Origin of the sequence: Shewanella sp. 4_MG-2023 (assembly GCF_030548015.1) — a bacterium.
Lineage (GTDB): Bacteria > Pseudomonadota > Gammaproteobacteria > Enterobacterales > Shewanellaceae > Shewanella.
The window spans coordinates 57,672-115,342 of record NZ_JAUORL010000011.1; the positions used below are offsets into that span (position 1 = coordinate 57,672).

Annotated in this window: 57 protein-coding genes (2 of these 57 cut by a window edge); 44 read left to right on the top strand and 13 right to left on the bottom strand. The window is 42.2% G+C overall.

Annotated features, from left to right (window positions below; translation table 11 throughout):
* From fliG to Q4546_RS08285, 26 genes are all read left to right on the top strand, one after another.
* Positions 1-821, top strand: the 3' portion of a protein-coding gene (gene fliG, locus Q4546_RS08160; protein ID WP_102519856.1) for a flagellar motor switch protein FliG. Its footprint begins 223 nt before the window's first position; 821 of the gene's 1,044 nt are visible here — the last part of the coding sequence; the start codon falls outside the window, past its left edge; the stop codon is at positions 819-821.
* A 44-nt stretch (positions 822-865) separates the two neighbouring features.
* Positions 866-1,843, top strand: coding sequence for a flagellar assembly protein FliH (fliH, locus tag Q4546_RS08165; RefSeq protein ID WP_102475401.1), 978 nt, complete (start codon positions 866-868; stop codon positions 1,841-1,843).
* On the top strand, positions 1,812-3,149 hold the full coding sequence (gene fliI / locus Q4546_RS08170; RefSeq protein WP_102439490.1) for a flagellar protein export ATPase FliI: 1,338 nt from the start codon (positions 1,812-1,814) through the stop codon (positions 3,147-3,149). Before fliH ends, fliI begins: the two co-directional genes overlap by 32 nt.
* A complete protein-coding gene (gene fliJ, locus Q4546_RS08175; RefSeq protein ID WP_102439491.1) occupies positions 3,149-3,595 on the top strand; it encodes a flagellar export protein FliJ in 447 nt (148 codons plus the stop codon). The genes fliI and fliJ overlap by 1 nt, the downstream gene beginning before the upstream one ends.
* A 147-nt stretch (positions 3,596-3,742) precedes the next feature.
* Positions 3,743-5,104: a flagellar hook-length control protein FliK gene (locus Q4546_RS08180; protein ID WP_303446076.1), complete on the top strand. Its 1,362-nt coding sequence runs from the start codon at positions 3,743-3,745 to the stop codon at positions 5,102-5,104.
* A gap of 91 nt (positions 5,105-5,195) precedes the next feature.
* Positions 5,196-5,720, top strand: coding sequence for a flagellar basal body-associated protein FliL (gene fliL / locus Q4546_RS08185; RefSeq protein ID WP_102439493.1), 525 nt, complete (start codon positions 5,196-5,198; stop codon positions 5,718-5,720).
* Positions 5,721-5,746: 26 nt separating this feature from the next.
* Positions 5,747-6,772, top strand: a complete 1,026-nt coding sequence (fliM, locus tag Q4546_RS08190) for a flagellar motor switch protein FliM (RefSeq protein ID WP_102439494.1) — start codon at positions 5,747-5,749, stop codon at positions 6,770-6,772.
* Between the two features lie 151 nt (positions 6,773-6,923).
* Positions 6,924-7,307 carry a flagellar motor switch protein FliN gene (fliN, locus tag Q4546_RS08195; RefSeq protein WP_076540237.1) on the top strand — a complete coding sequence of 128 codons (384 nt, stop codon included), beginning with the start codon at positions 6,924-6,926 and terminating at the stop codon, positions 7,305-7,307.
* A gap of 30 nt (positions 7,308-7,337) precedes the next feature.
* On the top strand, positions 7,338-7,763 hold the full coding sequence (gene fliO, locus Q4546_RS08200) for a flagellar biosynthetic protein FliO (RefSeq protein WP_241901020.1): 426 nt from the start codon (positions 7,338-7,340) through the stop codon (positions 7,761-7,763).
* Positions 7,764-7,801: 38 nt separating this feature from the next.
* Positions 7,802-8,509: a flagellar type III secretion system pore protein FliP gene (fliP, locus tag Q4546_RS08205; protein WP_241901019.1), complete on the top strand. Its 708-nt coding sequence runs from the start codon at positions 7,802-7,804 to the stop codon at positions 8,507-8,509.
* Positions 8,510-8,527: 18 nt separating this feature from the next.
* Positions 8,528-8,797: a flagellar biosynthesis protein FliQ gene (fliQ, locus tag Q4546_RS08210; protein WP_076540242.1), complete on the top strand. Its 270-nt coding sequence runs from the start codon at positions 8,528-8,530 to the stop codon at positions 8,795-8,797.
* Positions 8,798-8,801: 4 nt separating this feature from the next.
* Entirely contained in the window at positions 8,802-9,605 is an 804-nt protein-coding gene (gene fliR, locus Q4546_RS08215; RefSeq protein WP_102439496.1) for a flagellar biosynthetic protein FliR, read from the top strand.
* Between the two features lie 7 nt (positions 9,606-9,612).
* Positions 9,613-10,743 carry a flagellar biosynthesis protein FlhB gene (flhB, locus tag Q4546_RS08220; RefSeq protein ID WP_303446077.1) on the top strand — a complete coding sequence of 377 codons (1,131 nt, stop codon included), beginning with the start codon at positions 9,613-9,615 and terminating at the stop codon, positions 10,741-10,743.
* 115 nt (positions 10,744-10,858) lie between these two features.
* Positions 10,859-12,958 carry a flagellar biosynthesis protein FlhA gene (gene flhA, locus Q4546_RS08225; RefSeq protein ID WP_102439498.1) on the top strand — a complete coding sequence of 700 codons (2,100 nt, stop codon included), beginning with the start codon at positions 10,859-10,861 and terminating at the stop codon, positions 12,956-12,958.
* Between the two features lie 30 nt (positions 12,959-12,988).
* Positions 12,989-14,374: a flagellar biosynthesis protein FlhF gene (flhF, locus tag Q4546_RS08230; RefSeq protein WP_102439499.1), complete on the top strand. Its 1,386-nt coding sequence runs from the start codon at positions 12,989-12,991 to the stop codon at positions 14,372-14,374.
* Between the two features lie 4 nt (positions 14,375-14,378).
* Positions 14,379-15,260: a MinD/ParA family protein gene (locus tag Q4546_RS08235; protein WP_076540438.1), complete on the top strand. Its 882-nt coding sequence runs from the start codon at positions 14,379-14,381 to the stop codon at positions 15,258-15,260.
* Positions 15,253-15,972, top strand: a complete 720-nt coding sequence (locus Q4546_RS08240) for an RNA polymerase sigma factor FliA (protein WP_102439500.1) — start codon at positions 15,253-15,255, stop codon at positions 15,970-15,972. The genes Q4546_RS08235 and Q4546_RS08240 overlap by 8 nt, the downstream gene beginning before the upstream one ends.
* A 41-nt stretch (positions 15,973-16,013) precedes the next feature.
* The gene (gene cheY, locus Q4546_RS08245) at positions 16,014-16,397 is read left to right on the top strand and encodes a chemotaxis response regulator CheY (protein ID WP_076540257.1); all 384 of its coding nucleotides are present in this window, start codon (positions 16,014-16,016) and stop codon (positions 16,395-16,397) included.
* Positions 16,398-16,411: 14 nt separating this feature from the next.
* The gene (locus Q4546_RS08250) at positions 16,412-17,149 is read left to right on the top strand and encodes a protein phosphatase CheZ (protein WP_303446078.1); all 738 of its coding nucleotides are present in this window, start codon (positions 16,412-16,414) and stop codon (positions 17,147-17,149) included.
* A 16-nt stretch (positions 17,150-17,165) separates the two neighbouring features.
* Positions 17,166-19,445 (top strand): chemotaxis protein CheA, encoded by a 2,280-nt coding sequence (locus tag Q4546_RS08255; protein WP_303446079.1) that lies wholly within the window; start codon positions 17,166-17,168, stop codon positions 19,443-19,445.
* 23 nt (positions 19,446-19,468) lie between these two features.
* On the top strand, positions 19,469-20,626 hold the full coding sequence (locus Q4546_RS08260; protein WP_102439502.1) for a chemotaxis response regulator protein-glutamate methylesterase: 1,158 nt from the start codon (positions 19,469-19,471) through the stop codon (positions 20,624-20,626).
* Positions 20,619-21,044, top strand: coding sequence for a membrane anchored protein in chemotaxis locus (locus tag Q4546_RS08265; RefSeq protein ID WP_303446080.1), 426 nt, complete (start codon positions 20,619-20,621; stop codon positions 21,042-21,044). The genes Q4546_RS08260 and Q4546_RS08265 overlap by 8 nt, the downstream gene beginning before the upstream one ends.
* A 73-nt stretch (positions 21,045-21,117) precedes the next feature.
* The gene (locus Q4546_RS08270; RefSeq protein ID WP_102439503.1) at positions 21,118-21,909 is read left to right on the top strand and encodes a ParA family protein; all 792 of its coding nucleotides are present in this window, start codon (positions 21,118-21,120) and stop codon (positions 21,907-21,909) included.
* A complete protein-coding gene (locus tag Q4546_RS08275) occupies positions 21,893-22,975 on the top strand; it encodes a chemotaxis protein CheW (RefSeq protein ID WP_303446081.1) in 1,083 nt (360 codons plus the stop codon). The genes Q4546_RS08270 and Q4546_RS08275 overlap by 17 nt, the downstream gene beginning before the upstream one ends.
* Before the next feature lie 8 nt (positions 22,976-22,983).
* Positions 22,984-23,478 (top strand): chemotaxis protein CheW, encoded by a 495-nt coding sequence (locus Q4546_RS08280; protein WP_076540271.1) that lies wholly within the window; start codon positions 22,984-22,986, stop codon positions 23,476-23,478.
* An 89-nt stretch (positions 23,479-23,567) separates the two neighbouring features.
* Complete coding sequence (locus tag Q4546_RS08285) at positions 23,568-23,966, top strand: DUF2802 domain-containing protein (protein ID WP_102439505.1); 399 nt, start codon at positions 23,568-23,570, stop codon at positions 23,964-23,966.
* A 20-nt stretch (positions 23,967-23,986) separates the two neighbouring features.
* On the opposite strand, the gene Q4546_RS08290 is transcribed toward Q4546_RS08285, so the two are convergent.
* On the bottom strand, positions 23,987-24,286 hold the full coding sequence (locus Q4546_RS08290) for an EscU/YscU/HrcU family type III secretion system export apparatus switch protein (RefSeq protein WP_102439506.1): 300 nt from the start codon (positions 24,284-24,286) through the stop codon (positions 23,987-23,989).
* A 34-nt stretch (positions 24,287-24,320) separates the two neighbouring features.
* Positions 24,321-26,120, bottom strand: coding sequence for a hypothetical protein (locus Q4546_RS08295; protein ID WP_303446082.1), 1,800 nt, complete (start codon positions 26,118-26,120; stop codon positions 24,321-24,323).
* Positions 26,121-26,601: 481 nt separating this feature from the next.
* Between Q4546_RS08295 and Q4546_RS08300 the strand changes: the two genes are divergently transcribed.
* Both Q4546_RS08300 and Q4546_RS08305 read left to right on the top strand, forming a co-directional pair.
* Complete coding sequence (locus Q4546_RS08300) at positions 26,602-27,339, top strand: VacJ family lipoprotein (protein ID WP_241901018.1); 738 nt, start codon at positions 26,602-26,604, stop codon at positions 27,337-27,339.
* Positions 27,340-27,390: 51 nt separating this feature from the next.
* Positions 27,391-28,536, top strand: coding sequence for a response regulator (locus tag Q4546_RS08305; protein WP_303446083.1), 1,146 nt, complete (start codon positions 27,391-27,393; stop codon positions 28,534-28,536).
* 114 nt (positions 28,537-28,650) lie between these two features.
* On the opposite strand, the gene Q4546_RS08310 is transcribed toward Q4546_RS08305, so the two are convergent.
* Positions 28,651-30,156 carry a peptide MFS transporter gene (locus Q4546_RS08310; protein WP_102439510.1) on the bottom strand — a complete coding sequence of 502 codons (1,506 nt, stop codon included), beginning with the start codon at positions 30,154-30,156 and terminating at the stop codon, positions 28,651-28,653.
* A gap of 614 nt (positions 30,157-30,770) precedes the next feature.
* Here Q4546_RS08310 and Q4546_RS08315 point away from each other — a divergent pair.
* The 5 genes from Q4546_RS08315 to Q4546_RS08335 all read left to right on the top strand — a co-directional run bounded on the left by Q4546_RS08315 (position 30,771) and on the right by Q4546_RS08335 (position 34,530).
* Positions 30,771-31,268: an OmpA family protein gene (locus Q4546_RS08315; RefSeq protein WP_277869331.1), complete on the top strand. Its 498-nt coding sequence runs from the start codon at positions 30,771-30,773 to the stop codon at positions 31,266-31,268.
* Positions 31,269-31,293: 25 nt separating this feature from the next.
* A complete protein-coding gene (locus Q4546_RS08320) occupies positions 31,294-32,118 on the top strand; it encodes a mechanosensitive ion channel family protein (protein WP_102439512.1) in 825 nt (274 codons plus the stop codon).
* 87 nt (positions 32,119-32,205) lie between these two features.
* The gene (gene tpx / locus Q4546_RS08325; protein ID WP_102439548.1) at positions 32,206-32,790 is read left to right on the top strand and encodes a thiol peroxidase; all 585 of its coding nucleotides are present in this window, start codon (positions 32,206-32,208) and stop codon (positions 32,788-32,790) included.
* A gap of 88 nt (positions 32,791-32,878) precedes the next feature.
* The gene (gene ltaE, locus Q4546_RS08330; RefSeq protein ID WP_303446084.1) at positions 32,879-33,904 is read left to right on the top strand and encodes a low-specificity L-threonine aldolase; all 1,026 of its coding nucleotides are present in this window, start codon (positions 32,879-32,881) and stop codon (positions 33,902-33,904) included.
* A gap of 257 nt (positions 33,905-34,161) precedes the next feature.
* Positions 34,162-34,530, top strand: a complete 369-nt coding sequence (locus Q4546_RS08335) for a hotdog domain-containing protein (RefSeq protein ID WP_076540291.1) — start codon at positions 34,162-34,164, stop codon at positions 34,528-34,530.
* A 164-nt stretch (positions 34,531-34,694) separates the two neighbouring features.
* On the opposite strand, the gene Q4546_RS08340 is transcribed toward Q4546_RS08335, so the two are convergent.
* From Q4546_RS08340 to Q4546_RS08355, 4 genes are all read right to left on the bottom strand, one after another.
* On the bottom strand, positions 34,695-35,996 hold the full coding sequence (locus Q4546_RS08340; RefSeq protein WP_102439514.1) for an NAD(P)/FAD-dependent oxidoreductase: 1,302 nt from the start codon (positions 35,994-35,996) through the stop codon (positions 34,695-34,697).
* A 411-nt stretch (positions 35,997-36,407) separates the two neighbouring features.
* Entirely contained in the window at positions 36,408-36,773 is a 366-nt protein-coding gene (locus tag Q4546_RS08345) for a cytoplasmic protein (RefSeq protein WP_102439515.1), read from the bottom strand.
* 331 nt (positions 36,774-37,104) lie between these two features.
* Positions 37,105-38,253: an L-threonine dehydrogenase gene (gene yiaY, locus Q4546_RS08350; protein ID WP_102439516.1), complete on the bottom strand. Its 1,149-nt coding sequence runs from the start codon at positions 38,251-38,253 to the stop codon at positions 37,105-37,107.
* Positions 38,254-38,552: 299 nt separating this feature from the next.
* Positions 38,553-39,170: a peptidylprolyl isomerase gene (locus Q4546_RS08355; protein WP_102439517.1), complete on the bottom strand. Its 618-nt coding sequence runs from the start codon at positions 39,168-39,170 to the stop codon at positions 38,553-38,555.
* Between the two features lie 282 nt (positions 39,171-39,452).
* Between Q4546_RS08355 and Q4546_RS08360 the strand changes: the two genes are divergently transcribed.
* The gene (locus Q4546_RS08360) at positions 39,453-40,778 is read left to right on the top strand and encodes a DEAD/DEAH box helicase (RefSeq protein WP_102439518.1); all 1,326 of its coding nucleotides are present in this window, start codon (positions 39,453-39,455) and stop codon (positions 40,776-40,778) included.
* Between the two features lie 59 nt (positions 40,779-40,837).
* The gene (locus Q4546_RS08365) at positions 40,838-41,878 is read left to right on the top strand and encodes a GTP-binding protein (RefSeq protein ID WP_102530937.1); all 1,041 of its coding nucleotides are present in this window, start codon (positions 40,838-40,840) and stop codon (positions 41,876-41,878) included.
* A gap of 114 nt (positions 41,879-41,992) precedes the next feature.
* On the opposite strand, the gene nadK is transcribed toward Q4546_RS08365, so the two are convergent.
* Entirely contained in the window at positions 41,993-42,871 is an 879-nt protein-coding gene (gene nadK / locus Q4546_RS08370) for an NAD(+) kinase (RefSeq protein ID WP_102439520.1), read from the bottom strand.
* Positions 42,872-42,969: 98 nt separating this feature from the next.
* Between nadK and grpE the strand changes: the two genes are divergently transcribed.
* Positions 42,970-43,587, top strand: coding sequence for a nucleotide exchange factor GrpE (gene grpE / locus Q4546_RS08375; protein WP_076540307.1), 618 nt, complete (start codon positions 42,970-42,972; stop codon positions 43,585-43,587).
* Positions 43,588-43,763: 176 nt separating this feature from the next.
* On the opposite strand, the gene dxs is transcribed toward grpE, so the two are convergent.
* The 3 genes from dxs to xseB are packed head-to-tail and all read right to left on the bottom strand — an operon-like array spanning position 43,764 to position 46,781.
* Complete coding sequence (gene dxs, locus Q4546_RS08380; protein ID WP_303446085.1) at positions 43,764-45,641, bottom strand: 1-deoxy-D-xylulose-5-phosphate synthase; 1,878 nt, start codon at positions 45,639-45,641, stop codon at positions 43,764-43,766.
* A 19-nt stretch (positions 45,642-45,660) separates the two neighbouring features.
* Positions 45,661-46,542 (bottom strand): (2E,6E)-farnesyl diphosphate synthase, encoded by an 882-nt coding sequence (gene ispA / locus Q4546_RS08385; RefSeq protein ID WP_102439522.1) that lies wholly within the window; start codon positions 46,540-46,542, stop codon positions 45,661-45,663.
* A gap of 2 nt (positions 46,543-46,544) precedes the next feature.
* Positions 46,545-46,781 carry an exodeoxyribonuclease VII small subunit gene (gene xseB, locus Q4546_RS08390; protein WP_076540313.1) on the bottom strand — a complete coding sequence of 79 codons (237 nt, stop codon included), beginning with the start codon at positions 46,779-46,781 and terminating at the stop codon, positions 46,545-46,547.
* 398 nt (positions 46,782-47,179) lie between these two features.
* On the opposite strand from xseB, the gene pomA reads away from it, so the two are divergent.
* The 3 genes from pomA (at position 47,180) to thiI (ending at position 50,718) form a co-directional block, all read left to right on the top strand.
* Positions 47,180-47,947 carry a flagellar motor protein PomA gene (gene pomA, locus Q4546_RS08395; RefSeq protein WP_102439523.1) on the top strand — a complete coding sequence of 256 codons (768 nt, stop codon included), beginning with the start codon at positions 47,180-47,182 and terminating at the stop codon, positions 47,945-47,947.
* A 3-nt stretch (positions 47,948-47,950) separates the two neighbouring features.
* On the top strand, positions 47,951-48,898 hold the full coding sequence (locus tag Q4546_RS08400; protein ID WP_303413552.1) for a flagellar motor protein MotB: 948 nt from the start codon (positions 47,951-47,953) through the stop codon (positions 48,896-48,898).
* A 365-nt stretch (positions 48,899-49,263) separates the two neighbouring features.
* Positions 49,264-50,718 (top strand): tRNA uracil 4-sulfurtransferase ThiI, encoded by a 1,455-nt coding sequence (gene thiI, locus Q4546_RS08405; protein ID WP_102439525.1) that lies wholly within the window; start codon positions 49,264-49,266, stop codon positions 50,716-50,718.
* A gap of 161 nt (positions 50,719-50,879) precedes the next feature.
* On the opposite strand, the gene Q4546_RS08410 is transcribed toward thiI, so the two are convergent.
* Positions 50,880-51,116 (bottom strand): hypothetical protein, encoded by a 237-nt coding sequence (locus Q4546_RS08410; protein WP_102475388.1) that lies wholly within the window; start codon positions 51,114-51,116, stop codon positions 50,880-50,882.
* A gap of 178 nt (positions 51,117-51,294) precedes the next feature.
* On the opposite strand from Q4546_RS08410, the gene Q4546_RS08415 reads away from it, so the two are divergent.
* The 4 genes from Q4546_RS08415 to rlmM all read left to right on the top strand — a co-directional run bounded on the left by Q4546_RS08415 (position 51,295) and on the right by rlmM (position 54,696).
* On the top strand, positions 51,295-52,206 hold the full coding sequence (locus Q4546_RS08415) for a transcriptional regulator GcvA (RefSeq protein ID WP_076540323.1): 912 nt from the start codon (positions 51,295-51,297) through the stop codon (positions 52,204-52,206).
* 76 nt (positions 52,207-52,282) lie between these two features.
* Positions 52,283-53,014 carry an alpha/beta family hydrolase gene (locus Q4546_RS08420; RefSeq protein WP_303446086.1) on the top strand — a complete coding sequence of 244 codons (732 nt, stop codon included), beginning with the start codon at positions 52,283-52,285 and terminating at the stop codon, positions 53,012-53,014.
* A gap of 22 nt (positions 53,015-53,036) precedes the next feature.
* Positions 53,037-53,417: a DUF423 domain-containing protein gene (locus tag Q4546_RS08425; protein WP_102439527.1), complete on the top strand. Its 381-nt coding sequence runs from the start codon at positions 53,037-53,039 to the stop codon at positions 53,415-53,417.
* A 187-nt stretch (positions 53,418-53,604) separates the two neighbouring features.
* Entirely contained in the window at positions 53,605-54,696 is a 1,092-nt protein-coding gene (rlmM, locus tag Q4546_RS08430; protein ID WP_303446087.1) for a 23S rRNA (cytidine(2498)-2'-O)-methyltransferase RlmM, read from the top strand.
* Positions 54,697-54,827: 131 nt separating this feature from the next.
* Here rlmM and Q4546_RS08435 read toward each other — a convergent pair whose 3' ends face one another.
* Entirely contained in the window at positions 54,828-55,838 is a 1,011-nt protein-coding gene (locus tag Q4546_RS08435) for an isocitrate dehydrogenase (protein WP_102439529.1), read from the bottom strand.
* Positions 55,839-56,363: 525 nt separating this feature from the next.
* Between Q4546_RS08435 and Q4546_RS08440 the strand changes: the two genes are divergently transcribed.
* Positions 56,364-57,671 carry the start of a prolyl oligopeptidase family serine peptidase gene (locus Q4546_RS08440; RefSeq protein ID WP_102475387.1) on the top strand. Its footprint extends 1,455 nt past the window's final position, so the window shows 1,308 of its 2,763 coding nt (coding positions 1-1,308); it begins with the start codon at positions 56,364-56,366; its stop codon lies off the right edge, out of view.

A 57,671-nucleotide genomic window follows, 5' to 3' on the forward strand; every position in this document is an offset into this window, starting at 1 on the left:
TGGAAGAGATTCAGAAGTTTTCTTCCATTGGTTTTAACAGTGAAGAGTTTGTCCGCAAAGCATTAACTGCGGCCCTAGGTGAAGACAAAGCCGGTAATTTGATTGAACAAATTATTATGGGCAGTGGCGCTAAAGGCTTAGATTCGCTTAAGTGGATGGATGCACGCCAAGTGGCGACCATTATTCAAAACGAGCATCCACAAATCCAAACTATTGTTTTATCTTATTTAGAGCCTGATCAAGCGGCTGAAATCTTCAGTCAGTTCCCTGAAAATACCCGTTTAGATTTAATGATGCGCATTGCTAACTTAGAAGAAGTTCAACCAGCAGCTTTGCAAGAATTAAACGACATCATGGAAAAACAATTTGCCGGACAAGGCGGCGCACAAGCTGCGAAAATGGGCGGCTTGAAAGCGGCGGCCAATATCATGAACTTCCTTGATACGGGTGTTGAAGGCCAGATCATGGAAACCATGCGTGAATCTGATGAAGAAATGGCGCAGCAAATTCAAGATCTGATGTTTGTGTTTGAAAACTTAATTGATGTAGATGATCGCGGTATTCAAGCTTTGCTGCGTGAAGTTCAACAAGATGTGCTAATGAAAGCATTAAAAGGTGCTGATGATCAGTTATCTGACAAAATTATTGGTAATATGTCTAAGCGAGCAGGTGAGCTATTACGTGATGATCTTGAAGCCATGGGGCCGATAAGGATCAGTGAAGTGGAAATGGCTCAAAAAGAGATCCTTGCGATTGCGCGTCGATTAAGTGACAGCGGCGAAATTATACTCGGTGGCGGCGGTGGTGATGAGTTCCTATAGTCCGATTTAAGCCGATTTTATAACGAGGTACAACCAGAGCAATCATGACTAAAGCTAATAACAATAATAACCTAACAGAAGTTGATGAAGATTTTAGCCATTGGCAATTACCGGATGTTTCCCAACAAAAAACTGACACTGGCTCAAATTTATTTGGCCAACTAGGACGTCAAAATTCCCAGCCTGTTGCTGAAGACAAGCCCCTTTTACCGCCTACCATGGCTGAAATAGAGCAAATTCGAGTTGAAGCTGAACAAGAAGGTTTTGAGCAAGGCCAGCTTGATGGGCTAGCGAAAGGCACGGAGCAAGGTCGGCTTGAAGGTTTAGAGCAAGGTCACGCTGAAGGCTTTAGCCAAGGAGAACAACAAGGTTATGAAGTGGGTTTAGCCAAAGCTAATGAGATGCTTGAGCGTTTATCTGGCTTAGTTGAGCAATTTGAGCAACCCTTATTAGTGCTTGATGCTGAAATTGAAGCTGAGCTATTACAGCTATCCATTAATCTGACCAAATCCATCGTCGGTAATGAATTACAAACTCATCCTGAACATATTTTATCTGTACTGCGTCAAGGGGTAGATTCGTTACCGATTAAAAAACAACAAGTCACTCTGAGGTTTAGCCCAGATGATGCTGCACTTGTTAATCAATTATACAGTGAAGCGCAATTAGCTAAGAATCGTTGGGAAATTGAAGCTGATCCATCTCTTAAAAACGGTGACTGCATCATTCACAGCGAGCGCTCCAGTGTCGACTTACGAGTTGAAGCGCGTATGAGTCAAGCTCTTAGTGGCTTGCAGCAACAGGTCGCAGCGATTCAGGCCAATGTGCAAACGATTAAGTCAGATTCAAGTCACTACACCACTAGCATTGCCGAGGATGCTAGCGAATGTAGCCTTAAGGTGGTGGGAGCAAAGCGGGATCAACTCACTGATGACAATGTTTCTTCTGTCGTACATGAAGAGGGTTTACACCTTGTTGATGAGGTAGATGATGCTAAATCGCCAACATCAGTTACTAAATAAATTTAAACTCCATAGTAATAAAGTCACCCCCATTCGGCCTGTGGCCAGTGGTCAGCTGGTTAGGGTTGTTGGCTTAACCCTCGAAGCTACCGGCTGTAGAGCCCCTGTTGGCAGTTTATGCTCTATCGAAACCATGGCCGGTGAGCTAGTGGCTGAAGTCGTTGGATTTGATGATGAATTACTTTATCTCATGCCCGTTGATGAATTAAGAGGGGTGTTACCGGGAGCAAGAGTGCAGCCTTTAGGTGAGCAGTCAGGGTTAAATGTCGGCTTAAGTTTACTTGGTAGAGTTTTAGACGGTAGTGGTTTACCCCTTGATGGCCTTGGACCATTAAATACTGAGCAACATGCCTCGCGTCATGCGCCGCCCATTAACCCTTTATCGCGCCGCGCGATTACCGAACCATTAGATGTGGGGGTTAGAGCCATTAATGCCATGTTGACCGTAGGTAAAGGCCAGCGGATGGGCCTGTTTGCCGGCTCTGGTGTGGGTAAAAGTGTGCTGTTAGGCATGATGACTCGCGGCACCACTGCTGACATTATTGTGGTGGGGCTGGTGGGTGAACGTGGCCGTGAAGTAAAAGAGTTTATTGAAGAGATTTTAGGCCCAGAAGGCCGAGCCAGATCTGTGGTGGTCGCAGCACCTGCTGATACTTCACCATTGATGCGATTACGCGCCTGTGAAACCTCAACACGTATTGCGGAGTATTTTAGAGACCTTGGCTATAACGTATTGTTATTGATGGACAGTTTAACCCGTTACGCCCAAGCCCAGCGTGAAGTAGCCTTGGCAGTGGGTGAGCCTCCGGCGACCAAAGGTTATCCGCCATCGGTGTTTGCTAAATTACCCCGCTTGGTCGAACGGGCAGGTAACGGCGGCCCAGGTCAAGGTTCGATTACCGCATTTTATACCGTGCTTACCGAAGGTGATGATCAACAAGATCCCATTGCCGATGCGTCACGGGCGATTTTAGATGGTCATATTGTGTTATCAAGAACGCTGGCAGATTCTGGCCATTACCCCGCGATTGATATTGAGCAGTCCATTAGCCGCGTCGCACCTATGGTGATTAGCACTGAGCATTTAGAGTCCATGCGTCTGGTTAAACAGATGTATTCACTTTATCAGCAAAACAGAGACTTAATTTCAATTGGGGCTTATTCCCAAGGCAGCGATCCACGCATTGATAACGCTATTCGGTTACAACCAGCGATGAATGCATTTTTACGCCAAGGATTTAAAGATGTTATTTCCTTTGATAACAGTCAAACCATGGTTGGGCAGATTGCTGCTCAGTGTAAATAATGCGCCGGGCTGATCCATTAATTACAGTGCTTAAACTCAATAAAGAAGCAGAAGAACAGGCGGCTTTACAGCTTAAATCTGCACAATTAGAACTACAAAAATGTGAGGGGCAATTAGAGGCGTTAAATAATTATCGTCTCGAGTACATGAAGCAAATGAATGAAAATCAAGGCAAAACGCTAAGTGCCAGTGAATATCATTCTTTTCATGAATTTATTAAGCAAATTGACCAAGCACTAGTGCAGCAAGTTAATACCGTTAAAGAAGCACAAAATCAGACCCAACATCGACAAGTTAATTGGCAGCAAAAGCAACAAAAGCGTAAAGCGGTTGAATTGTTGTTAGCTAAAAATGATCAAAAAGCTCAGCAAATAGCCAATAAACAAGAGCAAAAAGCCTCAGATGAATTTGCGATGCAGCAGTTTATTCGTAAAACCCCGCGTTAAATTCCCTTATCCGTTTTTAGCCTAATTAATTTTTATTCTGGCACTCTTATTGCTTGGTTCGTTATTAATAATAAAAGCGTCAGCAATGTGACTTTCATAATTTTATAGCACCAATAGGTTTTCGGTGTTATTAACTCGGAGTTTGTTATGCAGCAAGTGAGTAATATTTTACTTGGAAATAGCAATAAAATGGCGAATTCCCCAACGGGAGAGACGCCGCAAGGTACTGATAGCTCATCTTTTTTGTCGGCGCTTAATCAAGTTTCTCAAACTGATGAGATGCAGGGTAACACTGAGCAAGCTTCTGAAAATAACACAGATATCAATCTGGTGGATGACAATGCCTCACAAGAGCATATTGCTGCAGAAACCGATATTGCTTTAATCTTTGCTCAAATTGACTTAGCAGAAAATTTTGAAACCAATAGCCAACCAACAGGTGGCAACATATTGCCGCTGGCTATTGAGGCCGATTCAACTACAGAATTTTTAAGTGACTATTCAGCTGAGCAACTACAAAATTTATCTGAATTTAGTGCAATGTCTGCAGCTGAGTTGTCAGCATTATCAGTCAAGGAGTTAAATCAGCTGATCACTGACTTTAACCAGCAAACTCCCATCCAAGGTGGAGCCTTACTCCCTTTGATTGAGTTAGCAACAACCAGCGCCATAGATAATGCTGAAAAACCAGCCCTTGCACTTAGCAGTGGCTTTAGTTCAATTCATAAAAACATAATGGATAACAATAGCGCTGCTGTTGATGTAAACAAAAACTTAGTTGATGCAAACAAAACTTTAGGCGATCCTGACAGTATTGAAGGCAAAATAACCTCAAAGGAATCTGGGGTTAACCTGAGTAAAGCTGAGTTCTCGGTATCCATGGATAAGTCTGCTATTCCTTCCTCTGCCAATAGTCCTAGTAGTAATGCCCTAGCAAATAATGCCATTGCCCTTAGCGCTGGTGAGTTTACTCTTGATGCAGAATCTGTGGATCTCAAGGCGATACAAAATCAAAGTAGCTTAACGTCAGTGCATAAAAGTGACGTGCCGCAATTTCAATTATCGTTACGCCAAGGATCTGAGTCGGTAGGGCAAATGCAGGAGATGATCCAAAAGTTCGCCCCTGTGATGAAGCAACAACTCATGACGATGGTAGGACAGGGCATTCAACATGCGGAAATTCGATTAGATCCGGCAGAGCTTGGCCATATGGTGGTCAGAGTTCAAGTTAATGGCGATCAAACCCAAGTGCAATTTCAAGTGGCGCAGACACAAACCCGAGACCTATTGGAGCAAGCTATTCCGCGGCTACGGGAAATGCTAGCAGAAGAAGGGCTGCAATTGGCTGACAGTCATGTTTCTCAAGACGGCGAACAGCAGAAAAACGCTGATTATGATGAGTCGAGTGCTAGTAATGACAGGCTTTTGGATGAAATTTCAGCACAAGAACTTGAGATAGTCACAAAACATGCCATGAGTGGCAGTTCAGCTATAGATTATTACGCTTAAGTCGGTAACCTATGGGTTAATGATCGCAAAATCAAAAACTAAGCTGAAACTTAGTTAACACAATAATAACAACAGCGTGATGGAATCATTTATGCCAGAAGAAGCTTCTTTAGAATTAACTACCCAGAACCCACCAAAAAGTATCAATAAAATGATTATTTTTTTGGTGGTTGGCATGTTGCTGCTGGCAGGCATTGCTGTGACAGTGCTGTTTTTTATTGGCGACAATGCGAAAGCGACTGCAAACTCACCTGCAACTGACATAAGTACTGCAACTGTAGTAACTGATGCTGCTACTGGTAAGGCAAATTATGTGGGTATGCCAAGACCATTTTTATTCAATCTAGCGGGTGCTAATCGTTCACGTTTAGTTGAAATAAAAGTGCAGTTAATGGTGCGAGGCGATGACGGCGTTACTGCAAAAATGCACATTCCTTTAATTGAACATGCGCTTTTAAACACATTTAGCGCAGCAGATGTACAAAAGCTAAGTACCCAAGCGGGTAAAGATGAATTACGCCAATTAGCCCTATTAAATGTTCAAAATACATTGCAACCCATAACCGGCCAAAAAGTCGTTGAAAGAGTACTTTTTACTGGTTTTGTAATGCAATAACGCCATGAAAAATCCAAGGTGATGATGTGAGTGATTTATTAAGCCAAGACGAAATTGATGCGCTACTCCATGGCGTCGACGATGTTGATGAAGATGATATTTATGATACTGATGAAACCAGAGCATATGATTTCTCCTCTCAAGATCGCATTGTTCGTGGGCGAATGCCAACCCTTGAAATTGTAAATGAACGTTTTGCTCGTCACTTACGCATCAGCATGTTTAACATGATGCGCCGTGCTGCTGAAGTGTCTATTAACGGCGTGCAAATGCTTAAGTTTGGTGAGTACGTTCATACCCTATTCGTACCAACCAGCCTGAATATGGTGCGCTTTAGTCCGTTAAAAGGCACGGCGCTTATCACCATGGAAGCAAGGTTAGTCTTCATTTTGGTGGATAACTTTTTTGGTGGTGATGGCCGCTTTCATGCAAAAATTGAAGGGCGTGAGTTTACTCCCACAGAGCGTCGTATCGTCCAGCTGCTATTGAAAATCATTTTTGAAGATTATAAAGATGCCTGGGCACCAGTAATGGATGTTGAGTTTGAGTATTTAGACTCAGAGGTCAACCCTGCCATGGCCAATATTGTTAGCCCAACAGAAGTGGTGGTCATTAACTCTTTTCATATTGAAGTGGATGGCGGCGGCGGTGATTTTCATATCACCATGCCATATTCGATGATCGAGCCTATTCGTGAGCTGCTTGATGCCGGTGTTCAAAGTGATAAACAAGATACTGATATGCGTTGGGGACAAGCATTGCGTGATGAGATCATGGATGTGCAAGTAGGGATTGATGCCAACATCATTGAGCATGAAGTGACATTAAGAGATGTGATGGGCTTTAAAGCTGGGGATATTATTCCTATTGAGCTGCCTGAGCATGTGATGATGCGAGTTGAGGACTTACCGACTTACCGCTGTAAGCTAGGTCAATCCCGCGAAAATCTGGCATTAAAAATTAGCGAAGTTATTCCAAGGCCTGAAACGGCGAAATCAGAATTACAGCTAATTACTCGTAAAGGCAAAGCCCGCGATCTTACTGTGCTATAGACAGGCTTATTTCAAAAAAAGTTTTATTTTAACAATCTTTTTTAAAAAGTTTTTTAAACAAGATGCTGAAATTAATAATAATTTATAGATTTAATAATTATTGTCCGTGAATGTTTAACGGATAACATGTCAGAATTTTAAGGTGAAATAAATGAGTGATACCGATGATTGGGCTGCAGCAATGGCAGAGCAGGCACTTGAAGAAGCAAAAGAAGCTGAACAAGTCGCCCTTGATGAACTGGTAGATGAAGCCGCGCCAATCTCGCATGATCAAGCTGAAAAGCTCGATGCCATTATGGATATACCGGTAACGATTTCGATGGAAGTCGGTCGCAGTTTTATTAGTATTCGTAACTTGCTGCAACTGAACCAAGGTTCGGTGGTCGAGCTAGATCGGGTGGCGGGTGAGCCCCTTGATGTGATGGTAAATGGCACGCTTATCGCTCATGGCGAAGTGGTTGTGGTGAATGACAAGTTTGGTATTCGTCTGACAGATGTGATTAGCCAAACAGAACGCATTAAGAAGTTAAAGTAATCGAACAAGCATTAAGGATTTAACCCTGTGTTGAATGTATTCTCCTCGCTAGCGTTAGCTAGCTCTGCGCTTACTGACACGGCAACAACCGCAGTTGCCACAACCGTGTCTAAAGCCCCAGAAACATCAAATGTGGCTGCGCTTTCAAGCATGGTGGGCGGGCTTATTCTCGTTATCGCCATCATCTTTTTACTGGCATTTATTGTCAAAAAATTAAACTTAGTGCAGTCAAATCAAGGGGTGATAAAAACCATTGCCATGACGCCACTTGGTCAAAAAGAAAAGCTGGTTCTGGTTGAGCTTGAAGGTCAGCAATATCTGTTAGGGGTGACCTCACAGCAAGTTAACCTTATTGATAAGCTAGACACAAACGTTGAAATAGAAAGCACTAGTTTTGCCACTCGTCTCAAGCAAGCCAAAGCGCAAGCAACAGTCAAGGCCAAGGATCTGCAATAATGAAAAGATGGATAGTGCTGGCTTTGTTGGCTGGATTAATGTTCACGCCAGTTAGTTTTGCAGAAGATGGCTTACTAAAAGCAGTGACAGTGACTGCAGGGGCTGACGGCAGTACCGAATATTCAGTCACTATGCAGATATTACTGCTAATGACGGCCATGAGCTTTATTCCAGCAATGGTAATAATGCTGACCTCATTTACCCGCATCATCGTGGTGCTATCAATTTTGCGCCAAGCATTAGGTTTGCAGCAAACCCCATCAAATCAGGTGCTCATTGGCATTACCATGTTCATGACCTTTTTTATCATGGCGCCAGTATTTGATAAAATTCATGCTGAAGCGGTAAAACCTTACATGAATGAAACTCTGACAATGCAGCAAGCCTTTGAAGTGGGTAAAGAGCCCTTAAGGCAGTTTATGTTGGCGCAAGTCAGAACCACAGATTTAGAAACCTTTGTCGAAATTTCAGGTTATACCGATATCACTTCCCCTGAGCTGGCTCCGATGAGCGTTTTGATACCAGCGTTTATCACCAGTGAGCTTAAAACCGCGTTTCAAATTGGCTTTATGTTATTTGTGCCATTTTTGGTATTGGATTTGGTGGTCGCCAGTATTTTGATGGCAATGGGTATGATGATGTTATCGCCGATGATTGTGTCCTTGCCCTTTAAAATCATGCTGTTTGTGTTGGTTGATGGTTGGGGCTTAGTACTGGGCACCTTGGCCAGTAGTTTCGGCACTTAGGTTTAGGGAGCAGGGCTAATGTCACCAGAGTCATTGATTGATATTTTTCGTGAGGCGCTGTCCGTTATCGTGCTCATTGTCTCGGCTATTATCTTACCGGGTTTATTTGTCGGTTTGATTGTGGCGGTGTTTCAGGCTGCCACCTCCATTAATGAACAAACCTTAAGTTTCTTACCGCGTCTATTAATGACCCTGTTTTCACTGATGTTTTTAGGCCATTGGCTGGTGCAAACCATGATGGATTTTTTCTATAATATGGTGGATATGATCCCGCAGGTTATAGGTTAGGTCATTGGATATTCTGTTCGAGGAAATTAGCCAAACCATTGCCGCCTATATTTGGCCGCTGTTTCGTATTTCTTCAATGCTAATGGTAATGACGGTCTTTGGCGCCAATACGACTCCGTCGCGGATCCGCTTATTATTGGCGATGGCCATCACCATTGCCGTTGCGCCGGTACTGCCAAAAACAGCATATGTGGAGCTATTTTCATTAACTGCAGTATTTGTTTCAGCTCAGCAGATTTTAGTGGGCACAGCTATTGGTTTTGTGACCATTTTAGTGATGCAAACTTTTGTATTAACAGGGCAAATTATTGGTATGCAAACCAGTTTAGGCTTCGCTTCCATGGTGGACCCAGGCTCCGGTGAGCAAACCCCGGTAGTGGGTAACTTCTTTTTATTGCTGGCGACCTTGATTTTTTTAAGTGTAGATGGTCATTTATTGATGTTTAAAATGCTGGTGGCCAGCTTTGAAACCATTCCGGTTTCAACCGAAGGCTTTAGCATTGCCAATTATAAAAAACTTACCGAGTTTGGCAGTTATATGTTTGGCGCGGCGTTAACCATGTCAATATCAGCGATTGTGGCATTATTGCTTATTAACCTCTCGTTTGGAGTAATGACCCGGGCTTCACCGCAGTTGAATATTTTTGCCATCGGTTTTCCAGTGACTATGGTCAGTGGCTTATTTATTCTCTGGCTGACCCTAGGCCCTATCATGTCTCATTTTGATCAGGTGTGGCTGCAAGCCCAGCTGCTGATGTGTGATATTTTACAACTGACCTGTCACATTGACGGTTCCATAAGCCAGTAGGGACAAGATGGCAGAAGATACCGGTCAAGAACGCACCGAGGACCCCACCGCCAAGCGACTGGAACAGTCCCGTGAAAAAGGTCAGGTCGCCCGCTCTAAAGAGTTAGGAACCGCAGCAGTATTATTAGCATCTGCTGTGGGGTTTGCGTTTGTTGGCCAAGATCTGGCGCGCAGCTTACACAGCGTGATGACGCAAATGCTCACCATGGAGCGGGATCAGATCTATGACACCAACTCTATGTTCCTAGTTTGGGGGGTTATTGGCGCTGAGCTTGCTTGGCCATTATTCAGTTTCATTGCTTTTCTCGCCTTTATTGCCTTTCTTGGCAATATTGTCTTAGGCGGTATTACTTTTTCGGTTAAAGCTTTTATGCCTAAGGGCAGTAAAATGAACCCTGCTAAAGGCTTTAAAAGAATGTTTGGCACCCAGGCCTTAGTTGAACTAACTAAAGGTATTGCTAAATTTTTGGTGGTGGCAATATCGGCGTATTTTTTATTGTCGTTTTATTTTTACGATATTTTGACCTTATCTATGGGTCATTTACCGGGAAATATTTACCACGCGCTGGATTTATTGGTATGGATGTTTATTTTATTGTGTTCATCAATGCTATTGATTGTGGCGATCGATGTGCCATTTCAAATATGGAACCACAATAAACAGCTTAAAATGACCAAACAAGAAGTTAAAGACGAGTATAAAGACTCTGAAGGTAAGCCTGAAGTAAAAGGCCGTATTAGGCAATTGCAGCATGAGATGGCCAATAAACGCATGATGTCTGAAGTGCCCAATGCCGATGTGATTGTGGTTAACCCAGAGCATTACGCTGTGGCAGTAAAATATGATGCCAGTCGTTCATCTGCGCCATTTTTAGTGGCAAAAGGGGTTGATGATGTGGCCTTTAAAATTCGCGAAATAGCCCGAGAGCACGAAGTGCCAATTGTATCAGCGCCGCCGCTAGCCAGAGCCATATATCATACAACTAAAATTGACCAACAGGTACCGGAAGGACTATTTACCGCCATTGCACAAATCTTAGCTTACGTATTTCAGTTAAAACAATACCAAAAGGGTCGCGGTAAACGTCCAAAACCTATTCCGCTCAATCAACCTATTCCGGATGATTTAAAACATTAGCTGCGGTGTTTTTAGGCATTCAAACCGCAACAGCTGCTATTAACTAATAGCTTGGCTTAGTAATTGCATTTCGCTGATGTCAGCGTCAAAAATATTACGAAAGGGTTTACGGTTAATGGATGTAAAGACAGCGCTAGGTCAAGCAAAGCAAATACGATTTAGCACATTCAAAGGTATTGGTACCCCTTTATTGGTGCTGGCTGCATTAGGTATGGTGGTATTGCCGATGCCGCCATTTCTGCTTGATATTCTATTCTCCTTTAACATTTCCCTCGCTTTAATCGTGTTACTTGTCGCTATTTATAGTGATCGCCCACTAGATTTTGCCGCATTTCCGACTGTTTTACTGGTGGCCACCTTATTACGCTTAGCATTGAATGTGGCCTCAACACGAATAGTGTTACTTGAGGGGCATAACGGTGGTGACTCCGCGGGTAAAGTGATTGAAGCCTTTGGTTCGGTGGTGATTGGCGGTAACTATGCTGTGGGTTTAGTGGTGTTTTTAATCCTGATCATCATCAACTTTGCCGTAGTAACCAAAGGTGCGGGGCGTATTTCAGAAGTGAGCGCACGTTTTACCTTGGACGCCATGCCGGGTAAACAGATGGCCATTGATGCCGATTTAAATGCCGGTACATTAACTCAAGATCAGGCACGTATTCGCCGTGCTGAAGTGACGAAAGAAGCTGACTTTTATGGCGCGATGGACGGTGCGTCAAAATTTGTGAAAGGGGATGCTATTGCTGGGATTATGATTCTGGTGATTAATATCCTTGGCGGTTTTGTCATCGGCATGGTGCAGCACGGCTTGGATTTTTCAAGCGCGGTGGAGATTTATACCTTACTGACCATTGGTGATGGTTTGGTGGCGCAAATACCCGGATTGCTTTTATCTATCGCCGCCGCCTTGATGGTGACGCGCCAAAATGAGTCTGGCGATATGGGCGGGATGATGATCAGCCAAATGTTCCATAGTCCTAAGTCTATGGCCATTGCATCAGCCGTGCTTTTTGTTATGGGTGTTGTACCTGGTATGCCACATTTCGCGTTTTTAACGTTTGCATTTATTACCGCAGGCGCAGCTTACTTTATTTATAAACGCAATAACGACAATAAAACCCTTGCGCTAGAAAAAGCAGTTAAAGGCCCAAGCGATGTCAAAGAGGCTGAGCCCAAAGAGCTAAGCTGGGAAGATGTACATCATGTAGACACCATTGGCCTTGAAGTGGGCTATCGACTTATTCCGCTGGTAGATAAAGGTCAAGGCGGCGAGTTACTCAGTCGAATTAAAGGGGTACGTAAAAAATTATCGCAGGAATTGGGCTTTTTGGTACCGGCAGTGCATATTCGTGACAACTTAGATTTATCCCCCAACTGCTATCAAATATCCTTAATGGGCGTGGTAGTTGGCGAAGCAGAAGTAAGACATGATTGCGAGTTAGCGATTAATCCAGGTCAGGTTTACGGCAAGCTTGATGGCATAGAGACCAAAGATCCAGCTTTTGGTTTAGAAGCCGTTTGGATAGCTCCAGCGCAACGTGAACATGCGCAAACATTAGGTTATACCGTGGTTGATACCGCGACTGTTGTTGCTACTCATATAAGCCAGTTACTGACCAATAATGCGGCTAAATTATTGGGCTATGAAGAAGTGCAGCAGTTAATGGATATGCTATCGAAAAACTCGCCGAAGTTAGTGGATGGCTTTATACCAGACGTTATGCCGCTAGGTTCAGTGGTAAAAGTGATGCAAAACCTTCTTAATGAAGGAGTTTCTATCCGAGACTTGCGCACAATCGTGCAAACACTGTTAGAATACGGCAGCAAAAGTAATGATACTGAAGTGTTAACCGCTGCAGTACGTATTGCCTTGAAACGAATGATAGTGCAAGAGATCTCTGGGCCCGAATTGGAAATCCCTGTCATAACATTGGCGCCAGAGTTGGAACAGATGTTGCACAAGTCTATGCAGGCAACCGGCGGTGAAGGGCCCAATATTGAGCCAGGCCTTGCAGAACGTATGCAGAAGTCATTATTAGATGCTTCTCAGAAGCAAGAAATGGTCGGTCAACCAGCCATTTTATTGACATCAGGCATGCTTAGGTCAACTTTGTCGCGGTTTGTGAAATACACCATTCCTAATTTACGGGTTATTTCTTACCAAGAAATACCCGATGAAAAGCAAATACGCATAGTATCTGCAGTTGGGCAATAGCAATGACTTTCAGTTTGAAAGAGGTACGTAGTGAAAATTAAACGATTTTTTGCCAAGGATATGCGCTCAGCATTAGCTCAAGTCAAAGAGACTTTGGGCTCTGACGCGGTGATCATGTCGAATAAGAAAGTAACTGGTGGCATCGAAATTGTTGCAGCAGTTGACTACGATGAGCCTAAAGTTGATGTTGCAGTAAAATCGCCCGTTGCAGCCTTTATGAATGTGACTGAAGACCGTGTGTCAATTGGTGCTAATAAACCTGCTATTAAAGCACACACTAAAGTCAGCCCACCGCCAGTAGCTGATTCATTACAGGCGTTATTAGAAAAGCAGCATAGCCGCCTGCAGCAACAAATTTCCCAGCAACATGAAGAGCCGGAATTACCAGATTGGGCTAAACAGTTAGAAGCAAGCAAACCTGCAGCTAAAGAACCAAGACAGCATCAGCAACACATTGAGCCGTCTAGATCTCCAAATAAAGGTCATTCAGCTGAAATGGAAGCAATGCGCGAAGAGATGGCGTCACTGCGTGGTTTGCTAACTCATCAAGTTTCTTCATTAATGAAAGAACAGAAAAAACGCACCGATCCTGTGGGCGCGATGCTTGAAAGTAAATTAATTGCCGCAGAGTTCTCGCCTGCTGTCGCTGCCAAGTTATCCAGCCTAAGTCAGCAGTTTTCTCCCGCCGATTTAGTCAGAGCCTTACCCCAAAGTTTGGCCAACCTGCTCGATAACCAAGGTGACGATATTGTGCGCACTGGTGGCGTAGTCGCATTTGTCGGTCCAACTGGTGTCGGCAAAACCACTTCATTGGCTAAAATTGCTGCCAGATTTGCCGCTCATCATGGCCCAGAACAAGTTGCGTTAATTACCACAGATCATTATCGTATTGGAGCCTTTGAGCAATTGGCAACTTATGGCAAAATAATGGGCTGTCCAGTTAAACAAGCACATGATTTAACTGAATTAGAACAAATTCTTTATCAGTTTAAGAATCGTAAGTTAGTATTGATTGACACTGCGGGTATGGGGCAACGAGATTTACGCCTTTATCAGCAGTTAGATGATTTGATGGCAAACACCAGAATACCCATTCGTAGTTATTTGGTGATGTCGGCAACCTCTCAACGAAGAGTGTTACTCGATGCCGTAGAACATTTTAAAAGAATCCCGTTATCTGGGTGTATACTGACAAAATTAGATGAGTCAGTATCTATTGCTGGCGCATTAAGTGTATTAATCCAAAATGGGTTGCCACTAAGTTATGTTACTGATGGGCAACGTGTTCCAGAAGATATGCAGGTTGCCGATACGCTTTCATTAGCAAGACAAGCGTTAGCAGCACTTAACGAAACAAAACCTCAAACGTCACCTGACACTGCGTGGTCAAATGACATGGCCTATGCATTCGAGTAAAGATATGACCCGAGATCAAGCAAGTGGTTTACGTATGATGAATCAACCAAATAACGATAAAGTAAAAGTAATTGCAGTCAGCGGTGGTAAAGGCGGCGTGGGTAAAACCAGTGTGTCGATTAATACCGCGGTAGCACTTGCTGAGAAAGGCAAACGGGTTTTAGTACTCGATGCCGATTTAGGACTCGCCAACGTTGATGTGATGTTAGGTATTCGAGCTGAGAAAAACTTATCTCACGTATTATCTGGCGAAGCAGAATTAGACGACATTATTGTTCGAGGCCCGAAAGGCATTGGTATTGTACCTGCCACATCAGGCACTCAAGCGATGGTGGAATTGACCCAAGCGCAACATGTTGGATTAATTCGTGCCTTTAGCGATATGAAAACCCAGTTTGATATTTTAATCGTTGATACCGCAGCGGGTATCTCTGATATGGTGCTGAGTTTTTCCCGTGCCTCACAAGATGTATTGATTGTAGTTTGTGATGAACCGACATCAATAACCGATGCCTATGCCCTGATCAAAATATTAAGTCGTGAGCACGGTGTGTTCCGCTTCAAAATTGTGGCAAATATGGTGCGCAGTTTGCGAGAAGGCATGGAGTTATTCGCCAAGTTAAGTAAAGTAACCGATAGATTTTTAGATGTGGCTTTAGAGCTTGTTGCGACAGTGCCATTTGATGAAAATTTACGTAAATCAGTACGTAAGCAGAAGTTGGTTGTGGAAGCATTTCCAAAATCACCAGCAGCCATTGCTTACCACGGTTTAGCCAATAAAATCATGAGCTGGCCTGTGCCACAGCAGCCTGGTGGTCATCTAGAGTTCTTTGTTGAACGTCTTGTTCAGCGCAAAGAAGTAAAAGAGGATACACCGAGTGAATAAAGCCGCCGCGTATACTCAGTTTGATAATAAAACCTCAATTGTTGAACAGTATGCACCGCTGGTAAAAAGAATTGCACATCATATGTTGGCAAGGCTGCCAGCATCGGTACAACTTGATGACTTATTGCAAGCTGGGATGATGGGGCTGCTGGAAGCATCATCAAAGTTTGATGGCTCTAAAGGCGCCAAATTTGAAACCTTTGCTGGGATCCGAATTCGTGGTTCGATGATCGACGAAATTCGCCGTGGTGATTGGGTGCCGCGCTCGGTACATCGTAACCAACGCCGTGTTGCACAAGTTATCGATGAACTGGGTCAAGAATTAGGTCGTGATGCCAGAGATACTGAAATCGCAGAAAAATTGGAAATATCTCTTGAAGAGTATCACCATATTTTAAACGATGTTTCAGTAGGAAAAGTTATTGGGATTGAAGACTTAGGTGTTTCAGAAGATGTGATTGTGTCTGATGAATTAACTGAGGATGAAAGTTTTGATTCTTTAGCCGAAGTGCAGTTTAAATCGGCATTAGCACAAGCAATTACCACATTACCCGAAAGAGATGCGCTAGTTTTGTCGCTATATTATGACGAAGCGTTAAATTTAAAAGAAATCGGTGCCGTTCTTGAGGTCAGCGAGTCGCGTGTTAGCCAGATCTTAAGTCAGGCAATGCTGCGTCTCAAAGGCAAACTCAAGCATTGGACACAGGTATAATTACTAATAAGAGCAACGAATTAAGCTCACCGGAGGAAACCTTGGACAAGAATATGAAGATACTGATTGTTGATGATTTTTCAACAATGAGACGTATCATAAAGAACTTGTTGCGAGACTTGGGATTTAATAATACTCAAGAAGCAGATGATGGCAATACCGCACTACCGATGTTACAAAAAAGCGATTTTGACTTTGTCGTAACCGATTGGAATATGCCGGGTATGCAAGGGATTGATTTGTTAAAAGCCATTAGAGCTGACGATTCATTAAAACACTTGCCAGTATTAATGGTAACAGCAGAAGCAAAACGTGAACAAATTATTGCCGCAGCGCAAGCTGGCGTTAATGGCTATGTGGTTAAACCTTTTACCGCAGCAACGTTAAAAGAAAAACTCGATAAAATCTTTGAACGTTTAGCCTAAGCAAAGGATAAGTTATGCAGGCAGCAATATCAGGGCTCATAGATCTTGAGCAAGCCCAGCAACTTGTTAAATTGCTTGAAGATGGACAACAAGAGCAAGCTGATGCGGTCATTCGTGACCTGTCAGTGCCAATACAACGTGAACTGTTTGATGAAGTTGGCAAGCTGACCCGTCAGTTACACAGTTCACTAAATGACTTTCAATTGGATACCCGTCTGGTTGAACTTGCTAACCATGAAATACCCGATGCAAAAGAAAGACTCAACTTTGTCATTGATATGACAGAGCAAGCTGCAAATAAAACCATGGATGCAGTTGAAGAATGTTTACCTTTGGCCGATACAATAATAAATAACATTCAATCGGTCACGCCAATGTGGGACAAATTGATGCGTAGGGACATTTCCTTAGTGGAATTTAAGTCCTTGTGTCATGACGTTCAACATATCATGTCCCATAGCGAACATGATTCAAATCGACTAAGAGAACTGCTCAATCAAATAATGATGGCGCAAGACTTCCAAGATTTGACAGGCCAAATGATCCGCCGAGTTATTGACTTAGTCATCGAAGTTGAAAGCAGTTTAGTGTCTATGCTGACAATCTTTGGCGAAAATGCAGCCGACTCGGATCGAGTCATTGATGATAATAAAATTGAAGCAGAAGGCCCTATCTTAAATGCTGACACCCGCGAAGACGTGGTGACTGGCCAAGATGAAGTGGATGATCTGCTATCAAGTCTGGGTTTCTAATTAGGAGTCAAATTTAATGTCTTTTGATGTTGATGAAGAGATACTCCAGGACTTTTTGATTGAAGCTGGTGAAATTTTAGAGCTTCTACAAGAGCAACTCGTCGCTCTTGAAAATAATCCTGATGATGCTGATTTACTGAATGCGATTTTTAGAGGTTTTCATACTGTAAAAGGTGGCGCAGGCTTTTTGAGCTTAGGCCCTATGGTCGATGTGTGCCACGAAGCTGAAAATACCTTTGACTTACTGCGAACGGGTAAGCGTCAAGTAAATGCCGAATTGATGGACATCATTTTGCAAGCTGTTGATGCGATTAATTCGATGTTTGCACAGACCCAGCAAGGTCAGCCACAAGATGATGCCGACGCCGACTTATTAGCTCGTTTAAAGCTGTTAAGTTCTGGAGCGCCATTAGCCTCAGAGCTTGCCAGCACGCCCGAAGACGCGTTAATTGCTGAAGAGGCTTTAATTGAAGAGGCTTTAATTGAAGAGACTTTAATTGAAGAGACTTTAGCTGAAGTTGAGCCGATTGCTGAAGACTCTGAAGCATCAGTGGGCTCTATTGATGATATCGACGAGAGTGAATTTGAAGCCTTACTCGATGCACTTCATGGCGCAGGAAACAGTCCTACCTCTAATTCAACAAAAGACCTTATTGATGATACCTCGAGTGCTTCAGTCGCTAATGGTGACACTGCTGTTGCCAGTGATGAAATCAGTGATGATGAGTTTGAAGCCTTACTGGATGAATTGCACGGCGCTGGTAGTTTTAAAGCCGCGAGTACCCCAATTGCAGAAGTAAAACCTGCGGTAATAGAACAAGATCCAATTGTTGATGGCGATGATATTACCGACGATGAGTTCGAAAAGTTATTAGACGAATTACATGGTAAAGGTGCCGCTCCTCAGGCTGTTAGCCTAGCGCCTTCAGCAGTTACTCCCGCAACTCCAGCAACTCCCGTTTCAATGCCCGCAGATATTGCGCCATCAAAAGCCGTCTCAAACACAGCTGCGCCAGCACAGCCAAGTGCGACAGACACAAAACCAGTGCCAGCCGCTAAAGCTGCCGCGCCAGTAAAAAAAGCAGAACCTGCTAAAACCCAAGGTGCCATGCCACAGGGTGAAACCACCGTAAGGGTTGATACTTCACGCCTTGACCAAATTATGAATATGGTTGGTGAGCTGGTGCTGGTACGAAACCGCTTAGTGAGTTTAGGTATTTCTCGCGATGATGAAGAAATGTCGAAAGCACTTGCCAATTTAGATCTGGTTACTGCCGACCTACAAGGCGCGGTAATGAAGACCCGCATGCAGCCAATTAAGAAAGTATTTGGCCGCTTCCCAAGAGTGGTTCGCGATTTAGCCAGAACACTGAATAAAGAAATTGATTTAATCATGGTAGGTGAAGATACCGATCTTGATAAAAATCTAGTTGAAGCACTGGCAGATCCATTAGTCCATTTAGTACGTAACTCGGTTGATCATGGCATTGAAATGCCTATTACTCGCGAAGGGAATGGCAAACCAAGAACCGGTACGATAACTCTTTCTGCAAGCCAAGAAGGCGACCATATTCTTCTTAAAATTGAAGATGATGGCGCAGGGATGGATGCCGATAAGCTAAAAGAAATCGCCATTAGCCGCGGGGTTCTAGACGAAGAATCAGCCGCAAGAATGACTGATAATGAAGCTTATAACTTAATTTTTGCCCCAGGTTTTTCAACCAAAGTTGAAATTTCAGATATTTCAGGCCGCGGCGTTGGAATGGACGTGGTGAAAACCCGCATCAGCCAATTAAACGGCACAGTGCATATTGATTCGGTAAAAGGCCAAGGCACCATTTTAGAAATTAAAGTGCCACTGACATTAGCGATTATGCCCACATTAATGGTGGATGTTGCTAAGCAGGTGTTTGCCTTACCGCTTTCAAGCGTTAATGAAATTTTCCACCTCGATTTAACTAAAACTAATGTTGTCGATGGTCAGCTCACCGTCATAGTGCGCGATAAAGCCGTGCCACTGTTTTATTTAGAGCAATGGTTACATCGCAACAAGACCACGCTTACTCATGGCGATAAAAAGCAAGGCCATGTAGTGATTGTGCAACTTGGAACCATGCAAATTGGTTTTGTGGTTGATGCATTAATCGGTCAAGAAGAAGTTGTGATTAAGCCTTTAGGCAGTATGCTGCAAGGTACGCCGGGTATGGCAGGGGCAACAATTACCTCCGATGGAGGTATTGCATTGATCCTTGATGTACCGGGTTTATTAAAATATTACGCCAAAAGTAAAAGATAAAATTCCAATTGATAAGGAATGAAATGGCTACCAAAGTTTTAGTTGTGGATGATTCAAGTTTCTTTAGACGTCGAGTCAGCGAAATAGTGAATCAAGATGACGACCTCGAAGTGGTGGGTGTTGCAGTCAATGGCCAAGAAGCCATCGACATGGCTGAGAAATTAAAGCCACAAGTCATCACCATGGATATCGAGATGCCAGTGATGGACGGCATTACTGCTGTGCGTAAAATAATGGCAACTAACCCAACACCGATACTGATGTTTTCGTCTTTAACCCATGATGGCGCTAAAGCGACGCTTGATGCGCTTGATGCCGGCGCATTGGATTTTTTACCGAAACGCTTTGAAGATATAGCCTCTAAAAAAGAAGAGGCCATTAAGCTACTGCAACTAAGGGTTAAAACCTTAGGCAGAAGACGATTATATAAGCCATTACCAAGAACGGTTACAGCTCGAAATGCAGCAGATGCAGCTAACCCTGCAAGCTTGAGAACCACATTAGCATCGAAACCGGCCTTAAATAATCGCTCGCAAGCGAATAATTCACAGGCCAGTAGCGCCCAAAACGTGTGTTCTGCCAGCGCCATTAGAGCGAGCGGTAAAAAATATAAAGCCTTGCTGATAGGCACTTCAACGGGTGGGCCTGTTGCACTGCAAAAAGTCTTAACGGCATTTCCTGCAAATTACCCACACCCAATATTACTTATTCAGCACATGCCGGCTGCGTTTACGCCTGCTTTTGCCAGTCGCTTAAATAGCTTATGTCAGATTACGGTAAAAGAAGCGCAAAATGGGGATGTACTGCAACCCGGTTGTGCTTATTTAGCCCCAGGTGGCATGCAATTGATGGTGGAGCGAAGTGGTTCATTTGGACGTTTAAAAGTTATCGCCGGTAATGCCGAGATGAACTACAAACCCAGTGTGGATATTACCTTTGCATCAGCCTCAAAAGTGTTTGGCGGTGATGTATTAGCGGTTGTACTTACCGGTATGGGCGCAGATGGCAGAGAAGGCGCCAGAATGCTGAAAGCCGCTGGAGCAACGATTTGGGCACAAGATGAAGCTAGTTGTGTGGTGTATGGTATGCCGCAAGCGGTTACCGTAGCAGGTTTATCAACTCATTCCATTGCTATCGACAGTATGGCGGAGTCCATTATCAAAGAGACGGCCCGTGGCTAAGGTCAACAAGGCAATGAACACCCAACAAATGTCAGTGGTGTTTTTATTGATTATCGCGGTTATTACGCTGGCAGGATTATATTTTGAGGCGGCAAAAACTAACCGCGAATTGTCTCAACAAGTTGCGCAACTAAAAGCATCGCAAGTGTTGTTAATGGTGCCTGATGAGCAGGCAGCGGACATTGCTGCTTGGCTTGGAAAACATCCAGAACCCACCAAAGCATTAGTGCAAAAGGCGGCGAATGGTGAAGCGGTGACATTAAGCCTAGGGCCTGGAACGACAGCTGAAAATAACCAGCACTTTCAGCCAAAGGAACAGCAGAATATACAAACGCTTGAAAACGCTCAAGGGGTAAAAGTAATCCCCTTACCCCATGGTGGGATCAGGATAACCACCCGTGAATCAGACTCACTTTAGAGCAGATTGTAATCTAGTGTAGTCAGTTAATAATCAATTGAATAATAACAATAATAAAGCTATGAGGCGTCATTTGAAAGTTTGGACAATCGCAAATCAAAAAGGCGGCGTAGGTAAAACAACTACGGTTGCCAGCCTTGCTGGCGCGTTAATTAAGCGTGGTCAAAGGGTATTGATGATTGATACAGACCCTCATGCATCGCTAGGTTATTATTTAGGGATTGATTCTGAGCAAATCCCCAGTTCACTTTACGATATTTTTTTGGCGCATAAGCCGTTATCTTTAGCGGATGTTGAAAAGCATATTGTGCCGACCTCAATTGATGGTTTAGATCTTATTCCTGCCTCAATGGCGCTAGCCACATTAGATAGAGCTTTGGGACATCAAGAGGGGATGGGACTGGTTTTACGTAACCTATTAGCCTTGCTAGATGACAAATATGATATTGCTATCATTGATTGCCCGCCTATTTTAGGGGTGTTAATGGTTAATGCTCTGGCGGCAAGTGAACATATAATCATTCCAGTTCAAACTGAGTTTTTGGCCATAAAAGGCTTAGAGCGAATGGTGAAAACCATGGCGCTAATGGGGCGTTCAAAGAAAACAGATTACAGCTTTACCATTTTAGCAACCATGTATGATCGGCGCACTAAAGCGTCACCTGTAGCGTTACAATCCTTGCAGCTAAGCTATCCAGAAACTTTATGGCCTGATGTTATTCCTGTGGATACTAAATTTAGAGATGCCAGTTTAGCCCATGTGCCACTATCCCATCATATGCCCAGCAGCCGTGGGATGAAAGCCTATAATCGCTTACTGGATTTTTTAATGTCTAGGGAGTTAACTCATGTCAAAATCGGTTGATGAAACTGTTTTTGATTTCTTCTCAGTATTATTACAAGAGCCTTCTGATAAGGCTTTAGATGCTGCTACAAGCTGCAATAATCAGACTTCAATCAGCAGACTACAAGTCGCTCAACACACAGACTCTACTAGCAGTACAGAGGTTGCAGAAATTTATGAAGGCTCCCTGCACAATAGTGAAGATAAATATTTACATGCCACAACTAAGTTGGCGGCTCCAAGTCTTCGCTTGCAAACGGTCGCGACGCTGGGTGAATCTTTAAGTTCGTCATTTGCTGAGCCGCAAGTGGATAAAAATGCCTTATCTAAATTATTGGCGGTAGTCTCAGCACCAGTATCAACAACTTCAGAACAATGTGTTGAATCTCCACTTGAGGTAAAGCAAGTACTTAAAGGTACGGTGCAACAGGCAAAGCTGCCAATAGCTCAACCTGCAGCACAGGCCGCGAAATTATCCGTAGTGGATAATAAAGATTCTCAAATCTCAGCCGATATAGATAATCATAAGCGAGCTTATGTTGAAACCGCGGTTATCGACGTCAGTCAGTCGCCCGCTAAAGCTGAATTAGCATCGATTCCGCCAAGTATCACCACAGATTTACAAGATGTTTTAGATGATGAATTTCAGGTGTTATTTTTCAATGTGGCAGGCTTGACGCTTGCGGTGCCATTGGTGAGTTTGGGCGGTATCGTAAAAATTGAACATATTAATCACCTGATAGGGCGCCCCAAATGGTTTTTAGGGGTACAAACTCGTCGAGATCAAAAGGTGAATGTTGTAGATAGTTGCCGCTGGGTGATGCCAGAAAAGTACACCACCGAAATGGCGCAATCTATTGATTATCAGTATATCGTCATGCTTGAAAACAGTGACTGGGGACTGGCATGTGAATCCTTAGTTAACGCGGTAAAAATTAATAAATCTCATGTCAATTGGCGTGAAAAAGCGGGTAAGCGTCCATGGCTTGCCGGCGTAGTAAAAGAACAAATGTGTGGCATTTTAAATGTGCAAGCGCTCATTGAAATGCTAGATGCAGGATTAGGTTGTCAAGATTCGATTGTCTGAGGTTATTTATGACAGATTCAAGAAATGTAGCAGCGGTTGCTGCAGGTAAAGAAGATGTAGTTTTACAGTGGGTTACTTTTAAGTTAGATAACGAAACTTATGGTATCAACGTCATGCAAGTTCAAGAAGTATTACGTTATACCGAAATTGCCCCCGTTCCCGGTGCGCCTATGTATGTGCTTGGTATCATTAATTTACGTGGCAATGTCGTCACTGTGATAGATACTCGTTCACGCTTTGGCCTTGATGCTGCAGAAGTTGATGACTCATCGCGAATAGTCATCATTGAAGCAGAAAAGCAAGTGATTGGTATTTTAGTTGATAGCGTTGCCGAAGTGGTTTACCTACGCCGCTCTGAAATAGATAATGCCCCGAATGTCGGCACTGAAGAAAGTGCTAAATTCATTCAGGGAGTCAGTAACCGAGATAATGAGTTATTGATTTTAGTCGACCTTGATAAGTTACTATCTGACGATGAGTGGGCAGAAATAACTCAGTTATAAGCGTTTTTTGCGTTTCAACTAAAGCCAGCATTATTATTTGCTGGCTTTTGTGTTTTAATGACAAAAATCAGTCTTATCAGGAAGTATGAATGTCGCAAGAATTGCTTATCACTATTGTTATTTATGTTGTCACTTGTGCCGCAATAGCGATGTTTTTTTCAAAAAGAGCCAGCAAGCTGCAAAGCAAAGTAGATGCATTAACTGTGTTGGTAAAAGAAAATGATCGCCAGCGAGAAACCGTTAAACGAGAGCTGCAGGAATTACGCAGTGGCACTATCGGTGTTGGTAAGCGTGTTTTAGAGTTAGAGCAAAAATTAACTAAACAATCACAGCGCCTAGAAGAGGCAAGTCAGCAAGACCCACAATCTAAATTATACTCTAGAGCATTAAAAATGGTGGGGTTAGGTGCTGGAGTGGAAGAGCTGATTAATGAGTGTGAACTACCTAAAGCAGAAGCGGAATTAATTATCCGTTTACATAAAAAGTAGCTCGTCATTTTGCGAAAGCGCTAAGCTTGTTCAATGATTTTTTGATGTAAGTTATCCCATTGCTCTGGAAATTTACCATCTAACATATACACAAATGCAATGAGCTCGGCGATTAAGGTGTAGAGCTCTTGGGGCACTTGTTCACCGAGTGCTAATAACTGTAAAAATTCACTTAAATTCTCATCTTGATGGATATAGACGCCAGCATCTTTTGCTAGTGCTATTATCTCTTCAGCGACTAAATCTTTGCCTGTGGCGGTGACCGTTGGCGCGCTAATGCCATCAAAGCTTAGCGCGACCGCTTTCTTAATTTTAGTCATTATTTGCTCCTAATTTCACGTCTTAAAGTGCATCTTAAGCATTGGTTTTTACTAGATAATGATCGCCTGGTAATAAGGTTGCGGGTACATTATCAATTACCGTGGTGAACTCTCGCGCGACAAAGCCTGCCTGATTTATTTTTATGCTTAATAGCGCTTGAAAATCACTCACTTTATCTAACAGGCTTTGATTTTCACTGGTAAATTTAACATCAAGAAAATCTCCTATCTTATGGGCATTAACCAATAAAGCCCCCTGAGCCAGATTAAATTTTAATTGCAACCGCCAACTTGTTATCGCGCTGTTATCATTAGAAGAGCCCCGTTCAAACTTGCCCTCTAATTGCTCTTTTCGTGGGCCAATGGAGTAAGGCAGCGCTATATACCAAGCGAGATGCTGATTAGCGTCGCTACTCGCTTGTTGGTATCCGCCAAAGCTAGAGGCTAGTTTGCCTAAGGACTCGACGCTGCGGGCTTTATCTAAGGCACTTAAAAGCAATTGGCTTTGGTCAGTGTTGTTGAGTACTTTTTGCTGCAGTTTATCAAGGTAGTGCTGCAATGACGGGCTCAGCTGGGTGTGAGCGCCTTGGCGTTTAAAGCCAATGAGCAACTGAAATAGTGCGCTAATTGCCCCAGCTGTTAATGCTGTATTGGGTAGCTGCTGCGTATTGGCCAGATTTAAGTTGGTTAAGCTCAGTAGCTCTTGTTTTAATAAGCTTTGATCTGCAAGTTGGGTTAATGGCCGTGGATTTAAGCTCGGCAGTAATGCTAATAAAGCACTGACAAGGGTATTAGTTGCATTATTGCTGCAAGCATTTTTAAGTGGCATTGCGCCAGCTTTATGTAAATTTTGTTTCAGTACTTCAACGGGGCTTTTGTTTACTTGAGCCACAGTTGAGCTTGCAGCGTGTTGATGCGAGTTTACCTGTTGCTGAGGTGGTTTTACATTGGTCACCGTGGTTTCAACACTGGCTCTTAAAGGTAGTTGCTCAAGCTTTTTTAATAGCTGACTCAGTAATTGGGCCGGTTCATCTTTTCTTACCACAATATGTTCTGAGATCGCCTTTAACTTATTGTGATTGTTGTCATTGTGGCTATTGGTGTCAATCGCAAACAAATCAGCAGTCGCAACATGCAATATTGGGGTTAATGTTAACAGCGGTTTCCCAGCCACTTGGTTGATATGAGCAAGGTGTTGGCCTTGAGGCAATTTTGCTGATGCTGACACTGAAATCTCAGCCCCGGTATTAAAGCGCAAGTGATTATGTTTTATTTCAACCACAGGTAGCGGGTAACCTTGTGCTCTGGCGGCCAAGGCCAATAATTGCGGTGATGAAATATTATTGCTTTGTGCCAGTTTTAGCAGCTCAATAGGCAGCTTAGTTTGTATCGCAGGTGCGACTAGCACTAACTGCTTATTGGTGAGACTGCTCGTTGTGGCCTGTTTATGAGATGCGGTACCAGTGAGCTTAGTTAATTGCTTTATCGTGTCATTGTTTAACATTAACTGCCCACCAGAACGCAGGATTTGCTGTATTTGATGGCAGGCTGAAAATTGAAATGTTTTATTCGCGACGGCAAAGGTAACCGCGGCATGGTTTTTGGTATCTTGAGATAACTGGGGTATAGATGATGAGCAGGCTGTAGACGCTTGGTTTGTAGCTGATAATAGCGGTGTCGATGATGATTGTGTTGTCGATGATGACCGTATTGAAGATGGCAGCGTAACAGGCACTAAGCTTGCTGGTTTAGCGATATTCGCGCTGGTTAAATTGTGGCGCATTTTTGAGGCTTCAGTTGTCGCCAGTCTTGCTGTGATTAAGCCTTGTGTCATATTTTTTTATCGTCACTCAAGTTGTTTATTGCTATTTACGTAACAATTTACGAAACCATTACCTAACTATCACCTTTAAATATGTTCTATTACAATTTAAGCGTTGATCTCCTACACTCCTTGAGTATCCTTAGCCGTAATTGTTGACTATAGGTGTTGTAGTTGTAGTATTTTTGACTATCAACAGTGATAAATTCGCGCAATTAATACTGTAAATGAAATCTTAAAAGTTTATTTGGCTAACTTAAATAGCGTTACACAGAATAGGTTATACAGACTGTATCGACTTGATAGTCCTTTGCTTTAATCTTCAATGTAAATCTTTGCTAGAGTTAATCTGTAAGCTTTACTGGTAAGTGAATACAAGTTGAATTTGTAATCTAGCGCGACTGAAATAGAGCCTTAACTCAGAGTATTTCAGTATTGAATTTTCCCGAAAGAGAGATGTATGAAGTATAAATTGTTGTTGCTTTCTTTATTGATGGCTTGCAGTGTCTTTTCATTAAAAGCCGAACCTATTCAGCAGGCAAACAAGCCTGATGTCGAAGTCATCTATGATGATCCTCGCGATCCCATAGAGGGATTTAACCGTGCCATGTGGGATTTTAATTACCACTATCTTGATCGTCATTTTTTCCGCCCTATAGCCCATGGATATAATGATTATTTGCCAACACCAGTAAAGTCTGGGGTTAATAATTTTGTGCGTAACTTTGAAGAACCAAGTTCGTTAGTGAATAACGCATTACAAGGTAAGTGGGGCTGGGCAGCCAATGCTGGTGGCCGATTTACCGTTAATACCACTCTAGGACTTTTTGGGGTGATTGATGTGGCAGACATGATGGGCATGACCCGCAAACAAGATGCCTTCAATGAAGTGTTAGGTTATTACGGCGTGCCAAACGGCCCTTATTTTATGGCGCCTTTTTTTGGTCCTTATGTGACAAGGGAACTCGCCTCAGATTGGGTTGATAGTCTATACTTTCCTTTGTCAGAGTTCTTGTTATGGCAGTCAGTCCTTAAGTGGGGCTTGAAAAACCTCGACTCACGAGCATCAGCCATCGATCAAGAACGTCTATTAGATAATGCACTTGATCCATACACATTTGTCAAAGAAGCCTATTTTCAATATATGGATTACAAAGTTTATGATGGCAACGTGCCAGTCAAACAAGATGATGATGAATTACTAGAAGAATATTTATTAGAGCTTGAGTGATATTGCTGAACGATGAGGCTTCTTCGACAGCAGTGCTATCGGGGTAGTTTTATGGCATTAACCAATGTCGCCGTGTTATTAGTTGAAGATGATGCAGTTTTTAGGCAGTTAGTCGCTGACTTTTTAACTCAGCAAGGCGCTGTGGTTTTTGAAGCAGAAAATGGTGAAGAGGGCGTCAAAGCCTTTCAAGCACAGCCTGTTGATATCGTCATTGCTGATTTAAGCATGCCACGCTTAGGGGGCCTTGGTATGCTTAAACAGATAATCGAGTTAAACCCTTCAGTCCCTTCAATTGTCATATCAGGTAATAATGTGATGGCTGATGTCGTGGAAGCTTTGCGCTATGGCGCCAGCGATTACTTAGTCAAACCCGTTTCTGATCTTTTTATCATCCAGCAAGCCATTGAACAAGCTATAGCGCCGCAGGCTCAGTCCGATAAGCTTGATTTTAATGACAGCCATGCAGTTATCAACTCTGCCGCTAAGATGAGCGAAGATTTATCATATCAAGAATTAGCTGATAACTTTAGCCTACTGGAAAGCAGTGCTGAAGCAGCTAAGAGTGTGCAGCAGCAATTGTTTCCTACCTCAAATATTGGTTACCCTAACGCAGATGTTCACTATAGCTTGTGTAAAAATAGTGATGTAAGTGCTTATTTTATCGATTCCACTATGGTGGGAGATAAGCATTTAATGATGTACATGGCGCATTTTTATCCTGAAGATAATCGCGCCGCATTCGGCTGTGTATTAATGCGAAGCTTTGTTAACCAAAAATTAAAACAATACCGTAATGGCGTCAGTAATACCTTAATCGAGCCTTACAATATGCTGAGCTACTTGAATGAGCGTATGGTGACTTCAGGCCTGAACTTGTATGTGGATATGGTGTATGTGTGTGTTGAGCTTGAACACTTCAGAGTTGCGATTGGCCAAGCTGGTAGCGGACTGCGTTGCTATTTACGTAATAATAACGGTTTAGCACCATTGGCGATTTCACCTTCACGACAACTAGGCTCAGATGAGTGGAATAAGCCTAGTATGCAGTTTAGGAGTTTACTGCCAGAAGAAAAGATCTGTATTGTCAGCAGTGATGCAAATCATCGAGCTCGATTACAGAATAACCAATTTAATGGCTTGTTCTATGATGAAGCGCTAGCCGCTGGCGGCTTTATGGAGTTAGCTCTTAAGCTGTAATAGATTAAATGCAAGCTGCCCACGTCATAAACACAGTATTGGATAAATAAAGCTGAAATAAAAAACCTCGCAAATGGCGAGGTTTTTTAATTCATGATGCACTAAAGCTAAGTATTAATGCTTTATTGCTTCATGTTCAGCCGTCACTGCAATTTCTTCAGTTAACGCTTGCTCTTCAGTTTCGTTGTGACCTTCAGCGCCGTGCATCCAATCAACTAGCTTGTCAGCCATGAAGTATAAGATAACCGCTGAGATACCTGCTGTGATCGCAATACCAGCAAAAATAGACATTGCATTGGCAAGTTGATCTTCCACATCACCGCCGTGACCAATTAATGAACCTACTAAGCCACCAATTTTGTTAGCCGCTGCGATAAATAGGAACCAAGCACCCATCATTAATGATGCGATACGCAGTGGAGCCAATTTAGTGACCATTGATAAGCCAATTGGTGACAAACATAATTCACCCATGGTGTGGAAGAAGTATGCACCGACTAACCACCACATGCTTGACTTAGCGTTTGCGTCGCCGCCCATTTCAAGTACAGCACCGATCATGAATAGGAAACCAATACCCAGTAATACTAAACCTAATGCAAATTTAACTGGTGAGTTAGGTTCGTTTTTACCTAAGCGGATCCAAATAGACGCAATAACAGGGGCAAAAACAACGATAAAGATAGCATTAAGTGATTGGAAATAAGTCGTTGGAACTTCCCAACCACCAATCATACGATCGGTAAAGTTGTTAGTGAATAAGTTCATTAATCCGCCAGCTTGCTCAAAGCCTGCCCAGAAAATAACCGTGAATAAACCCATTACCATGATCACTTTAATGCGATCACGTTCAACTTTAGTTAAAGGCTCTTTACGTGTTTCACCTTTAGCTTCATTTTTTTGCTTTTCAAGTTTAGCGGCAGGAACCGTACCGATATCTCCAAGTAGCTTTTGCGCGAATAGGAATTGGATGATTAATGACGCAACCATACCAATACCCGCACAGAAGAAACCTGCTTGCCAGTTGTTAACAAATACTTCTTTGCCGTCAATAACAATGCTATGGCCAAATTGGGTGTATGCCCATGCCACAATGAAACCTGATAATGCCGCACCAACGTTAATACCCATATAGAAGATAGTAAATGCACCATCACGACGGTGATCGCCTTCTTCATATAAGTCACCAACCATAGTTGAGATGTTTGGCTTAAATAGACCGTTACCAATAATCAAGGTGCCTAGGCCAATGTAAAACATGGTTGTTTCTAGACCTGGCATCCAGCTATGTGGTGCTGCTAGGGTAAATTGACCTGCAGCCATTAAGAAGCCGCCAATATAAATCGCTTTACGTTGGCCTAAAATATTATCCGCTAACCATCCGCCAATGAGCGGGGTTAAGTACACTAAACCGGTAAATGTTCCATAAAGAGAAAGTGCGTCTGCTTGAGTCCAACCAAGACCACTACCACCATTAGACTCAACTTTATCGACCAGATAGAGCACCAAAATGGCACGCATCGCGTAATAACTGAATCTTTCCCATAGTTCTGTTGTAAACAGCAGGAAAAGCCCCTTGGGATGACCAAGCATGGTCCCCTGTGGTTTTGCATTGCTCATTAAGTCTTCCACCTTAAGCTTGTGATTTGCCTGCGGGACCACTGTCGCCACAGAAATTGTTGTTTGCAATTGTGATTATGTTCAACGTATTGATATTTTCAGAATAACATTCTGTCGCGTTTCAACTTAGTTGCTATAAATTTAACCACTTTGTTGTTTATTTATTATAGTAAATGTTGTCATTTTAAAGTTTTAAGGATTAAAACCTTAAAAAGCTACCCTTATATACATCTTATAAGCCGTAAAAGTCAATGACCATGGGCGATCAGCGTTTGTAAATGTAGACGTTGAATCAGTTTTTAACCGCTTGCAAAGATACCTTTGTTGTTTTTTTGGTGCTAGTTGGCAAGCTTTTAGCTGGCAAATGCTATTAAAGTCACCATAACAACGGATAACAGAATTTGTGACGATTATTTAGTATGAGGTCGGTTAGCGGGCTGACAAATAGAATCTATACTTGTTTTAATTGTGTAAACGCTTTGCAAATTTTTAACAAGTATATAAAATGTAACTCATTGGATTTTAGTGTCAAAAAAACAATTTTTAGTTTTATTGCATATTAAGTGTCTGGCCATTGAGTGTAATTAACTGACTTTGATGGCGGAGGCAGGATCTTGTATCGACAACTTGTTTGTTTATGCAGCTTAGTTTTTAGCAGTTCAGTGCTTGCTTGGGTTGATAGTGATCTTGATGGCGTACCAGATAAAAAAGATGCCTGTCCCAATACACAGATTAATACAGCTGTACTTGCCAACGGTTGCCAGCAAAGTTTGGGCTTAGTGAGCGTCAGCCCGATATATTTTAATTTTGGCCAGTCTCGGGTGTTAAGGTCGCAATTACCCAGTATTGAGCGGGCGCACCAGCTCATTAAGGACAATAAGCTTGTCAGTATTTCTTTACTAGGTCACACCGACAACATTGGTAGTGAGCAATTAAACGCCAGTTTGTCAGTAAAAAGAGCCCAATCAGTTAAAGATATTTTGGTCGAGCAGTTTGCGATTGATGCCGATGTAATAGAAGTTAGTGGTATGGGGAGTTTGGCTCCCATATCAACAAATCGTACCGCGCTAGGTAGGCAAAAAAATAGACGCGTTGAATTCAAGTTTGAATAATTATTATTAATAAAGGGAGTAAACCATGGAAAGCATCGAGAGTTTGATGGCACAAGCGCCTGAATTTTTAATCACTTATGGATTAAAAGTTGTGATGGCCATTTTGATATTTATCGTAGGTAAATATCTATCTAACGTAGCTAAGAAATTAACTACAAAACTATTACTGGGCCGTAAAATTGATGAAACCGTAGCATCATTTGTCGGTAATTTGGTTTGGGGCGTGGTATTTGTATTTACGATTATCGCAACCTTAGGTCAAATTGGCGTACAAACAGCATCACTAGTCGCTGTATTGGGTGCTGCAGGTTTAGCTGTAGGTTTAGCGCTGCAAGGTTCATTGTCAAATTTTGCCGCAGGTGTGTTGATGGTTATCTTCCGCCCTTGTCGTGTAGGTGATTTTGTTGAAGCCGCTGGTGTAGCGGGAGTGATTGAAGAAATAACTATTTTCTCAACTAAACTTCGTACTGGCGATAACAAGACCATTATTGCTCCAAACTCAGCGATGATGGATGGCACTATTATTAATTACTCAACTAAAGAAACACGTCGAGTTGATTTAGTTATCGGTGTGGGTTACACCTCAGATATCGCAGCAACCAAGAAAGTTATCTCTTCTGTATTAGACAATAATCAATATGTTCTTAAAGATCCTGCATACACTGTTGCACTAGGTGAACTAGCAGATTGTTCTATTAACTTCGTGGTTCGTCCATGGGTTAACACTGCCGATTACTGGCCAGCTCATTTTGAGTTACTAGAACAGATTAAGAATGCGCTAGATGCTGCAGCTATTGAAATTCCATTCCCACAAATGGATTTACATTTAAAAGAAATGCCAGCTAAATAGCCTATTTAGTGCATTTTGTTCACAAAGCCAGCTATTATGCTGGCTTTTTTATGGCCATTTTATCGCAATGATTTCGTGAGGTTAAAAATGTACAATAATATTCTATCTTCAGTCGCAGTGGTTATTGCACTTACCTTGCCTAATGTCAGTGTTGGCAGTGAAGTGACGACAATTACTATGGGCGGTAAGCCGATGGAGTTAGTAGGCCAGCAATTAAGCGTTAATACTCAAGCGCCTGACTTTACCCTTGTTAATGAGATATTCGAGCCCATAAGCCTGGCTGACTTTAAAGGAAAAACCGTATTAATTAGTGCTGTGCCTAGCTTAGATACTGGGGTCTGTGCGTTGCAGACTAAGCGATTTAATAAATCAGTCAGTCAATACAACGACAATGTGGTGATGTTAACTATTAGCACCGATTTACCTTTTGCTCAAAAGCGTTTTTGTCAGGCAGAGCAAGTGGATAAAATAACAGTGCTATCAGATGCTGTATGGCGAGATTTTGGTCATAAATATGGTTTACTGATCAAAGACCGCGGTTTACTTGCGAGAGCTATTTTGATTATTGATACGAACGGAACACTCAAATATAAAGAACTTGTAGCTGAGGTGGCTAATCATCCAGATTACGACGCCGCATTATCGGCATTAAATAAAATTTCTGCCGACTAGCACAAGCTTAAGCACGAATAACTGGGGTAGAATAAGCTAATTTTACAGTACTAGAAACAGTACTCGCGCCAGTTTATTGAGAGTGGATATGATTGATTTTCGCAGTGATACGGTAACAAAACCCACAGATGCCATGCGTAAAGCCATGGCGAATGCCGAGGTTGGCGATGATGTTTATGGTGATGATCCCACGGTAAACCATTTACAAGATATGGCTGCTGACTTATATGGCTTTGATAGTGCTTTGTTTGTTAGTTCTGGTACTCAAGCTAATTTATTGGCCTTAATGGCACATTGTGAGCGAGGTGATGAGTACCTTTGTGGTCAACAGGCTCATAATTATAAATTTGAAGGTGGCGGGGCAGCAGTACTGGGCAGTATTCAACCGCAACCGTTAAACAATCAGCCAGACGGTTCAATTTTACTTGCAGATATTGAAGCTGCTATTAAGCCTAATGATATTCATTTTGCGCATACTCGTTTATTGAGCCTTGAAAATACCATTGGTGGTAAGGTGTTACCGCAGAAATACCTTGCTGATGCCCAAGCATTAGCCTTTAATCATAATTTAAAAATCCACTTAGATGGCGCGCGCGTAGCGAATGCTGCAGTGGCACAAAATATACCCATTAGTGAGATTACTCAGTATTTTGATTCGGTTTCAATTTGCTTATCAAAGGGCTTAGCTGCGCCAATAGGTTCAATATTGCTTGGGGATGAGCGCTTAATACAAAAAGCTATACGCTGGCGTAAAATGCTCGGTGGCGGTATGAGGCAAGCGGGTATTATTGCAGCAGCAGCCCAATTGGCTATTACCGAGCAAGTGGATAGGTTGGCAGAAGATCATGATAATGCCGCGCTTTTAGCACAGTTGTTATCTGAAATGCCTGAGTTTTCAGTGGATATCAATTTAGTTCAAACTAATATGGTGTTTGCATCTTTAGATAAGGCATATGATGTCAAGCATCTCGCTTTACTATTGGCGCAAAAGGGCATCATTATCAGTCCGTCATCGTCATTACGCTTGGTGACCCACAAAGATATTAGCCGGCAGGATATTTTGACTTTTATCACTACCTTGAAGCAAATAATTGTCCAGCTGAAAAATAAATAACCCAGATAAAACTGTCTTAGCTCAAATGTGGCCCCCATAAATGAGCGCTCAATCAGTTATTGATTGTCTTTAAAAGCACTTCTGCCAAGAGGTGCTTTTTTTTGGTGCAAGCAAGTACTGAGGTTGTAATATTATGGCGCAGTTAAGAGACCATATTTAAATCATGGTTTTATCATTTTTAATTATTTCAACAGCTTGAAGAGTTGGCTTTAAAGTTGCTACCTATAAAGTGGTATAGTAATTCAAGGAGCAATATTATGGAATATTTAGGCCGTCATATTGTAAAACCAGTAAATTTAAATGCAGAACAAAGTCTATGTTGTGGCCAGCTACTGATGTGGCTTAATCAAGAAGCGTCGATATTTGCCCGCTGTCAAATGCACAGTAAGCAGCTAATGGCTAAGTTAGTGTCAGAAATTAATTTTATGAGTCCCGCTAAAATGGGTGATGTGATTGAGTTTGGTATGGAAGCCATTAGCTTAGGGCAAAGTTCTATTACATTAAGATGTAAAGTGAGAAATAGCCTTAGCAATGCACCGATCGCTTATATCGATAAAATTGTGTTTGTGAACATTAATGAAAGAGGTTTACCGATCCCTCATGGCATTAGAGCGAATGCCGCCTAAGGGGATGGTTTAATCATTGCGAGTACCGGTAAAGGTAAGTGTTTAGCAAACTAGCCCCAATAGAGTCGTTCACTGGCGTTAACCTTGCCAGCTTTAATTGATCTAAAGCTGGCAAGGTTAATGTTTTATCTTTATCAGTTAGCGCTTAAGCGCCTAATTCCACTTTAGTGTAATTTAAGATGCGGATGAATAATGCGGCTGATCCCTTTTGCCAGCATCATTAAGGTGCCTTTCACCACACCGTGCAGCTCAATTAAGTGACGACGATAAAGTGAGGTGTAAACAAAACGGGCAATTTTACCCTCAACCAAAACCCCGCCACCCATAAATGACATTAGGTTACCGACAGTGTGGAACTTCGACAGGTTCACCAGCGAACCTAAATCTTTGTAAACGTATTCATTTTTAGGATCTTTGCCAGCAAGCATCAACATAATGTTATCAGCTGTCATTAATGCCATTTGTCTTGCTGACTGGCCTCGTGGAGGTACCCAGCTGCCATCAGCTTGTGGGCAAGCTGCACAATCGCCAATAGAGAAGATTGAGGGGTCTAGGGTGGTTTGCATATTTTGCTTCACCATCACTTGGTTAATATGATTACTTTCAAGACCACCAATATTATTTAAAAAGTTTGGTGCTTTAACACCTGTTGACCATATAACCATATCTGCAGGGATCAAGGTGTTATCTGTTGTCGATAAGCCTTCTGGTGTCACTTGTGTAATGCGGGTGTTTGTCATGACCTTCACTCCCAATTGCTTGAGTTCACGGGTCACTGAGTCAGAAATTTCTACTTTGCCGACTTTAGGTAAAATGCGCTCATCAGCTTCAATGAGGGAAACTTCCAGCAAACTGGTATCAATTTTATAGCCAAAGCCACTGAGTTGCTCTACCGCATGGTGCATTTCAGCCGACATTTCCACACCAGTCGCACCTGCACCTACCACAGCAATTTTAATTTTATCATCCAGTTGATGATGACTGGCATAGCGCATAAATTTATTTAATAACAGCTTACGAATTTGCATCGCTTGTTCAGTGTTATCTAAAAACAGGCTGTGCTCTTTGACGCCAGGAATATTAAAGTCATTGGCTACGCTGCCAATGGCAATCACTAAATAGTCATAAGGAATATGACGAGCGGGTAAGAGTTCATCCCCGTTTTCATCATTAATTGGCGCTAAAATAATATGTTTATCATCACGATTAATATCAATCATTGCACCTTGTTGAAAATGGTAACCATGTGCTGAGGCGTGGCCACGGTAGCTAATTGCATCAATGCCAATATCTAAGGCGCCAGTAGCCACTTCATGAAGCAGTGGTTTCCACACATGGCTTTCGGCACAATCCACGAGTGTGACTTTTGCTTTGGCTTTTCTACCAACTTTATGACCCAATTTAGTGGCGATTTCCATGCCACCTGCGCCGCCGCCAACGATGACGATATTCGGAACTGCTTGCATCTAAGATGCTCCTTTAGTGAAGTTAAAATAATTCGGTTATATTTTTATCGGTATGGCTTTAACGACAAGGAACAGAATCGACAAAATCTTATAAAAATTATGCGCTTTAGCGTTGCAAACTCACTTGTCATGTAAAGGTAGTCAGAGTAAAGCGAGTTAATTTATAAGATTAAAAAAGAATGCAGCATATCGAAGCGTAAAAGGCAGTCGTAAAGCGTGTTAAAAATTATGAGAAGCAGTTTATATAGTAAACAAAGCTGGGATGTCTTAATAAGAGTGTGGAACTGTGAACTGATGGTTAACTAGTTTGGAATAGTGTTAACTGGATCACGTATTGGCTTTGGTAATATTTGAGATTGTCACCGAAAAACATAACAGCGTTTTTCGGTGATTCAGTAATCCTTGGAAACGTTACTGAGCTTTAGCAAGACGCTTGTTATAGTCTTCGACTAAATGGGCAATGATTTTCTCTGGATCTGCATCTTGGCAGCAATCATCGAGGAAGATCTTAAAGGTGACCATAGCGTGGGCATCATTTAACAGGCGATTGCTTTGCATTGAGTAATAAGTGTTGTCGGTGTCCGACTTTCTAACGACAAACTTTCCGCTTTCAAATGATTTTGAACCGGGTGCATTGTGCCATTTGGTGATGCGGTTTAGTGCAATTTCTGAGGATTGGTTGATTTCTATGTGGTTTAACCAGCTAGCTGTTTTATCTTTTTCTTTATAGTGAGGACATCTTACTGTGTAGTTATACACATGAGTGATTGCAGTCATAGCTTACCTACTTATTTAAGAATGTAACTTCATCATAGACCCCTATTTTAAGGCAGGTCAATGGTTATTTTGAGAAGTTAGACGCGGTTAACAGTTATGTGTGTAAGTGTATTATTTATTAAATAAAAGTATCAGTTTGTAGTTAGAATACTTAAGTGTGACTATTATTTTTAGCGCTGTGGCTGGCGCTATTTCAATAGCTTAATGGCAATTTTATTGGCCTTAAGCTGTGTTTTAGTCAGGTTGTTCTCTAGTAGAGAATGCCAGCCATTGACAGGCTTTATTCGCGGATCAGCTTGAGCCGCGAATATATGAAACTTACGGTTGTAACCTATAGTGCGTTAGTGAATATTTCACAAATCTCACCATGGGTCGCTTGTTTTGGGTTAGTGAGGCCACAGGCATCTTTTAACGCATTATCAGCCAGTGTAGGGATGTCTTCTGGGTTAACTCCAAGTTCAGTTAAATTTGCTGGGATATTGACTGCAACAGACAAGGTTTTAATGGCTTCGATTGCAGCCGCTGCGCCTTGAGTATCATCTAATTGCGCCACATCTACACCCATTGCTTTAGCAATGTCTTTTAATTTACCAGGCACCACTTGCGCATTGTAAGCTTGTACATGCGGCAGTAATAGTGCATTACATACACCATGTGGTAAATCATAAAAGCCGCCAAGTTGATGGGCCATCGCATGAACATAACCTAAGCTAGCATTATTAAATGCCATTCCCGCTAAGAATTGCGCGTAAGCCATTTGCTCACGAGCATTGATATCATCACCTTGTTCAACCGCATTAACCAAGTTAGCTTTAATCAGCTCGATGGCTTTAATTGCACAAGCATCGGTAATTGGGTTCGCAGCTGTTGATACATAAGCTTCCACCGCATGAGTTAATGCATCCATACCGGTTGCGGCTGTTAACGCCGCAGGTTTTTCAACCATGAGTTCAGGGTCATTTACTGACAAAATAGGGGTGGTGTTTTTATCGACAATCGCCATTTTAATATGACGTGACTCATCAGTAATAATACAGAAACGGGTCATCTCACTGGCTGTGCCAGCCGTAGTGTTAATTGCGACTAGCGGCATTTGTGGTCTTGTTGAAACATCTAAGCCTTCGTAGTCTTTGATGCTACCACCATTGGTCGCCACTAAAGCGATACCTTTAGCGCAATCATGTGGAGAGCCGCCACCTAACGAAATAACAAAATCACACTCGTTGGCATTAAGCATTGCTAAGCCTGCTTCAACATTTCCCATGGTTGGGTTAGGTTGTACGCCATCAAAGATAAATACTGCAATGCCATTGTCCATAAGCTTAGCCGCTACTTTATCAACTAAACCAATTTTTACTAACGGTGCATCAGTAACAATAAGTGCGCGCTTAAAGCCCAGTGTTTTGATGTCATTGATTGCTTCATTAACACTGTCTTGACCGAGAATATTTACGCTAGGAATGAAAAATTTAGTCGCCATGGGAAACCTCTTTAATGATTAAAATAATGAATACAGAATTCTTTAATGTCATTAAATTACCAATCATATTGACTATAATTTGTGACTTATTTCATACATTTAAACTTGTTCATGTTGTTTCTGTGGTTTTAATCGTAATTAGCGGAGCTAGCTCTGATTTTGCTAGTGAAGTGTAATCTTGATTGTACTTTTGGTTTTATTTGCGCTGTAAACCAATAAAAAGCCCGCAACGATAATTGTTGCGGGCGTTAATAATAAAGCGCTATACATTAGTCACATACAAATTTTTTGCTAGGTTATCATTGTGGGCAGCTGGTTTCTTCAACGCTGTTGATGACGATATCTGTTACAGGTACGCTATTACTATTAATCGATACCATGTTAATTTGATCGACCACTTCAGCCATACCGTCATACACTTGACCAAAAACCGCATAACCACGTTGGCCACTGGAATAATCTAATTGAGGATTATCGAGGGCGTTGATATAAAACTGTGATGTGGCTGAATCTGCCACTGTGGTGCGCGCCATCGCTATGGTGCCACGTGCGTTAGTTAGGCCGACATTGTCTTCTAATGTGATAGCTTCAAAGCCAGGCTTGCTCACTAATCCTGTGGTAAAGCCACCGCCTTGTGAAACAAATTGATAGACAACGCGGTGAAATAGTGTGCCATCATAAAACTGCTCATCGACATAGCGTTTAAAATTCGCTCCAGTAATGGGTGTATTAGTGGTATCGATGGCTAAGCTGATGTCGCCCATTGTTGTCGACATAACATAGCAAATATCGGCAACTAGCTCAGTAGGTTCGACAGGTGGTGTAGTCTCAGGAGTTTCTGGAACTTGAGAGTCAGAGTCTGAGCCACCACAAGCGCTAAGGGTTAATGCAAATAATAACGGGTATAGCAGTTTCATCACAGGCCTATTAGTTGTTTTATTATTGTGAGGTCTATGTTGCTAAAATGTGCCAATTAAATCAATAAATAAAACCATAAGATACAAAGTGTTACCTAAAGGCCGAAATAACATATCTTAGCGTGTTATAAAACAGAGCTAACTTATATGTACTTGGCTGATTTTACAGGTTAATGCATTGCATTAAGCCTAAGTGCCTTTATTTAGCTGTGGTTTTTATTTCGCTAATATTAACCTAAGTCGCTACAATAGCGCCTTTAACAGTAGTTTTCAGAGAACAATATGACTTTTGATTCATTAGGCTTGTCACAACCGATTTTGGATGCGGTTAACACATGTGGTTATAGCGATATGACCCCCGTACAACAAATTGTGATCCCATTAGCTATTGAAGGTAAGGATATATTAGCCAGCGCACAAACTGGTACCGGTAAAACTGCTGCATTTGCTTTACCTTTATTAACTCGTCTTGAGCTTGAAATAGCCGAACAAGAGAGCAAAACAGCTTGGCAACGTTTACGGGTACTGATCATGACCCCAACTCGCGAGCTGGCGATTCAAATCGAACAAAATCTGGTTAACTATGCCCAGTTTTTACCCTTTGAGAGCCTCGCGGTTTATGGCGGTTCGAATATCAACCCGCAACGAAAAGCCCTCGCTAAAGGTGTCGACATTTTGGTAGCAACTCCTGGGCGATTATTCGATATTATTGGTCAGCATGACCTTGATTTATCCTTTGTGACCCATTTAGTTATCGATGAAGCCGATCGCATGTTGGACTTAGGTTTTGTTAAAGATATCGAAAAAGTGAAGCGGATGATCAATCGTCAACATCAAACCATGATGTTTTCAGCGACCTATTCTAATGATGTCAAAAGCTTAGCGGCAAAAATGCTCAAAAATGCCGAGTATGTGCATATATCGAATCAAAAACCTGCTGAAACGGTAACCCAATCGGTATATCAAGTAGATAAACGCCGTAAAGCAGAGTTACTGTCAGAGCTGATTGGCCGTAATAACTGGCAACAGGTGATGGTATTTACCAGCCTAAAAGAAACGGCTGAGCACTTACTTAAAGAGTTTAAGTTAGATGGTATTAAAGCTGCCGTATTTCATGGTGACAAAACTCAAGGCGCTCGCAACCGTGCTTTAGAAGAGTTTAAGACGGGTAAGCTGCGCGTCATGATAGCGACCGATCTCGCCGCAAGGGGTCTAGATATTGAAGCTTTACCATTAGTGATTAATTTTGAATTACCCCCAGAGCCTGAAGATTATGTTCACCGTATTGGCCGTACGGGCCGCGCAGGCTTAACCGGTCAGGCCATTTCATTGGTCGCACAAAATGAAATGGAGCTGTTAGAAGACATTGAAGCACTCATTAGCACCTCAATACCTGTGGTAGTGTTACCCGGTTATGAACTTGGCGCGCCATTACCGGCTCGATATAGAGAAGTCGATGCTGAAAAACCTAAAAAGCTGTTTAAACATAAACGCCAAGGTGGCAACCGAAATCGCGGCGGCGCAGCTAAAAGTGGCCCTGCTGGTAAAGGTAGTCGTGCTGATGGGAACGCTAAGCCGACTAGACAAGGCAAGTACGCTAAAAAATAATAATCACAATGCTTATTATTTACATGGGTTTAATTTAGTTATTTAGTGGAATTTATCAGGTGATCCGTAAACGCATTAATACTAACCTCATTACCGGCTTTTTAGGGGCAGGTAAAACCAGCTTAATTGTGTCGTTACTGGCAATCAAACCCAAGGGTGAAATTTGGGCTGTGCTAGTTAATGAGTTTGGCGAAGTGGGTATTGATGCGAGCCTGATAACTGGCTGCAACTCATCCGAACAAGTGGTCATAAAAGAAGTTGCTGGTGGCTGCTTATGTTGCGCTGCAGGCGTACCGATGCAAGTGGCGATTAATCAAATTATTCAAAAAGCTAAGCCAGATAGATTGTTAATTGAACCAACTGGACTTGGCCATCCTGCTGAAATACTCAAGGTACTGACCAATGAGTTTAATCAGCAAGTATTGCAGTTAAATCAAACCTTATGTGTGGTTGATGCGCGCAAGCTCAAAGACACTCGCTACACTGAAAATAGTAACTTTAATCAGCAAATAGACATTGCAGAAGTGATTTACGCCAGCAAGGCCGATTTATATCAGCAAGATGATTTTGCCTCTTTGTCAGCTTACTTAGCTAATGATAAAAAACTGTGTATTGCCTCTAACACAGCTGATGTGCTTAATCATGTTTATTGGGCGTTGATAAAGCCGCGAGCCATTAGTCTCAGCAGTTCAAGCACTCAAGCATCTTATTTAGCCAAGTCAGTGACCAAGCCTAGCCAATCACTGTTTGACTCAAATGCTGCTGTGGTTGATGATGAGTTCAATGGCCAAGGTTTTATAACCAAGTTAAATCAAGCGCAAGGAGCGCATAGTATTGGCTGGATTTTTAGCGCCGAGCATTGTTTTGACTTTGATAAGTTAGTTGCCTGGTGTGACGGCTTACTTAATGAGGTGCTACGCATAAAAGCGGTAATGATCACAGAAGAAGGCATTGGCGCTTTTAATGCTGTCGATGGCAGGCTGTCGATTAACGAGCTTGATGAAGCCATGGACTCAAGATTAGAGATAATTAGCTTAAACCCGTTATCAGAGGCATTATTAACAGAGCAAATCCTCAATTGCTTGAGTGACATGGCTTAGACGGGCTAGATCACAGTGGTTGTTGTTAAATTTTTTCCTAAAACAACTGCTACTAAAGTAACAACAGTTACTAAAGCATCAGTTATTTTCAACCACTGCAGCTAACATTAGCCCTTAAAACAGTTTGCTGCCCCAGCCCAATTTAGCGCGCAAAACATCAAAGTAATTGTGGCCTTTAGGGTGGATCATTCTTAAATGATTATTGCTACGGCGAATAAAAATTTCATCCCCAGGCAACACAGCTAAATCAACGTGACCATCACAGCTGACTTCTAAGTTCTCGCCGTTATCCGGTGATACCACTAATTTTATGGTGCTACATGCATCCACCACAATAGGGCGAGACGATAGTGTATGAGGGAACATAGGCACTAAAATTAATGCTTGCAGGTTAGGGGTTAAAATTGAGCCGCCAGCAGACAATGCATAAGCTGTTGAGCCCGTTGGGGTTGATACAATCATGCCATCGGCGCGTTGGCTATACATGAATTGCTCATCAATATAGACCTCAAACTGGATCATGTGCGCCACTTTACCCGGATGCAATACCGCTTCGTTAACCGCAGAGTTACTGGCTTTTAAAATCCCATGACGATGCACTTCAGCCTCTAGCAAAAAGCGGTTCTCTGTATCGTATTCGCCTTCAAGTACCTTAGAAAGTGATTCTTCAAAGTTATCGGGTGGTAAATCCGTTAAAAAACCAAGGTTGCCACGGTTAACCCCAATAACCCCAATGTCAAAGCGAGACAATACCCGCGCGGCGCCGAGCATATTACCGTCACCACCGACGACAATAGCGAGATCGCAGCGCTCACCTAATTCAGTTAAATCAACAGATTCCACTTCAACTTTTAACTCAGAAGCCACTCGCTCTTCGGCTAATATGTCGAAGCCTTGCATGGAAAGCCAATGATGCAAACGCTTTAAAGTGCGATTGGTACCTTGATGATGTGGCTTGCCAATGAGGCCGATTGTTTGAAACTTTTTAGTCATATTAGTATTTGATTTGCACAAAGGCTTGAAACGAAGAAAATGATCCCCATAATATGCCCATAGTAATCAGAAACAAAGCATTTTTAGCTGGAGTGAAAATGAGCAACGAGTCAAACAAAGTAGATCAAGAGATCATTGATGCAGAAGTCGTCAATGAAACGGAAACTGAAGTCGCAGCAGAAGAGGCCACCGAAGTTGATGCGTTAACTCAAGCTAACCTTAAAATTGAAGCATTAGAGCAACAACTTGCTGAAACTCAAGCAGCCTTAGCTGAGCGTAAAGATGTTGAAATTCGCGCCGCTGCTGAAACGGCAAACATCCGCGCTCGTGCAGCAAAAGATGTTGAAAAAGCCCGTGCCTTCGCATTAGAAAAGTTCGTGAATGAGCTTTTGCCTGTATTAGATAATATGGAACGTGCACTTGCTGGTGTTGATGCTGAAGATGAAGCAACTAAAGCGATTGCTGAAGGTGTTGAATTGACCATGAAAGGGTTAATGGCAGCAGTTGAGAAAAATGGCGTAGTGCTTGTTAATCCATTAGGTGAAGCATTTAATCCAAATCATCATCAAGCTATCGGTATGCAGCCAAGTGCAGAATACCCTAAAGATACCGTGATGCTAGTTATGCAAAAAGGTTACATCTTAAAAGACCGTGTACTTCGCCCTGCGATGGTTATGGTGTCTCAAGGTGGCGCAAGTGTTGATACACAAGCGTAATGCATAACAATTGAAAACTGACTTCTTGGTTTGCCAATCAATAAGCAAAGCATTGGCAAAGCAATAGTTAGTAATCAAGCGTTAGTAATAAAGAGTTAATAAAAAGGACTGCCAATGCAGTCCTTTTTTGTGATTTTTATTAGCGCCAATCAAATTGGCTTAACTCCCTGAGGCGGTTAACTTAAATAGTCTTGGATTTGGGCTAAAACACCCGCACCATCTAATTTAAGCTCTTGGATGATTTCATCCGGTCCACCATGCTTGATAAATTCATCAGGTAAGCCAATTTGCAGCACAGGCTTTAAGATTTTCATTTGATGCAGCGCTTCAATGACGCCGCTACCCGCACCGCCCATAATGGCATTTTCTTCAACGGTGACAATCAAGTCATGACTATGAGCAAGCTCAGCGAGCAGGGTTAAATCTAATGGCTTAACAAAGCGCATATCGGCAACGGTGGCATCGAGCGTCTCAGCGGCTTCAAGCGCTGCAGCAAGAGTAGTACCAAAGTTAACAATGGCTACACGTTGCGTCTGCTGTTGGCTTTGACGTTTAACCAAGCCTTTACCAATCGCAATAGGAGTCATTTCTTCAGTTGGTTCAATACCTGTCGCACAACCACGAGGGTAGCGAACCGCCGTTGGGCCATCTTTATAGCGATAACCGGTATAGAGCATTTGGCGACATTCATCTTCATCAGATGGTGCCATAACGACCATATTGGGAACACAACGCAGGAAGCTTAAATCAAAAGCACCTTGGTGAGTTGGGCCATCAGCGCCAACAATACCACCGCGATCGATAGCAAATAACACAGGTAAGCGCTGTAGAGCTACATCGTGAATTAACTGATCGTAACCACGCTGCAAGAAAGTTGAATAGATAGCGACAACAGCTGAGTAGCCTTCACACGCAAAACCAGCACCTAAGGTGACCGCGTGTTGCTCAGCAATCGCGGCATCAAAATACTGGTTTGGAAAACGCTGTGAAAACTCAACCATGCCCGAGCCTTCACGCATGGCTGGTGTAATGGCGAGTAACTTGTCATCTTTTTCAGCAACATCACATAACCACTTACCGAAAATTTGCGAAAATGTCGGTGAACTTGGTTTTGTTTTCGGCTTTCTAAATTGAGTGTGGTCAAATTTAGGTACTGCATGCCAACCGATAGGGTCTTTTTCAGCAGGCTCATATCCACGACCTTTTTTAGTCATGATATGCAGGATTTGCGGGCCCTTTAAATCGCGCATATTACGCAGGGTTTCAACTAATGAATCAACATCATGACCATCAATCGGGCCAATATAGTTAAAACCTAGTTCTTCAAATAAGGTTCCAGGTACGACCATACCTTTAAGGTGTTCTTCAGTACGCTTTGCCATTTCTTTAATGACAGGCATACCTTTGAGCACTTTTTTGCTGCTTTCACGAATGGTGGTGTAGAAGCGGCCTGACATTAGTTGGGCTAAATGGTTATTCAGTGCGCCGACATTTTCTGAGATAGACATTTCATTGTCATTTAACACCACTAACATGTCATTGTGCAGATCGCCTGCATGGTTCATGGCCTCAAACACCATACCGCCGGTCATCGCACCATCACCGATAACGGCCACGACTTTACGATTTTTCTGCTCTTTTTCTGCAGCCACAGCCATGGCTAATGCTGCACTAACAGAGGTACCAGAATGCCCGACACTAAAGGTGTCGTACTCACTTTCTTCACGCCATGGGAAAGGGTGTAAACCGTTCTTTTGACGAATGGTATGCATTCTGTCACGACGACCAGTGAGAATTTTATGGGGGTAAGCTTGGTGGCCTACATCCCATACTACGCGGTCAAAAGGCGTATTATAGACATAATGAAGTGCTACTGTTAATTCAACAGTACCAAGGCCTGAAGCAAAATGGCCACTTGAGTTACTGACTGATTTAAGCAAAAACTGTCTTAATTCATCGGATAACTGTGGCAGCATGCCTTGCGGCAGCTTTTTCAAATCGTCAGGGGTATTAGCTTGAGCTAATACCGGAAATTGAGAATTATCGAAACTCATATGGCGGTAAACTGTCTCTTTATATTCTTCGCGCAATGATATAGCGGGCGAAGTCTGCAATTAACTGGCTATTGTAGGTCAATTTTGCCAGCGCTGATAGTGCATCGTTAATTAGTTGCTCGGCGCATTCATTTGCACCCTTAAGCCCTAATAATTTAGGAAATGTGCTTTTATTGGACTCTTGATCACTGCCTTGGGGTTTACCTAATTCTTCAGTGCTGGCAATGATGTCTAAAATGTCATCTTGTACTTGAAAGGCTAAGCCAATATTGGCGGCAAAGTCTCTGATAATTTGTTGGTCTAGGCTTGATGCTGATGCCGCGATTAAGGCAAGTTCTGCAGCGCAGCTAATTAAGGCACCGGTTTTTTTATTATGTAACAGGGTTAGCTGCTCAAGGTCTATACGCTTATTGGTGGCGCCTAGATCAATAGCTTGTCCGCCGCACATACCACTATAACCCGATGCTTTAGCTAAAGCGGTTACCATAGCAAGTTGCTGAGAGGCGCTAATGCTCTCATTAGGCTCGCAAATAAGTTCAAAGGCTAAGGTTTGCAGGGCATCGCCTGCAAGGATAGCGCTGGCTTCATCAAAAGCAATATGCACCGTTGGCTGGCCGCGGCGCAGGGCATCATCGTCCATGGCAGGTAAATCATCATGGATTAATGAGTAGGCATGAATACATTCGATAGCGGCTGCGGCGTTATCAAGCTGCTTTAAATCAGCACCTAACATTTCACCAATGCTATAAACCATAAAAGGTCGAATGCGTTTGCCGCCCAATAAGGCGCCGTGGGTCATTGCGGCTTTTAATATAGGGGCAGCGTCATCAAGCTGGGCAAGTTTAGTTGCTAAAACTTGGTTCACGCGTTGTTGGTATTGTTCAATTGACTGGGCTAACACACTTATTCGCCTTCAACGGTAAATGGGCTGAGGTTGGTATCGTCTTCATTTAATAAGATGGAAACTTTTTGTTGAGCCTGTTCTAGCTTAGATTGGCTCTGGCGCACTAGCTTAATGCCGCGCTCAAATTGTTTAAGGGCATTATCTAAAGTGACTTCACCTTGCTCAAGATCTGCAACAATGTTTTCAAGCTCCGATAAGGATTCTTCAAAACTTAGATTCTCAGGTTTTTTTGCCACAATTCTTATTCCTTCTATTATGCGGGGACAAGGTATATCAGGCCGCGCTAAGGGTCAAATTCAGTCGTTGTTTATTTGCTCAATAGCACGCTTTGTGACTGAATATTTATATAATTCATAAAATATTCCTAAACTTGGGCTAAGTTTGACCGATATAGATAATGAATACCAGTGTCAAGCGGTCGCTTTAAGCGAAGTTTGAAATCCATGGTAGTAATAATGGTAGTCGTAATAGCATTTTTTGATGCTTTTTTGATAAACCAGCCAATTAATCGATGAAAGTGTCACTGTATGAGTTTTTTTTGTTCGTTTGAACATTTGTCCCAATAGCTCAGAGTGTTACATTGGTATTCATAGAAGTAAGGCAGCATTATTAAGACTGCGCTCAAGGAGAAATTGTGGATTTAGCAACCCTAATAGGTTTAATAGGCGCCTTCGCTTTTATTATTGGTTCTATGGTGAACAGTGGTGGGATTTCGATTTTTATTGATGCGCCATCGGTGATGATTGTGCTTATTGGTTCTCTTTTCGTTGTGATGATGAAATATAATCTTAAGCAATTTTTAGGCGCGGTAAAAATTGGCGCTAAAGCTTTCATGTTTAAAATTGATAAGCCTGAGGAGTTAATTGACCAATCAGTGAATATGGCTGATGCAGCCCGTAAAGGGGGCTTTTTAGCATTAGAAGAAGCGCAGATCGGTAACAGTTTTATGCAAAAAGCGGTCGACATGTTAGTGGATGGCCATGATGGTGATGTGGTGCGTGAAGCCTTAGAAAAAGATATTGCCCTGACCGAGGAAAGGCATAAAACCGGCATTGGCATTTTTAAATCCTTAGGTGATGTGGCCCCAGCCATGGGCATGATTGGTACCTTGATTGGTTTAGTGGCCATGCTATCGAATATGGATGACCCTAAATCAATTGGCCCGGCAATGGCGGTGGCATTATTAACCACGCTTTATGGCGCGATTATCGCCAATATGGTGGCGCTCCCGATTGCTGATAAATTGCAATTACGTATGAGTGAAGAGTTACTTAACCGCAATTTGATTATGGATGCGGTCTTGGCGATTCAAGATGGTCAGAACCCACGTGTTATCGAAGGTTTCCTGAAAAATTATCTAGGTGAAAAACAACGTCAAATCGATACCACGGACGGAGAGTAGCTCATGGCTAAAAAAGCCAAGTGTGATTGTCCACCACCCGGCGCGCCGTTATGGCTAGCCACCTTTGCTGATCTTATGTCGTTATTGATGTGCTTTTTTGTTTTGCTGCTGGCGTTCTCTGAAATGGACGTGATGAAGTTTAAGCAAATTGCCGGTTCGATGAAGTATGCCTTCGGGGTGCAAAATAAAGTTGAAGTTAAAGATATTCCTAAAGGCACCTCGGTGATTGCGTTAGAGTTTCGGCCGGGAAAACCGGACCCTACCCCTATTGAAATTATCAATCAGCAAACCAATGAGATGACAGAGCAAACCATTGAGTATCAAGCAGGCGACGATGCCAGTGCGGGCGGCGTGCAAAAACAGCAAGGGGATAATCGCGGCGGTAATGCTCAAGCGACGGCCCAGCAACAAGCACAGGCTCAGCAAGCCCAAGCGAAGTCTGAGCAAGAAAATATTAACGACCAAGTGAAAAAAATGGCCGAAAAACTCAATGAGGAAATTGTTGATGGCGCCATCGAAATTGAATCGTTAGGGCAACAGATTATTATCCGGATCCGCGAAAAAGGCTCTTTTGCATCGGGTTCAGGCTTTTTACAGCCAAGATTTAAACCTGTTATTCGCTCAATTGGTGACTTATTAAAAGATGTTCCCGGCATTATTACAGTATCAGGTCATACCGATGGCATGCACATTAGCAATGAGCTTTACAGTTCTAATTGGGACTTATCCAGTAAACGCGCAGTCTCAGTAGCCCATGAACTGGCTAAAGTGACAGGCTTTGATGACAGCAGAATGCGGGTGGTGGGTATGGCATCTAATGCGCCATTAGTGGCTAACGACTCTGCTAAAAACCGTAGCCGTAATCGCCGAGTTGAAATTGCTATTGAACAAGGCAAGGCGAAAGAGTCTGCTGAGATAGAAGTACTCGCGCCACAATCACAGCAGCCATAGAAACGCGCTCTTTATATAAGATGAGATTAGCCGCTTAGTCCTTAAGCGGCTTTTTATCGGCTTTAAATAGCGCTGTATAGCCAGTAATCGCAACGCCGTTTCACTGACGCTGTGTTGCAGTATTGCTTAGACTGCTAATTTTATTTAGATTTAATGACAGCCTTAGCACCTAAGCTCAAAGATTGTGTGTAATAAAATTTATTGTGTTTGGTATATAGACAGTTTTTGCTATAATCCCGCCTTTGTTGGCTGGTTAATTTCCAGCCATTATTATTTTTGACTTTTATGAGTTAATTTTGCGCTGAATATCAACGCAATCCGTAGTCGTAAAAGTGAACATCCAAATCAGTTGCCGCGGAAATCCAATGAAGTTTATTGTAAAGCTATACCCAGAAATCATGATGAAAAGTAAAACTGTTCGTATGCGTTTTACTAAAATTCTTGAGACCAACATTCGAAATGTACTTAAAAAAGTTGATGACGAAGTAAAAGTACAACGTCAATGGGATCGCATTATGATCCACGTCAACAGCGATGAACAAACGCGCATTAACGCCATTGCTGAGCGTTTAGAATGTATTCCTGGTATTGCTCATGTTGTTCAAGTTGATGAATACAGTTTTGAGTCAATGGATGATATCTACCAGCAAGTACTGCCAGTTTATAAAGAGCAATTGGCAGGTAAAACCTTCTGTGTTCGCGTTAAGCGTACTGGTAAGCATGACTTTAATTCAATTGAAGTTGAGCGTTACGTTGGTGGCGGTTTAAACCAGCACACAGATGCTGTGGGTGTGAAATTAAAAAATCCAGATATGACGGTTAATTTAGAAATTGACCATGAAAAACTGTATATGGTTGTGCGCCGTATTCCCGGTTTAGGTGGTTTCCCAATGGCGACCCAAGAAGATGTATTATCGCTTATCTCAGGTGGATTTGATTCAGGTGTATCAAGCTATCAATTCATCAAAAAAGGTGCCCGCACTCACTATTGTTTCTTTAACTTAGGTGGCGCGCAGCATGAGATTGGTGTTAAGCAAGTGGCTTATCATTTGTGGCAGAAATATGGCGAGTCACACAAAGTGCGCTTTATGACTGTACCATTTGAGCCAGTGGTTGCTGAGATTCTAGAAAAAATTGATAACGGTCAAATGGGCGTTATTCTTAAGCGTATGATGATGCGCGCCGCCACTAAAATGGCTGAAAAGTACAACATCCAAGCTTTGGTTACAGGTGAGAGTTTAGGTCAAGTTTCAAGCCAAACTCTGACCAACTTAAACGTAATTGACCGCTGTACGGATTTATTGATTTTACGTCCATTAATCACCATGGATAAGCAAGACATTATCAATGAAAGTCGCCAAATTGGTACTGAAGATTTCGCTAAAGCGATTCCTGAATATTGTGGTGTGATTTCGCAAAAGCCAACCGTTAAGGCTGTACTGGCAAAAATTGAAGCTGAAGAGCTTAAATTCAGTGAAGACTTAATTGACCGTATTGTAGAAGATGCCGTGGTTATCGATATTAAGCAAATTGCTGAAAAAGTTGAAACCACAGTAAGTGAAACTGAAACCGTTGATGCAATTGAAGCTGGCAGTGTTGTGATTGATATCAGAGCACAAGATGAAGAAGAGCAAAACCCACTAAGCATTGATGGCACTGAAATCTTAAAAATTCCTTTCTTTAAATTAGCAACGCAATTTGCTGATTTAGATAAAAGTAAAACCTATTTACTCTACTGTGATCGCGGCGTAATGAGTAAATTACAAGCGTTATACCTGACTGAGCAAGGTCACAGCAACGTTAAAGTATACCGTCCTTAATGGCGTAAAAGGAGTATCGCTAGTCGATGCTCCTACTTAAGCTTTGCAGGCTGTGATGTGTATTTCATATTGAAACTGCGACAGTCATTTTAGCCCATAAAAAAACCGCATTACCATTTAAATGGTCAATGCGGTTTTTTTGTTACTGTTTTTACAGTAAATTAATCAGCAGTGCGCGTTTCAGCGGTAGTGATTGGCTGTTGAACTTCTTTGTCTGCAACTAAAGTGCTGTTAACATCAACCTGAACATTACTTTGCATTTCTGACATGCTTTGTTGAAGCTCTGCGTTTATTGAAGCTTGAAGGTCGCTGATATCAATGCCTTCTTCATTTGCGCTAGCTGTAAAAGCAAAACAAGAAAGTAAAGCTACTGTAGCTAATGATTTTAAATTGAACATAAAGGTCGCCTCCGGGCTGACTTAACACTGGCGGACACACCCTTACACTGCGTAGAAGTTGTCCAACTCACCATAAATCTGATGGTCATAATTTAACCGAACACAGTGTTCTTTACAAACGACAAAATGTAACGCTATTCATTAGAAAAACTAATTAAAAAACGAGAGATGGATCACTATGTCGCGAAGATTGCCACCTTTGAACGCGGTAAAAGCATTTGAAGCAGCAGCAAGGCACTTGAGCTTTACCCGTGCCGCTGAAGAGTTGTTTGTTACTCAGGCTGCTGTTAGTCATCAAATTAAAGCATTAGAAGATTTTCTAGGCCTAAAGCTGTTTCGCCGCAAAAATCGTTCGCTTTTATTGACCGAAGAAGGTCAAAGTTATTTCCTCGATATTAAAGATATTTTTATCCAATTAGGTGAATCAACCGACCGATTATTAGCCCGAAGCGCCATTGGTTCGTTAACGGTAAGTATGTCACCAAGTTTTGCAATTCAATGGCTTGTGCCGCGTTTGGCTAAGTTTAGTGAGCAAAATCCCGATATTGATGTACGCATTAAAGCTGTTGACAGCGAAACGGGCTCATTGACTGATGATGTAGATGTGGCCATCTATTATGGCCAAGGTAATTGGCCTGGCTTAAGAGCGGATAAATTGCGTAATGAAGTGCTCATTCCGGTGTGTTCACCGCTGTTACTTAATGGACCTAAACCATTAGAGAAACCCAGCGACTTAAAAAATCATACCTTACTGCACGATTCTAGCCGTCATGATTGGCAGGCATGGTTTAGGCAATGTGGAATTAGTGAAATTAATGTTAATTCTGGCCCCATCTTTAGTCATTCATCGTTAGTACTGCAAGCTGCCGCTCATGGCCAAGGTATTGCGCTGGGTTACAGCGTACTCGCAAGGCCGGATATAAAAGCAGGCCGCTTGGTGTGTCCGTTCTCAGAGGTGCTAGTCAGCAAAGATGCTTATTACTTAGTGTGTCAGCAAAATCATTCTGAATTAGGTAAAGTCGCTGCCTTTAGAGAGTGGATGGTAGATATGTTTGCTGAAGAGTCTCGCAGTGAATTACTGTCAGGCTAGGGCTAACTTACCCAAGCTTAACCACATAGCGTAGTAATTAATGCTGTTGTCACTAACAATCGAAGAAACTAATGATATGACCCCCCTAGGCCCAGCTGTAACAAACGATAGTTTAGAAATTGAATCAATCTTACAGGGCGACCCCAGTAAAACATTAGTGGTATTGGCCCATGGCGCTGGGGCTAATATGCACCATGAGTTTATGGTCGATATCGCCAATGGCTTGGTTGCTAAAGGTTATCAAGTATTGCGCTTTAACTTCTTATATATGCAAGCCAATATGCAAGATGGCAAAAGAAGGCCGCCAGATAGAGCGCCTAAACTGTTAATGCATTTTACTAGGCTACTTAATTCCATTGAACAAACCATTGAAGACAATGATCTTGTGGTCGAAAACATTGTGTTAATGGGGAAATCAATGGGTGGCAGAATGGCGGCGACATTGTTAACCGATGACGAACTTATCATTAATGATGAGCCGGTTGAGATCTCTGCTTCAGTTAACGCCTTAATTAAAGGCTGCATTTGCTTAGGTTATCCCTTTGTTCCATTAAAAGGCGGAGAGCCGAGACTTGAGCCGTTAAATAATGGCTTAAAACCATTAATGGTGGTGCAAGGTGAGCGGGATAAATTTGGCGGTATAAGCGAAATACCCCAGTGGGATATAAATAAACAAGTCAAAGTCAGCTGGATAACCGATGGCGATCATAGTTTTAAGCCACGTAAGTCGTCAGGAACCACATTAGAGGCTAATCTGAAGCACTGCTTAACCATATGTGATCAGTTTATTACTGATATTGTGGATTAATTTTCTATAAAGCGAGATATCAATGAGACAAGGTTTATTACTGTTAGCGGCAATCAGTGGTTTTTTAGCGGTTGCTTTAGGGGCTTTTGGTGCCCATGGGTTAAAAAGTATTGCCCCGCCTGAGTTGGTTGCGATTTTTAAACTCGGTGTCGATTATCACTTTTATCACACCTTTGCCATTATTGCCGTAGCGTTAAGTGGTCACTGGATAAGTTCAAAACTGCTGGATTGGGCAGGTTATTTATTCTTTGTGGGTATTTTATTATTTTCAGGTTCATTGTATTTATATGCCTTTACTGGCGCCAAATGGATTGGGCCAATTACCCCTATGGGCGGCGGTTGTATGCTGATTGGCTGGACATTGTTTGCCATTGGGATAGCAAAACATACTAAGCAGAAATAACTTAGCGTCACCTTTGGCAAATATTTCAAAGCAGCAGCTTGTTTATCAAATCTGCTGCTTTGTTGCTTTTATCGGTTTGCCTTTTCTATTTAACACAGCGGCATAATTTTTGAGTATAATGCCCCCATTATTTTGTCCTTCGACCATACTGTGAAGCAGTTATGGTTATAGAAGCTTAAGGCTTATCATGAAAAACCTCTTTATATTTTGCCGCGCAGGCTATGAGAAAGATTGTGCTGCAGAAATTCAACAGCGTGCAGCTGAATTAAATATTGGTGGCTTTGTTAAAACCAATACCAATGATGCTTATGTGATTTACCAATGCTTTGAAGAAAACGGCGGTGAGCAACTGGCAAAGCAAATTGAGTTAAATTCATTAGTGTTTGCAAGACAAATGTTTGCTGCTGGTGAGTTGATAAAAGGTTTGCCTGAAAAAGACAGAGTATCACCGATTGTGGCTGCTTTAAGTGAAGTGTCAAAAGCGGGAGAATTACGAGTTGAAACTCCAGATACCAATGAAGCTAAAGAACTGTCAGGTTTTTGCCGCAAATTTACTGTGCCTTTACGCCAAGGCCTGAAAAAGTCTGGCGCATTATTAGCTCAAGAAAATGACCGCAGACCTATCATTCATGTGTGCTTTGTAGCGCCGGGTACGGCTTATGTCGGCTATTCATTATCAAACAATAGCTCACCTTATTTTATGGGCATTCCCCGTCTTAAAATGGCTGCCGATGCTCCGAGTCGTTCAAGCTTGAAATTAGATGAGGCTTTTGGGCAATTCTTGACAAAGGAAGAGCAAGAAGACCGCTGCCGCTCAGGGCTTCATTCTGTGGATTTAGGCGCTTGTCCTGGTGGCTGGACTTATCAGCTAGTACGTCGTGGCATGTTTGTCGCCGCAGTTGATAATGGTCCTATGGATCAGAAGTTAATGGACACTGGACAGGTTAAACATTATCGCGCCGATGGTTTTCGTTTCGAACCACCAAGAAAAAACATTTATTGGTTAGTGTGTGACATGGTAGAAAAACCGTCACGTGTTGCTGAGCTCGTTGAAGCTTGGGCGATTAATGGCTGGTTTAAAGAAGCCATTTTTAACCTTAAATTACCAATGAAAAGTCGTTATAAAGAAGTCAGACAGATTTTAGATACTATGGCTGAAATTTTAAAAGAAAACGACATCACAGATTTTAAATTACAGTGTAAGCACCTTTATCATGATCGTGATGAAGTGACAGTTCACTTATGGGTTAAACCTAATACTGCTTGGGCGTTTAACTAAGCTATTTAGCTGGAAATTTAAACAAGCATTAAAAAGCCCTTAGTGAATATCACTAAGGGCTTTTTTATTATCCTTTAATTAAAACTAGAGTTATTAGCGCTGCAATAACTCAGCTAAAAGGGTAATAAAGCTTATCCTAAACGATCAACAACAGCTTGAGTGAAGTCAGTTGTACCATGAGTACCACCAAGATCGCGGGTTGTGCGGTCGCCTTCTTCAATCACAGCAGATACTGCAGAGCGGATCATTTCCGCTTTGTCAGCCATGCCTAAATACTCCAGCATTTGTATAGAGGCTAGAATCACGGATGTAGGATTTGCAAGATTTTTGCCTGCAATATCAGGTGCGCTACCATGAACCGCTTCGAAAATTGCCGCATCTTTACCGATGTTTGCGCCAGGCGCCATACCTAAGCCGCCAACAAGACCTGCACATAAGTCAGATAGAATGTCACCGAATAAGTTAGTTGTTACCAATACATCAAAGTTTTCTGGATTCATGACCAACTTCATACACGTTGCATCCACAATCATTTCTTCTGTTTCGATATCTGGGTAACGCTGGCTCACTTCACGCGCCACTTTCAAGAATAAACCTGAAGTTGACTTCATGATGTTGGCTTTATGAACGATAGTCACTTTTTTACGGTTTTCTTTACGTGCTAGCTCATAAGCAAAAGTGGTAATTTGCTCTGCACCTTGACGAGTAATGATACTGGTCGCTTCAGCAGTAGCGCCATCGTCAGATACTTTTTGGCCTAAGCCTGAATACATACCTTCAGTGTTTTCACGTACTGTGATGATATCAATGTTGTCATAACGTGCTTGAGTACCTTTAAAAGAAAGTACAGGGCGCACGTTAGCATATAAGCTGAATTTTTTACGTAGGCTTACATTGATAGAGGTAAAACCTTCACCGACAGGTGTGGTTAATGGCCCTTTAAGGGTAATACGGTTTTTTTCGATAAGGTCTAAGGTACGCTGAGGTACTAATTCACCTTGCTTTTCTAATGCGGCTAAACCGGCGTCTGCAAACTCATATTCAAAGTCGCAACCAGCCTTGTCGAGAATTTTTAAAGCCGAATCGATAATGCTTGGTCCAATCCCATCACCTGGGATTACGGTTATAGTACGTTTTGGCATGGATAGTCCTTCCACTTAGTGGTTACTGCATTTTCTTGTTATTGTTTACAACACCTTAACAAGACTACTTACTCACGGTTTTGTTGCGGCGCATTTTAACGAATTTAGATTTTTTTTTACAGTTTTTAGTGAGTTTAATCACATATTTTTTTAAATAATTAAGCTAATCCTCAGGTGATTGCTTTAAGATATTCACAACCATGTAATTGAAAGGCTTATTTCGCGTCATAAATCAGCTTTAGTTGTTAATAAAAGGTTGGTTGTAAAGTTATTTCGCGTGCATAGCATAAGCAGGTGACAGATTTTAAATAGACGACTTTGGTCTACTAACTACAGTCTACTAGCTTTGGGCCTACTAACAATCTAAGGGGCTGCAAAAATAACTTGGCACAGTTTAGTCTGAAAGGTCATTAATTAAATTGCGGTGATATTTTCAACAATGCTTTATTAAATTTCAATTATGTTTTCAGTTAATGAATTTAGCTGAACTGTATTTCATTCCATAACAACAATAACGAGGAAGATTTGAAGTTACGTAACCTTATTCCATTGACTCTGTTAGCAGTGTCAATGTCAGCCATATCAGCTGACAACATTAAGCCGTTATTGCTTGATGATATTATGCGCTTTGAGACCTTACAGACTCCCGTTATCTCTGAAAATGGCACAGTGTTAGCGGTTGAGGCTATGCCAGATCGCGGTAATAGCCGCGCTTTAGTCAATCAAGTGGCTACACAAAAGCAGTATCAAATTGATGGTGGCTCTGATGTTAAAGTCAGCGCAAATGGTGATTATGTGATTGCCACTATTGCGCCGAGCTTATTAGAAAAAGAAACCCTCAAAAAGTCTGAGCTTAGTGCAGGGCTTAGCTTACTGAATACCAAAACAGGTAACCAGCAACAGTTTAAGCGGGTTAAACAAGCTGAGTTTAGTACCAAAGGTGATTATTTAGCGGTTTGGTTTGATATTGATGACACTAAAGAAGATGGCAAAGAGGACGCTGAAGAAACGAGCATTAATGGCGCAGATAAAGGCAGTGGTTTTAAGCTCATTCAACTCGCCACCAATACTTTTCAGGAGTTTGACCATGTTACTCAATTTAACTTTGACCGCTCAGGTAACCAATTTGTGGTTGCCATTAATGATATTGCTGCCAAGCAGCATGTGATTAAAAAGGTCGATTTAATCACTAATACTCTAACGCAAGTTTATAAGTCAGACGGTTATCAAGTGGCAGAGCTGAGTTTATCTGATGATGGCAACTGGCTTGGCTTTACCCAAGGGGATGCAAGTGTAGAGCGTGATGAGCGAGAGTATCAACTGAAGCTTTTGGCTCTAGAGTCTCTTAAGCTCAAACAGGTGCCAACAGATGATGACTGGACTTTGAATCAGCATTCAAAAATTTTCTTTTCTGAAGATAGCTTAAGGCTATTTATTGGCCGCGTACCGCAAGTAGATAAAGCCCTGACACTGGCATCAATAGAGTCTGAAGCCGATTTATTTGACCAACAAATTGTTACCGGACTTCGTGATTTAAAAGTGTGGCATGGTGACGACCCAAAAATAAAACCTCATGAAGTAAAACAATATGCCAAAGAGTTAAAGCGCACTTATCTTGCTGTGATGCACGTTAATGCTAACCGTATAGTGCAACTGGCGGATAAAGCCGTACCGGATGTGCACTATGGTGAACAAAAGCGTTATTTATTAGCTACCTCAGATGTGCCTTATCAAAAAATGATCACCTGGGCAGGTTTTTATCAAGATGTCTATCTAGTGGATTTAAATACTGGCCGTAAGCTGCAAATTTTAACTCAACATGCCTCAAGTGAA

Coding starts and splice junctions, on each gene's coding strand:
- fliP (WP_241901019.1), top strand. CDS start 7,802: ATGTTCACGCCAGTTAGTTTTGCAGAAGATGGCTTACTAAAAGCAGTG.
- Q4546_RS08360 (WP_102439518.1), top strand. CDS start 39,453: ATGACTTTTGATTCATTAGGCTTGTCACAACCGATTTTGGATGCGGTT.
- Q4546_RS08275 (WP_303446081.1), top strand. CDS start 21,893: ATGTCAAAATCGGTTGATGAAACTGTTTTTGATTTCTTCTCAGTATTA.
- Q4546_RS08410 (WP_102475388.1), bottom strand. CDS start 51,116: ATGTTCAATTTAAAATCATTAGCTACAGTAGCTTTACTTTCTTGTTTT.
- dxs (WP_303446085.1), bottom strand. CDS start 45,641: ATGAGTTTCGATAATTCTCAATTTCCGGTATTAGCTCAAGCTAATACC.
- rlmM (WP_303446087.1), top strand. CDS start 53,605: ATGAAAAACCTCTTTATATTTTGCCGCGCAGGCTATGAGAAAGATTGT.
- grpE (WP_076540307.1), top strand. CDS start 42,970: ATGAGCAACGAGTCAAACAAAGTAGATCAAGAGATCATTGATGCAGAA.
- flhA (WP_102439498.1), top strand. CDS start 10,859: ATGGATGTAAAGACAGCGCTAGGTCAAGCAAAGCAAATACGATTTAGC.
- Q4546_RS08345 (WP_102439515.1), bottom strand. CDS start 36,773: ATGACTGCAATCACTCATGTGTATAACTACACAGTAAGATGTCCTCAC.
- Q4546_RS08250 (WP_303446078.1), top strand. CDS start 16,412: ATGCAGGCAGCAATATCAGGGCTCATAGATCTTGAGCAAGCCCAGCAA.
- fliL (WP_102439493.1), top strand. CDS start 5,196: ATGCCAGAAGAAGCTTCTTTAGAATTAACTACCCAGAACCCACCAAAA.
- tpx (WP_102439548.1), top strand. CDS start 32,206: ATGTACAATAATATTCTATCTTCAGTCGCAGTGGTTATTGCACTTACC.
- nadK (WP_102439520.1), bottom strand. CDS start 42,871: ATGACTAAAAAGTTTCAAACAATCGGCCTCATTGGCAAGCCACATCAT.
- fliJ (WP_102439491.1), top strand. CDS start 3,149: ATGCGCCGGGCTGATCCATTAATTACAGTGCTTAAACTCAATAAAGAA.
- Q4546_RS08435 (WP_102439529.1), bottom strand. CDS start 55,838: ATGCCAAAACGTACTATAACCGTAATCCCAGGTGATGGGATTGGACCA.
- Q4546_RS08335 (WP_076540291.1), top strand. CDS start 34,162: ATGGAATATTTAGGCCGTCATATTGTAAAACCAGTAAATTTAAATGCA.
- Q4546_RS08420 (WP_303446086.1), top strand. CDS start 52,283: ATGACCCCCCTAGGCCCAGCTGTAACAAACGATAGTTTAGAAATTGAA.
- Q4546_RS08305 (WP_303446083.1), top strand. CDS start 27,391: ATGGCATTAACCAATGTCGCCGTGTTATTAGTTGAAGATGATGCAGTT.
- Q4546_RS08180 (WP_303446076.1), top strand. CDS start 3,743: ATGCAGCAAGTGAGTAATATTTTACTTGGAAATAGCAATAAAATGGCG.
- Q4546_RS08255 (WP_303446079.1), top strand. CDS start 17,166: ATGTCTTTTGATGTTGATGAAGAGATACTCCAGGACTTTTTGATTGAA.
- Q4546_RS08235 (WP_076540438.1), top strand. CDS start 14,379: ATGACCCGAGATCAAGCAAGTGGTTTACGTATGATGAATCAACCAAAT.
- fliI (WP_102439490.1), top strand. CDS start 1,812: ATGCTAAATCGCCAACATCAGTTACTAAATAAATTTAAACTCCATAGT.
- yiaY (WP_102439516.1), bottom strand. CDS start 38,253: ATGGCGACTAAATTTTTCATTCCTAGCGTAAATATTCTCGGTCAAGAC.
- Q4546_RS08425 (WP_102439527.1), top strand. CDS start 53,037: ATGAGACAAGGTTTATTACTGTTAGCGGCAATCAGTGGTTTTTTAGCG.
- Q4546_RS08340 (WP_102439514.1), bottom strand. CDS start 35,996: ATGCAAGCAGTTCCGAATATCGTCATCGTTGGCGGCGGCGCAGGTGGC.
- fliQ (WP_076540242.1), top strand. CDS start 8,528: ATGTCACCAGAGTCATTGATTGATATTTTTCGTGAGGCGCTGTCCGTT.
- Q4546_RS08290 (WP_102439506.1), bottom strand. CDS start 24,286: ATGACTAAAATTAAGAAAGCGGTCGCGCTAAGCTTTGATGGCATTAGC.
- Q4546_RS08295 (WP_303446082.1), bottom strand. CDS start 26,120: ATGACACAAGGCTTAATCACAGCAAGACTGGCGACAACTGAAGCCTCA.
- Q4546_RS08310 (WP_102439510.1), bottom strand. CDS start 30,156: ATGAGCAATGCAAAACCACAGGGGACCATGCTTGGTCATCCCAAGGGG.
- Q4546_RS08320 (WP_102439512.1), top strand. CDS start 31,294: ATGGAAAGCATCGAGAGTTTGATGGCACAAGCGCCTGAATTTTTAATC.
- Q4546_RS08280 (WP_076540271.1), top strand. CDS start 22,984: ATGACAGATTCAAGAAATGTAGCAGCGGTTGCTGCAGGTAAAGAAGAT.
- Q4546_RS08260 (WP_102439502.1), top strand. CDS start 19,469: ATGGCTACCAAAGTTTTAGTTGTGGATGATTCAAGTTTCTTTAGACGT.
- Q4546_RS08400 (WP_303413552.1), top strand. CDS start 47,951: ATGGCTAAAAAAGCCAAGTGTGATTGTCCACCACCCGGCGCGCCGTTA.
- Q4546_RS08285 (WP_102439505.1), top strand. CDS start 23,568: ATGTCGCAAGAATTGCTTATCACTATTGTTATTTATGTTGTCACTTGT.
- flhB (WP_303446077.1), top strand. CDS start 9,613: ATGGCAGAAGATACCGGTCAAGAACGCACCGAGGACCCCACCGCCAAG.
- fliN (WP_076540237.1), top strand. CDS start 6,924: ATGAGTGATACCGATGATTGGGCTGCAGCAATGGCAGAGCAGGCACTT.
- Q4546_RS08300 (WP_241901018.1), top strand. CDS start 26,602: ATGGCTTGCAGTGTCTTTTCATTAAAAGCCGAACCTATTCAGCAGGCA.
- thiI (WP_102439525.1), top strand. CDS start 49,264: ATGAAGTTTATTGTAAAGCTATACCCAGAAATCATGATGAAAAGTAAA.
- Q4546_RS08355 (WP_102439517.1), bottom strand. CDS start 39,170: ATGAAACTGCTATACCCGTTATTATTTGCATTAACCCTTAGCGCTTGT.
- fliH (WP_102475401.1), top strand. CDS start 866: ATGACTAAAGCTAATAACAATAATAACCTAACAGAAGTTGATGAAGAT.
- Q4546_RS08415 (WP_076540323.1), top strand. CDS start 51,295: ATGTCGCGAAGATTGCCACCTTTGAACGCGGTAAAAGCATTTGAAGCA.
- ltaE (WP_303446084.1), top strand. CDS start 32,879: ATGATTGATTTTCGCAGTGATACGGTAACAAAACCCACAGATGCCATG.